Origin of the sequence: Methylobacterium sp. NFXW15 (genome assembly GCF_049887755.1) — a bacterium.
Lineage (GTDB): Bacteria > Pseudomonadota > Alphaproteobacteria > Rhizobiales > Beijerinckiaceae > Methylobacterium.
This window is the reverse complement of sequence record NZ_JAGEKG010000007.1, coordinates 112,098-168,763: the sequence shown is the minus strand read 5'-3', so window position 1 is coordinate 168,763 and position 56,666 is coordinate 112,098. Positions and strand designations below refer to the sequence as shown.

Sequence of the window (56,666 nt, the reverse complement as noted above, 5' to 3'; positions counted from 1 at the left end):
CCCGGTGGGTGGCCCGCTCGGGGGCGGCAACGCCGGACCGAACGCCGCGCCGCGCCAGCCGCAGATGCGTCAGGTGCAGATCGGCCCGAACGATTATCAAGCGTTCGAGCGCCTGCTCAGCGACATTCAGGACGCGTATTCCCGTGAGGATCGCGTCACCCTGTCGAACCTCTCGACCCCGGAAATGGTCGGCTACTTCGATGAGGAGCTTCAGGGCAACGCCTCGCGCGGCGTCGTGAACCGCATCTCGGACGTGAAGCTGCTACAGGGCGACCTCGCGGAAGCCTGGGGCGAAGATCGTACCGATTACGCCACGGTCGCCATGCGCTACGCCCTGAAGGACGTGACCGTGGAGCGGGGCAGCGGCCGTATCGTCGCCAACGGCGATCCGGAAGCGACGGAGCTCTGGACGTTCCAGCGTCAGCCCGGCCGGGGTTGGGTGCTCTCGGCGATCCAGCAGACCAAGCGCTGAGATCACATCAGGCCGGTGCCCTCAGGCACCGGCCTTTTTTCTGTCTGCGTCCCAGGCATTGGCGAGGGCGACGAAGCCCTCGACCGGGATTTCCTCGGCCCGCGCCGTTTCGAGGATTCCGACCGTGGCCAGCAGCGAGGCCGGATCGGAGGTGAGGGCCTTGAGGCTCTGCCGCAACATCTTCCGGCGCTGGCCGAAGGCCGCCCGCGTCACCGCCTCCAGCGCACCCGCCCGACAAGGCAGGGGCGTGGCGCGCGGGACAAGCCGCACCACGCTGGACGTGACCTTCGGCGGCGGCACGAAGGCCGAGGAGGCGACATCGAACAGGATCGATGCCTCAGTCCGCCAGCCGCACAGCACGCCGAGGCGTCCGTAATCCGCCCGCTCCTCGGGCGTCGCGACGATGCGCTCGGCCACTTCCCGCTGGAACATCAGAACGGCGCTATCCCACCACGCGGGCCACGTCTCGCCGGAAAGCCAACCGGTGAGGAGCGCGGTGCCGACATTGTAGGGAAGGTTGGCGACGATCCGCGCCGGGCCGTCTCCGATCAGGGGCCTCGGGTCGAACTCCATGGCATCGGCATCGATCACGTCGAGCCGACCCGGATAATGAGCCGCGATCTCAGCAAGCGCCGGGAGCGCACGAGGGTCACGCTCGATCGCCACCACGCGTCCCGCCCCCTCCGCCAGCAGCGCGCGGGTGAGGCCGCCAGGACCGGGGCCGACTTCCACAACCGTCACGCCTTCCAGCGAACCGGCGGAGCGTGCGATGCGGCCCGTCAGGTTCAGGTCGTAGAGGAAGTTCTGGCCAAGGGCCTTCTTCGGTTCGAGGCCGTGGCGTGCCACCACCTCCCGCAGGGGCGGCAGCCCGTCGGATGCGCTCACAACTCGTCCTCTGGATCGAAATGGCGTGAGCCCGCCGGGCGCTGCCGTCCGGCATAGACGCTGGCGGGAGCGGGCTCCTGTTCCGGAACGGATGTGAATCCCGCGAGCCGCTTCGCCAGACGAATGGCGGCGATCAAACTGTCCGGCCGGGCGATGCCTTCGCCCGCGATGTCGAAGGCCGTGCCGTGATCGGGCGAGGTTCGCACGAAGGGTAGGCCCAATGTGACGTTCACTCCGTCATCGAAGGCGATGGTCTTGATCGGGATCAGTGCCTGATCGTGGGTCGGAGCCAGAGCGACATCGTAGCCGGCGCGGGCACGGGCGTGGAACAGGGTATCGGCGGGCAGCGGCCCCCGGATATCGATGCCCTCCGAGCGCAGCCGCGCCACCGCAGGCGTCAACACGTCCCGGTCCTCATGCCCCATCGTCCCGGCTTCTCCGGCATGCGGGTTGAGTCCGGCGAGGACAAGGCGTGGCTCAGGCAGACCGAACCGTTCGCGCAGATCCCGCTCAACGATGCGGGCGGTCTCCTCAACGAGGTCCTGGGTCAGCAGATCGGGCACGGAACGGAGCGGAACGTGGATCGTCACCGGCACGACCGCCAAGGTCTCGCTCCAGATCATCATGACCGGGCGGGGCGGCGTGACGCCGGGCGGCACCGCGAGCGCTGCGAGGAATTCCGTGTGGCCCGGATGCGCGAAGCCTGCGCGGGTGAGGACGTGCTTCGCGATGGGGTTCGTGACCACGGCTGAAGCGCGCCCGTCCTTCACCCAGGAAACGGCAGCGCTGATCGACTCGATCACCGCACCCGCATAGGCGGAATCCGGCATGCCGGGCTCGGCCGTAACCGGTGTGCCGCTCGGCAGGGGAACGACCGGCAAGGCGCGGGGGAATACCTCGGCCGCCGTCTCGGGATCGACCTCCGCCACCGGCACGAAACGGCCGAGACGCAAAGCCAGGCGCTCGAAGAAGGCCGGGTCGCCGACGACAAAGAAGGGCGGCAGCGGGTTCGGGCCGCCACGGTCGAGCCACGCGGCGAGCGCGAGTTCCGGGCCGATCCCGGCGGGATCACCGAGGGTGAGGGCGAGAGGTAGCATGGGGCCCAGTATCGCGCCCCGCATCGCCCGCGTCATCACCGGGCCGAGGCGATGCCGTCTGCCGTGGTCGCAACACCGACGTTCTGGCGCAAGTCTGCCTCGCCGAGCGTCTTGAGCTCGATGCGCAGCAGCACCGTCTGGTTGCGCTCGCGAACACCCGTCGCCGTGGCGATGGGCGAGTTGATGTAGTTGAGCGTGACGGTGGTGCACTCGTCTTGATACCCGCCGCCGAAGCTTGCGCCCGCCATGTAGAACCGGCCGGGATTCTCGTAGAGCGGTCGCGCGCCGACCGGGTTGGCGAGGTAGCCCGCCAGCGCATCCGTGTAGGTGTTACGCACGTCGAGGTAGTGGGTCAGGTCGAGGAGCACCGAGCCCGAGACGAACCAGTTCGGTGTGATGCTGTAGGTCGCCGATGCGGTCACGCCCTCGCGATAGTGGCTGTAGCCGAGCAGCGGCTGCGCCTCGTAATACGAATAGAAGACCGAGGTCGTCAGCGGCACGAAGGGCGAGAAGCGGGCGGTCACGCCGGTCTCGAAGCGCGAGACGTGGAAGTCCGCTTGGTTGAACCGCGCCCGGGAGATGAACGTGATGTTCTGGTTCGGAGACAGCTGGAAGCGCCCGACATAATCGGAGAGCCGCTTGTCGAGACCCGATTCCAGGCCGGTATTCGCGAGATCGCCCCGGCGGAACGAGTTCACACCCGCAAGCTGGATGGACTCGCCGAACATTGCATTCGCGTACCAGCCCGACGGGGTGAAGATGGAATACTGCGCGCCGAGATTGGTGCGCACGCCGCCCTCGACCCGGTCGTAACCGGAGAACTTGTCCCACTCGAACAGCGACGTGTCGTCGAAGACGAGGCTCTGCGCGTCTTCGTTCGGCAGACGGCCGACCTTCGTCTCGGACGGGCGCACGAGAAGCTGGCCGATGGGCTCGATCGTATGGACGCCGAACCCGCCGAAATTCGCGACGAAAGGATAGCGGTAATCGACGCCGACCGTCGGCATGATGCGCCCGGACACGCCGTCATCGATCCGCGCCACGGAGGGGGCGAGGTCGTTCTGGTAGCCGGACAGGTTCGGATTCACGAAGAACGCGTCGCCGCGCAGCGACGCGAAGGGCGTGATCTTCTGCCCGTAATCGTCGATGAAGCTTCGCCGCCACGTCACCTGAGCCGAGGCCCGCGTGTTGTAGCCGGCGAGGCCCTGGATCAGGCACGATCCCCGGGCGAAGACCGCACAGGTTTGGTACAGCGGGAAGCTGATGCCGTTGATGCTCGGCGAGAACAGGTAGGCCGTGGTGCGCGGCAGGCCCTGGTACTGGGTCGTCTCGCGGTCCAGGCTCGTGATGTTGGTTTGCAGGCGCAACTCGCCGCCGATCTCGGACGGGGCGTTGATGCGCTTGTCGTAGTCGATCACCGGGGCGACGATCGGCTGCTGCTTCTGCCAGTCGAAGCTCGACAGGCCCTTGAAGTAGTAGCCACGCGCCTCGAACCACGAGCGGTCGCCCTGGCCGATCAGGTAGGCCGTCGACACCGCCTCACGGAAGAAGTCCGTCGTGATGGACTGGTTGCGGATGCGATAATTGTCGAGGAACCACTTGTCGGTGACGCCGACGACATCCCAGCCCGTGCGCCACCGCTCGTTGATGTAGAAGCGCCCCTGGCTCTCGATCGAGCCGCGGAAATCGCGCTCGCCCGCGCCCAGAGGACTCGGCAGGAAGGCCGAGGGGGTCGTCTGCGAGATGCCTGAAAGGCGTAGACTGTAGAAGCCATTATCCAGCCGGTGGCGGAACTCCGCCTGTCCCAGCACGCCCTGGCGGCTCAGGATGGTCGGCGTGATCGTCAGGTCGTAGTTCGGCGCGAGATTGACGAAGTACGGCAGGGACACACCCCGGCCGAGCGCCGTAGTCGAGATGAACCGCGGCGTCAGCAGGCCGGTCTTACGCCGCTCCGACGGATCGGGCGCCTCGAAATAGGGCAGGTAGACAACCGGGATGCCGGCGATCTCGAGGGTCGATTCCTCGAAATAGATCGTGTGCGTCTCGTTGTTGTGGATGATTTTCTGCGCACGGATCTGCCACAGGGGCGGCTTCTCCGGCGCGTCTTTGCACGGCTCGCAGGCGGTGTAGCTGCCGTATTCGAAAGAGGTCTGCTCACCGTTCACGCGCTCGCCGCGCGGCGCCGAGAAGCGAACCCGGATCGTCTCGTTCTTCCGCTCGACGGATTGCTGCACCCGGAGCGAATCGACGAAGCCGGTCTTGAAGTCGTCTGTGAGCTCCATGCGCTCGCCGGTCACGACGCCGCCATCGGCCTCCGTGAGGCGGACGTTGCCCTCCGCGAAGACGCGGCCGGTGCCGCGATCGTAGCGCACGCGGTCCGCCTGCAAGGTGCGGGGACCGTAATGCAATTCCGCATTGCCACGGGCGGTCACCGTGTTGCGGTCATTGTCGTAGATGAGCTCGTTCGCCTCGACGAGCAGCTTCTCGCCCGGCTTGCCCGGGGGCGCGGGGACGCCCTGCGCGTGCCCGATCGACACGGGCAGCACGGCGACCGTGAGAGCCGCCGTGAGACCGGCGCTCCTCAGGATGTCGGCGACCTTACGCAACGCCAGTCCCAACTCCTGTGACGACTTCCGCCACGACACTCACACTCGTCTCCCGACCCGCATGGGCCGCAGGCTTCAGCCGTCCTCTTGGTACAGAAGCGCGAGCGTACCGAGAAGACTTCCTACCACCGCCGGGAACCAAGCAGCCACAGGTGTTGCAACCAAACCCGAGGCGCCGAGCCCTTCCATGACCTGACGCACGACATAGAGCGTGAACCCTGCCGCAACGCCTCCGAGGACGAGTTTTCCGACACCACCAAAGCGGAAGAACCGTAACGAAACGGTTGCGGCGACCATGACCATCGCCACAAACAGAATCGGCCTCGCCCACAGCACATCGTACTGCAGGCGGTAGCGGGTCGCATCCAGCCCCGCCCGCTCCGTCTGTGCGATGGTGGCGGGCAGTTGCCAGAAGGGCACAGATTCCGCGCTGGTGAAGCGCTGCCGCACGCGCTCGGGCTGGAGGTTCGAGGCGATCAGATAGGTGCCGTAGCTCTCCGGCGGCTCGTCGGGCCGCAGGATCCGGGCGTCGGTCAGCTCCCAGAACCCGTCATGCAGGCTCGCCTGGGCTGCGACGATCTGCGACGTGAATTCCCCCCGTTCATCGAAGGTGAACACCCCCACGCCTGCGAGCGTCGTGGTGCCTTCTATGGCGGTCTCGGCCCGGATGATCGCCTCGCCGTCGAGACCCTTCTGCCGCAGCCACAGATCCTTGCCCGAAGAGGCCTTGGTCGACTTGGCGAAGATCTTGGCCTCGATCTCTGTGGATCGTTGCTTCAGCGTCGCCGAAACCGGGTTGTAGATGCCGACGGCCACCGCCCCCAGGGCGAGGGCAACGAAGATGCCCGGCTGCAGGAACTGCCAAGCCGAGATGCCGGCGGCGCGGGCCACCACCAGTTCGAGCTTGCGTGACAGTTGCAGCATGGCGGCCATGGAGCCGAACAGCACCGCGAAGGGCAGCACCCCCTCGGCGACGGTGGGTGTGCGGTAGAGCGAGAGCTGCGCCATCAGCCCCGCCGAGGCGCCCTGCGACTCGCCTGCCCGGCGCAGCAGCTCCACGAAGTCGAGGGTGTAGACCAGGGCGAAGACGGTGATGAACACGCCGAGCACGGTGCGTGCGAAGCGCGCGGCGAAGTAGCGGCCGAGAGTGGGTCCGATCAGCATGGCGGCACCGCTACTGTGCCGGAGCAAGGCGGGGCGGGCGCAACCGCGACCGGACGAAGCGCGCGATGCCCGCATTGAAGGCGCGGACGCGCGGGCCCTGGAATATCATGAGGCTCGACAGGACGATGGCGAGCAGCGGCGCGCCGTAGATCGCCGCGACGGCGCCAGAACTCCTGGTTGCAGCGCTCACCGCCGCGAAGCCGCCGATGCGCAAAGCCACCACGGCGACGATCGCCCCGGCGATGGCGAGACCCCGTCCCTGACGGGTCGTGCGCGGGTCGCCGAGGGCGGCGAAGGCGATGAAGACCAGGGCCAGGGGATAGAGCGCCGCCGAGAAGCGATCGTGAAGCTCGGCCCGGAAGCGGCCCTTTTGCAATTGGTAGTAGGTCTCGCTCCGGTCGGGGAAGAGCAGCTGCGAGGTCGAGCGCTCCCGCGGCTTGTAGATCGTGTCAGAGTCCGGCGGCGCGAAAGCGGCGAGGTCGATCGTGTAGCGGTCGAACTTCAGGATCGACGAATCGCGGCTGTCCTTTTGCTGCTGCAGCACGGTGCCGTGTTCGAGGATGAGGTAGCTCTGCCCGTCGATATCGACGGCATTGCCCTTGTCGGCGAGGTAGACCTTGGTCTTGCCCGCCTCGCGCCGGTCCTGAATGAACAGCCCTTCGAGCACCCCTCCAGGCCCGCGCTGACGGAAGTGGAAGGTGATGCCGTTGTCGAGCTGGGTGAACTGCCCCTCCTTCACCACGTTGGCGATGAAGTCGCCACGCACCCGCGTGATGACGTCACGCAGCTCCTGAAAGCTCGCGGGCATCACGACGAGAACGACCACGCCCACGAGAAAACTGACGCTGAGCGCCAGTGTCACGAAGGGGCGTAACAGGGAACGGGGCGGCATGCCCGCCGCCGACATCACGATGAGCTCGGAATCGCCATTCAGCTTGTTGAGGGCGTAGATCGACCCGATGAACAGGGCGACCGGAGCGATCACGACGATCAGTGTCGGCAACGACAGGGCGGTGACGAAGAGGAAGACGAGCAACGTCTGCCCCTTGGCGGTGACGAGGTCGAGCTCGCGCAACGCCTGAGTGACCCATATCGTCCCGGTCAGCCCGAGAAGACACGCGAGCGTGCCGCCGGCCGCGATCCGGAAGATGTAGCGTTCGACCTGCCTCATCGTCTGAGAGGCCTACTCCGTGGTTCGCTCCCCTGCCAGCGGCATGACGAGATAAGTGGGGCGATTCCAGGGCTCTCGCGCCGCGTTGCGTTCTTCGTCTCACAGGCTACACAGGGCGGATTGCGCATCGCGGCCGACGTTCCCCGGCCGAGGCGTCGGGATGGCGGCTCAAGCATGACGGACAAGATCGACATCGCCTTCGGGCCCCTCGGCCAAGGCGGCCAGGGCGACCTCGTGGTGTTCGTGGGCGACGACCTCGCGCTCGGCTCCCCGGCGCGGGATGCCCTCGGCGGGGCGGGCACGGACCTCGTCGCCAAGGCGGCGGGTTCGGAGAAGTTCAAGGGACGCTCGCTCTCGGCGCTCATTCTCCCCGCCCCGGCGGGCGTCTCGGCGGATCGCCTCGTGGTCGTCGGTCTCGGCAGCGAATCGGATCGCGGCAAGCTCGATTGGCCCGCCCTCGGCGGCTTCACCGCTGCGAAAGTGTCCGGCCGCACCGCGCGGATCATCCTCGATCTGCCGGGTGTAGTGACGGGGCCTGAGCAGGCAGCCTCCTTCGCGCTCGGCGCACGGCTGCGGAACTACACGTTCGACCGCTACAAGACGAAGAAGAAGCCCGATGCCGAGGACAAGGCCGGCACGAGCCTGACCATCCTGGCCGCCGACCATGCCGCGGCCTCCCGCGAAGCCGAGGCCGCACGCGGCCTCGCCGACAGCGTCATCCTCGCCCGCGACCTCGTGAACGAGCCGCCGAACGTTCTCTTCCCCGAAGAATTCGCCAACCGTGCCAATGCGCTGAGCAAGCTCGGCGTCGAGGTCGAGATCCTCGATCTCGCCAAGCTCAAGGCGCTTGGCATGGGCGCACTGCTCGCCGTGGCCCAGGGCTCTGTGCGCGAGCCGCGCGTCGTCATCATGCGCTGGAACGGCGGCGTCTCCGGCGAGGCGCCGGTCGCCTTCATCGGGAAGGGGGTAGTGTTCGATTCGGGCGGCGTGTCGATCAAGCCCGGTGCAGGCATGGAAGACATGAAGGGCGATATGGGCGGCGCGGCCGCCGTCGTCGGCGCCATGCATGCGTTGGCTTCCCGCAAGGCCCGCTGCAACGTGGTCGGCGCCATTGGCCTCGTGGAGAACATGCCCGACGGCGGCTCATACCGCCCGTCCGACATCCTGACGTCCATGTCCGGCCAGACCATCGAGGTGATCAATACCGACGCCGAGGGCCGCCTCGTCCTCGCGGACGTGATCACCCACATCGTCCGCTCGGCCAAGCCGAAGGCGATGGTGGACCTCGCTACCCTTACGGGCGCGATCATCGTGGCGCTCGGCCAGGACATCGCCGGAATGTTCTCGAACGACGACACGCTCGCGGAAAACATTCGTGCGGCGGGCGAGGCGACGGGTGAGGCCGTGTGGCGGATGCCGCTGATCCCCGCCTACGACAAGGCGATCGACTCGAAGTTCGCGGATATGAAGAACACCGGCGGGCGCCATGGCGGCGCGGCGACGGCGGCCTCCTTCATCAAGCGCTACGTCGAGGACACCCCCTGGGCGCATCTCGACATCGCGGGCGTGGCCATGTCCTCGACCTCGAACGAGATCAACAAGAGCTGGGGCGCGGGCTGGGGCGTCCGCCTGCTCGACCGGCTGATCCGCGATCATTACGAGGCGCGCTGAGCCCCTCGGAGCACGTACGGTGGCGGGCGACGCCTTCCTCGACGTCATCGGGTCGCGCTACGCGCCCGTTCGGATGCCTGCGCCTCGCCGCGCGGCCCCGGACGGGGCGTGGGCGGGTCGCGCCATCGAGGCCTTCGCACCGGCCGTCGCCGTGCTCCTCGCCCTGGCCCTCGTAGCGGTGAGCGGCCTGAGTCGCCGCTCGGGCGTACCGGACTTTCTCGAGCCCTACGCCTACGGCTACTTCATCGATCGCTATCCGCTCTTCGTCTTCGCACTGATCTACGGTGCGGCGAGAATCATCGCCGCCTGCGCCGCGCCCGGCTTGGGCGGTTCGGTGCGGCGAACCGTCTTCGCCTTGGCGGGGGTCGTCATTCTCGGCCTGGCCGGGCTCTACCCGACCATCGGTGGCCTGATCCTGCGCGGCGGCTATGCCACCGGCGGCATGGCCTTCCTCACGGGTCAGCCGCTCTGGCTTGCCTACGCGCTCGGGGCGGCCGTTCCGGCGATGATGCTCGGTGGCATCGTCGGGCTAACAATCATCGCGGCGAACCGGTCTCTCCGGCCGCGCTGGAGACGGGTCGGCTGGGGCGCCCTGTCATTCCTGTGCGTGTGGTTCGGCGCGGCGATGATCGGCCTCGCACATCAGGTCAGCTTCGGCCCGTGGCCGGCGCGGGCCATGACGGGCCGTGAGGCCGGGGTCGCCGCGGGACTCCTGCTTATCGCGATGGCGCCGCACAGCCTCCTCGTTGCGTTACGCCGCCGCCGTGCTGTCGCCTGAGCCTGCCTTGCGTACGCCATCCGCTTCGCCCAAAGTTTAAGGTGAGGGGGCGGGATTGACGGCCGGAAGAGCCGCACCTGCGGGAGAAACGCCAATGAATGCCAGCGTGACCATGAACCGCGACGCGGTCGGCGCGCCGGGCGGGTCGGCCACGCGGCCATGGCTTGCCGCCTATCCGCCGGGTGTCCCGGGGGATATCGATGTCGCGGGTCTGAAGACCCTTACCGAGCTATACACCCACAGCATCACGGCCTTCGCGGACCGGACCGCCGTAACCTGCTTCGGCTCGGACATGACCTATGCCGAGCTCGGTCGGCAGGCTCGCGCGCTTGCGGCCAGCCTCCAGGCGGACGGCCTCGCCAAGGGTGACCGGGTGGCGATCATGCTGCCCAACGTACCGTCCTATCCGGTGGCGATCGTCGCCGTGCATCTCGCCGGGGCGGTCGTGGTGAACATGAACCCGCTCTACACGAGCCGCGAGATGGCGGCGCAGGTTCAGGACTCAGGTGCCCGTGTCCTCATCGTGTTGGAGAACTTCGCCCATACGGTCGCGGGTGCGCTGAACGAGATCGACCTCCGTCGCGTGTTGATTGCCGGTCCGGGCGACGGGCTCGGCCTGAAGGGCCAAGCCATCAATCTCGCGAGCCGTCACCTGCGCAAGGCGGTGCCGCCCTATACCCTGCCCCCTGGGCTCGCGATCCGCTTTGCCGATGCGTTGAAGACCAAAACCGCGCCCCGGCCCGTGCCGGTCGCCCCGGACGATCTCGCCTTTCTGCAATATACCGGCGGCACCACAGGTGTCGCCAAGGCGGCCATGCTGACGCATCGCAACGTCGCGGCCAATGTCGAGCAGAGCGTCACGTGGTTCGACGCGATGGACACGAACCGCGTTCGGGTGATGGTGACGGCGCTGCCGCTCTATCACATCTTCGCCCTCACGGCCTGCTTCCTGTTCTCGGTGAGGATCGGCGGAAGTTGCCTGCTGATCCCGAACCCGCGCGATTGCGACGGCTTCGTGAAGACCCTGTCTCGCGCACGCTTCACCAGCATCGCGGGGGTGAACACCTTGTTCAACATGCTGGTGAACCATCCGAAGATCGGTACGGTGGATTTCTCCCACCTCGACTTCGTCATCGGCGGGGGCACCGCCGTGCAGAGCGCCGTGGCCACGCGATGGAAGGCCCTGACGGGGCGGGCGATCATCGAGGGCTATGGCCTGTCCGAGACCTCGCCCGTGCTCTGCGCCAATCCGAACACGCTGGATGAGTTCAGCGGCACGATCGGCTTCCCGCTGCCGTCGACGATCGTTTCGATCCGCGACGAGGAGGGGCGCCCTGTCCCGCCCGGCGAGCGGGGCGAGCTCTGCGCTCAGGGTCCGCAGGTCATGCGCGGCTATTGGAATCGCCCGGATGAGACCGCGCGGGCCATGACGGCGGACGGCTATTTCCGCACCGGCGACGTGGCCGTGATGAGCGAGGGCGGCGAGGTGAAGATCGTCGACCGCCTGAAAGACATGATCCTCGTCTCGGGCTTCAACGTCTATCCGAACGAGGTCGAGGACGTGATGGCCTCGCATCCTGGCGTGCTCGAATGCGCGGTGGTGGGCTCACCCCATGCCGAGACCGGCGAGATGGTCGTCGCGCACGTGGTGCTGAAGGATCAGACCGTCACGACTGACGATCTGCGCAGCTACGCCCGCACGCAACTCACCGGATACAAGGTGCCGCGCACCGTGGTGCTGCACGAGGCCTTGCCGAAGACGAATGTCGGCAAAGTGCTGCGGCGGGTGCTACGCGACGATACCCCGGCGGCCTGACGCGCGACGTAACCTCGCGGCCCATCTCGCCGAATGGTGAGGTGGGTCGGCTTGCCCGTACGGCGATCCAGCCCGATCTCTTGTCGGTCACGAGCGAGGAGACGGCCATGCTGATCAGGCGCAATCGCGGTTGGGAGATCCCCGAGAGCCAGGCGACGCCTGAATCGATTTTTCTCAACCGTCGCAGCCTCATCGGCGGCGCGGCCGGTCTCGCGGCAGGATCGCTGATCGGCGGCGGCGCGCGGGCGGCGGGGGAGGGCGGTCTCTACCCCGCGCCGCGAAACGAGGCCTACACGCTCGACCGCGCTCTGACGCCTGAGAAATTCAGCGGCGACTACAACAACTTCTACGAATTCGGCATGTCCAAGACGGTGCTGCCCGCCGCCAACGCGCTCAAGACCTCTCCCTGGACCGTGAAAATCGACGGGCTGGTGGAGAAGCCGTTCGAGATCGGCGTCGATGACCTGATCAAGAAAATCGGGCTGGAAGAGCGCCTCTATCGCCACCGCTGCGTCGAGGCGTGGTCGATGGCCGTGCCGTGGACGGGCTTTCCGCTGTCCAAGCTCGTAGCCCTCGCGAAGCCGAGTTCCGGCGCGAAATACGTGCGCTTCGAGACCTTCATGGACAAGGCGACTGCACCGGGGCAGCGGGTGTTCTATTACCCCTGGCCGTATATCGAGGGCCTGACGATGGCCGAGGCGGGCAACGATCTGCCCTTCGTCGTCACCGGCATCTACGGCAAGCCCCTGCCGAACCAGTTCGGCGCGCCGATCCGCATCGCCGTGCCGTGGAAATATGGCTTCAAATCCGCGAAATCGATCGTGAAGGTCTCCTTCACCGCCGAGCGGCCCAAGACGTTCTGGGAGGGGCTACAGGCTTCCGAATACGGCTTCTGGGCCAACGTTAACCCGGCCGTGCCGCACCCCCGCTGGAGCCAAGCGAGCGAGCGGGTGCTCGGGACCGACCAGCGCGTGCCGACTTTGATCTACAACGGCTATGGCGAGCAGGTCGCCGGGCTCTACAAGGGTCTCGAGGGCGAGCGGCTCTTCCTCTGACCGCCCGCCCCGAAAGCTCACATTTCGAGGCAGATCTTCCCGAAATGCGCGTTGCTCTCCTGGTGGCGGAAGGCATCCACCAGGGCGTCGAGGGGATAACGGCTATCGACCACCGGCTTCATGCCGTTGGCGTCGATGGCCCGCACCATATCCATCTGCTGGCGGCGACTGCCGACGAGAACACCCTGGAGGCGCAACTGCTTCACAAGGGCGGGCACCACCTGCAGCGAGCCCGAGACGCCGGTCAGAATGCCGATCACCGAGACATGGCCGCCGACGCGTGCGGCCTCCATCGATTGCTCCAGCGTTCCCGGCCCACCGACCTCGATGACGTGATCGACACCCCGTCCGCCAGTCAGCTTGCGGGCGGTTTCCCCCCAGGTGGGATCGTCGCGATAGTTGATGAGGTGATCGGCACCGAGCGCCTGCAAGCGGGACAGCTTCTCGCCGGACGATGAGGTCGCGATCACCGTCGCCCCGGCCATCTTAGCGAATTGCAGGGCGAAGACTGAGACGCCGCCCGAGCCCTGCACCAGCACCGTGTCGCCCGCCTTGACCTTTCCGTCCTCATGGAGCGCACGCCATGCGGTGAGCCCCGCCGTCGTCAGCGTCGCCGCTTCGGCATAGTCCCATCCGGCGGGAGCGAGGGTGAAGGCGGTGGCGGGCGCCGTGATCGCCTCGCGGGCATAACCATCGACGCCATCCCCCGGCACGGTCGCGAAACCCAGCACCTCCGGCTGGCCATCGAGCCAGGTCGGGAAGAAGGTGCTGACAACCCTATCGCCAACCGTGAATTCGGCGACACCCGGTCCCACTGCCGTGACATCGCCCGCACCATCGGACATGGGAATACGGTCCTCGGGCGGACCCCACATGCCGCTCACGACAGCATAATCGTGGTAGTTCAGCGAACTTGCCCGCAACCGCACGGTGATCTCGCCGAACCCCGGTTCCGGCACCGGACGCTCGGCCATCGCGACCCGTTCGAAGCCGCCACCCGCTCCGACGACGATCACCTTCGTCATCATACTCAAAGCCGCCTCCCGCCAGTTTGCTGGGCTAGGATCTAGTGCATCCGCCGCGCCAGGGGATGCTGCACGAAAGGCCTAGGCTGCCGGAGGCGCAACGTTCAGTTGCGTGGTTATGGTTAAGCGACCTGGAGTTGCAACGGCTGAAGAGCCGTTGCACCCATGCGCTCAATAGGTCCAGCGCTGCGCCTTCTGTACGAGAAAGTCGCGGAAGGCCTGCACACGCGCCACCGAACGCATTTCTTCGGCATAGACGAGGTAACTCTCGAGCGACGGCATCTCGGTCTCGCGCAAAACCTGCACGAGGGTGTCGTCGCCATCGACGGCGTAATCGGGAAGGATGCCGATGCCGGCGCCTGCCTCCATCGCACGTTGCAGCGCGCCGATGTTGTTGACCGTGAGATGCACGGGCCGCCGCTCGCGGCCCTCACGACCTGCATCGGCCAGCCAATGCGCTGCGAGCAGGTAGGACGGCTCGTTGCCGCCGAAGGACACGATGCGGTGCTCGTCCAGTTCCTCGACGGTCTTCGGCTCCCCGAACCGCTTCACGTAATCCTGGCTGGCGAAGGCATGGTAATGCACCGTGAAGAGCCGCCGCTGAATCAGGTCCGGTTGAGCCGGGCGGCGCATGCGAATGGCCACATCGGCCTCGCGCATGGCGAGATCGAGTTCCTCGTTGGTGAGGATCATTTCGATCCGGACATCGGGATAAAGATCGAGGAACTCGCCGACCCGCTGCGACAACCACGAGACGCCGAGCCCCACGGTGGTGGTCACCTTGAGATCGCCGGTCGGTCGCTCCGAGGTTTCCACGAGACGCGCCCGCGTGTTTTCCAGGCGGAGCTTCATGTCCTTGGCGGCGCGGAACAGGAGGTCGCCCTGTTCGGTCAGGATCAGGCCGCGCGCGTGCCGGTGAAACAGCGGCGCCTTCAGTTCGCGCTCGAGGGCGCTGATCTGGCGGCTCACCGCTGATTGACTGAGGCCGATATCGTCTCCGGCTTTGGTGAAGCTCCCCGCCTCAGCGACGTTGAGGAAAATCCGGATCTTATCCCAATCCAACGCGAGAACTCCCGCTCCCGCCGCACGGCCCGGTCCATTGGAAGACCGCTGCCCTACGGCACCTGCCGTCGCAACGTGAGACGCTTCCGCCTCAGGGCCGACATCCACGCCACGGTGCCATGCGATATACGCATTCCTTGACGGAGAATAGACCTATGCGCCCGGCGCGGGCCTCATTGGCCCGACAACCGGTGCATAAGCTTGCGGAAAGCAGGGGTGCGTTGGCCGCTACTCGGCGGCTGCGCGTGCCGGACTCTCGCCGATCTCGAGATTGGCGAGGTACTTCTCGGCTTCGAGCGCGGCCATACAGCCCATACCTGCGGCGGTAATCGCCTGGCGATACACGTCATCCGTGACATCGCCCGCCGCGAATACGCCGGGGATCTCCGTCTCAGCCGTGCCCGGCTTCACCGAGAGATATCCGCCGTTCCGGAAGGGGAGCTGGCCTTCGAAGATCGCCGTCGCGGGCTGGTGGCCGATCGCCACGAATACGCCGTCGGTCTGCACTTCGCTGATCTCGCTGGTGCGGGTGTCCTTCAGGCGCACATGGGTGACGGTCGGCGCGGGCTTCTCGTTGCCGCAGATCTCTTCGATCTCCTTATGCCAAAGCACCTCGACATTCGGGTGTTTGAAAAGGCGCTCCTGAAGAATGCGCTCGGCGCGGAACTGATCGCGGCGATGCACCACCGTGACCTTCTTGGCGATGTTGGCGAGGTAGAGCGCCTCCTCGACGGCAGTGTTGCCGCCGCCGACCACCACGACCTCCCGGCCGCGGTAGAAGAACCCGTCGCAGGTCGCGCAGGCGGAGACGCCGCCCGCCTGGAACTTCGCCTCGGAGGGCAGGCCGAGCCACTTGGCCTGGGCGCCCGTGGCGATGATCAGCGCATCGCAAGAATACGTCTCACCGGAATCGGCCTCGAGCCGGAATGGCCGTGTCTTGAGATCGACCTTGGTGATGTACTCAGACAGGATCGTCGTGCCGACATGCTCGGCCTGAAGACGCATCTGCTCCATCAGCCAAGGGCCCTGGATCGCTTCTGCGAAGCCAGGATAATTCTCGACATCGGTCGTGATCATCAGCTGGCCGCCGGGCTGGAAGCCGGAGATCAGCAGCGGCTTCACCATGGCGCGAGCGGCGTAGATCGCGGCGGTGTAGCCTGCCGGGCCGGAGCCGACGATGATGAGCTTTGCGTGGGTGTGGGCCATCGGTCTTGAAACTCTTCGTCTTCCGGTCAACCGGATCGCGCTCGCGTTAGTCCCGAGAGCGGTGACGCTCAATATAGGCGTCAGCGAGCGCCTGCGCGATCACCGGTGTCGCGTCTATCGGTTGATACTTTAAATCGATGAGGCGACCCTCGAACGAGGCGAGCGCCCCGAACTGCGCCAGCGCCGCGTACATCGCCCGGTGGCGGGGAGGGGTCCCGGCGATCTCGGCCAGTAGGACCGGCGCCCCCGTCGCGACCGCTTCGCTCACCATGTTCACGGAATCGGATGTAACGACGATCGTCTCCGCCAGAGCGAGCAGGGCAAGGTAGGGGTTCTCGCCCATGCCATCCCAGAAGAAGCCCCCTGTCCGCGTCGCGAGCGCATGAGCCGCGTCGCGCAACGGTGCAGGCGTGCGTCGAGACGCCGTGACCATCAGGGCGCAACCTGACTCTGCGAGATCGCTCAGGCCATCGATCAGCCGCGAGACCTCGGCCTCGGAGAAGGTGAGGTGGCGGCTGTCGCCGCCGAGCAGGACCGCGACGCGCGTCCCACGAAGCTGCGCGAGCCGCGGATCGAGAACCGTGCGCGCCGCCGCGAGGCGAGACGGGGAGATACGATGCGGCGACGTGACGGTCGCGAAGACGTTCGTCCCCCGCAGAGCATCGTGCTTGGGGACCCAGATGAAATCCGCCGTCCCAGGTCCCGTACGCGGATCCTTCAGAAAGGCCGTGAAGCCGACACCGAGCCTGCGGCAGGCCCGCAGATACGGCACGGCCCGGCGTCCGGAGGCGATGGCGAGGGCGGGGAGGGCGCCATGCAGCGCGCCGCCTTTCCGGCGCGGCCCCTGACGCGGGTCGGTAGGCCCCCACGGCGCAAACCACCCGAACGGGCCCGAGGCCGGGACGCGGCGGAGCGAAACCTCAAGCCCCAGCGCGTCGGCAATCCCAAGGCACTGGTTCTCGTCGCCCGCCTTACCATCCGTCACGATCCAGGCGCGGAGGCCGGCAAGGCCCGTCATCGGGCCTCTAGTCCCGAGGCAGGTCGCGGGCGAGCCATTGGGCGTAGATGTCGGCGATGACCGAAATCCTGCGGCGCTCGCTGTCGGGATCGTACCACGCACCACCATAGCTCGATGGCGTCGCCGTCATCTGGTGATGGCGCCCGAGCACCTCGCCCTTGCGCCCCACCAAGAGCGCATCGCCCACAAGGTAATCGTTCTGCGAGCCGCTGGAACCGAGGCGCCCACCACCGCTGCCGACGTAGTCGCGCAAGGACAGGTCGGTGATCACGACGATCAGACGGGGCCCGTTTCCGCCAATCCGATCCGCCATTGTCTTGCGGAGGGCCGCCGTGAGGTCGGCAGCCATCGCTTCGGCCGGGAGCCCGCCGCCCTTCGCGAGCAAGGGGCTCGCATCCACCCGGACATCGGAGAACGACGGTGTCGGCGGAAAATCTCCCGCCGACGCCGTGCCCGCGAGGCCGAGCAGCGCAGAAAGCCCCGCGATCAACCGTGCCGCCACGGCCATCGCCTTAGCCGCCGAACCGGATCTCGACCACTTCGTAGGACTTGCCGCCGCCCGGGGTCGTCACCTCGACGGTGTCGCCAACGGCCTTGCCGATGAGGGCACGGGCGATCGGAGAACCGATCGACACGCGGCCCGAGCGGACATCCGCCTCAGGTTCGCCGACGATCTGGTAGGTCTTCTCCTCCTCCGTGTCCTCGTCCACGAGCTTCACGGTGGCGCCGAAGATGATCTTGCTGCCGGAAAGCTTGGCGACGTCGATCACCTCGGCCCGGGCGATCATGCTTTCCAACTCCATCACCCGCCCCTCGTTATGGGACTGGGCCTCCTTGGCGGCGTGATACTCGGCATTCTCGGACAGATCACCGAGCGCGCGAGCTTCGGCGATCGCCTGGATGATGCGCTGACGCTCGACCTGCTGCCGGTGCTTCAGCTCTTCTTCGAGAGCCGCATAGCCGCGGGTCGTAATCGGAACCTTGTCTATGCTCATCGTCTCGCGCCACAATGAAGAAGCCCGGCCGGGAGCGGGTCACTCCCTCCGGGCCCTGAAAGTCTTACCGCGCCCTGCAACTTCAGGCCGCGAAATATTCCTGCAATGCCCGCACCGTGAGATCGCCTTCGAGATAGGCCTTGATCCCTTCGGCTGCCGCCATCGCGCCGGCTAGAGTGGTGTAGTACGGCACCTTATGCAAGAGGGCCGCGCGGCGGAGCGAGCGAGAGTCCGACAGCGCGCCAGCACCTTCGGTGGTGTTGAACACGAGCTGGATCTCACCGTTCTTGATCGCGTCGACCACGTGCGGCCGCCCTTCCAGGACCTTGTTGATCCTCTCGGATTTCAGGCCCTGCTCCACCAGATAGCGCTGCGTTCCCCCGGTGGCGAGGATGGTGAAGCCGAGTTCGGACAGAAGCTTCATGGCGGGGAGGATGCGCGCCTTGTCGTCATCCCGCACCGACACGAAGACCGCTCCCGCGCGCGGCACTTGGTTACCCGCACCGAGCTGGCTCTTGGCGAAGGCCACGCCGAAGCCCGCATCGAGGCCGATCACCTCGCCGGTCGAACGCATCTCCGGGCCGAGCAGCACGTCGACGCCGGGGAAGCGGGCGAAGGGGAACACCGCTTCCTTCACAGCGATATGCGGCAGTGTCTTCTTCGTTAGGCCGAACGGCCCGAGCTTTTCGCCAGCCATGACGCGAGCGGCGATCTTCGCGATGGGCTCGCCGATCACCTTCGCAACGAACGGCACCGTGCGCGACGCACGGGGGTTCACCTCAAGGACGTAGATCGTGCCGTCCTTGATCGCGTACTGCACGTTCATCAAGCCGCCGACCTTCAGGGCCAGCGCCATGGCCGTGGTCTGCCGCTCCAACTCGGCGATGATCTCGGGCGAGAGCGAGCGCGGCGGCAGGGAGCAAGCCGAGTCGCCGGAATGGATGCCGGCTTCCTCGATGTGCTCCATGATCCCGGCGATATAGACCGTCTCACCGTCGCAGACGGCGTCAACGTCCACCTCGACCGCGTCCGACAGGTAGCGGTCGAACAGCAGCGGGTTCTTGCCGAGCACCGTGTTGATCTGCCCCGTCTTGTCGTTCGGGTAGCGGGCCACGACGTCGGACGGGATCAAGCTCGGCAGAGTGCCCAGCAGGTAATCGGCGAACTGGGTCTCGTCGCGAATGATCGCCATGGCGCGTCCGCCGAGCACGTAGCTCGGACGCACCACGAAGGGCAGACCGAGCTCGGCGGCGACGAGGCGGCTTTGCTCGACGGAATAGGCAATGCCGTTCTTCGGCTGCTTCATCCCGAGTTTGTCGAGAAGGCGCTTGAACTGGTCGCGGTCCTCGGCGAGGTCGATCGCATCCGGCGAGGTGCCGAGGATCGGGATCCCAGCCGCTTCGAGAGCGCGGGCGAGCTTCAGCGGCGTCTGACCACCGAACTGCACGATGACGCCGTGAAGCGTCCCGGCCTGCTTCTCGGTTTCGAGGATTTCGAGAACGTCCTCGGCCGTCAGCGGCTCGAAGTAGAGACGATCCGACGTGTCGTAATCGGTCGAGACCGTCTCCGGGTTGCAGTTGACCATGATGGTCTCGAAGCCTGCGTCGCCCAGGGCGAAACAGGCGTGGCAGCAGCAGTAGTCGAACTCGATGCCCTGGCCGATCCGGTTCGGCCCGCCGCCGAGGATCACGACCTTCTTGCGGTCGCTCGGCTCGGCCTCGTCCACCACGGTGCCGGCGAAGGGGGCCACATAGGTCGAGTACATGTAGGCGGTCGGCGACTTGAACTCGGCCGCGCAGGTGTCGATCCGCTTGAAGACCGGCCGCACGCCGAGCGACCGGCGCTTCTCGCGCACCTCGGTCTCTTCCAACTTGGCGAGCACCGCGAGGCGCGCGTCCGAGAAGCCCGCCGCCTTGAGCTGGCGGAAGGCGCCCGCCGTGGTCGGCAAGCCATGGGCCTTCACCCGCTGCTCCAGGTCCACGATGGCCTGAAGCTGCTCCAGGAACCACGGGTCGATCTTGCAGGAGGCGTGGACCTCCTCGTGGCTCACGCCGAGACGCAAAGCCTGGGCGACCTGAAGCAGGCGGTCCGGGGTGGGCGTGCCCAGAGCCGCCTTGATCGCGTTACGGTCATCGCCCTTGCCCAGCCCCTCGATCTCGATCTCATCGAGGCCGGTGAGCCCGGTTTCCAGGGAGCGCAGGGCCTTCTGCAGCGATTCGGCGAAACAGCGGCCGATGGCCATGGCCTCCCCCACCGACTTCATGGCGGTGGTGAGCGTCGGCTCGGCGCCGGGGAACTTCTCGAAGGCGAAGCGCGGGATCTTGGTGACGACGTAGTCGATCGTCGGCTCGAACGAGGCCGGGGTCGCGCCGCCCGTGATGTCGTTGGCGATCTCGTCGAGTGTGTAACCCACGGCGAGCTTGGCCGCGACCTTGGCGATGGGGAAGCCGGTGGCCTTGGACGCCAGCGCCGAAGAGCGCGATACGCGTGGGTTCATCTCGATTACGATCATCCGCCCGTTCTCGGGGTTGATCGCGAACTGCACGTTGGAGCCGCCGGTCTCGACGCCGATCTCGCGAAGCACCGCGAGGGAGGCATCGCGCATCACCTGATACTCCTTGTCGGTGAGCGTCAGGGCCGGGGCGACGGTGATCGAATCACCGGTATGGACGCCCATCGGGTCGATGTTCTCGATGGAGCAGACGATGATGCAGTTGTCGTTCTTATCGCGAACGACCTCCATCTCGTACTCTTTCCAGCCGAGCACGCTCTCCTCGATCAGCACCTCGTTGGTCGGGGAGGCGTCGATGCCGCGCTCCACGATGTCGAGGAACTCTTCGCGGTTGTAGGCGATGCCGCCGCCCGTGCCGCCCATGGTGAAGGACGGCCGGATGATGGCGGGCAGGCCGACCTCGGCCAACGCGATCAGCGCCTGACCGAGCGCGTGCTCGCCGTAGCGCTTACGCCGCTCGGACTCGCCCGCCAGCCACTTCTTCTCGAACGCCGCAAGGGCCGCGTTGCGGGCTTCCGTCTCGGTGTTGGCGGCCTCGATGCGGGCGATCTCGGCGAGGTACTTCTCGCGGTCGGCCTTCTTGGCGGCCGACGCGTTGGCCAGTGCCGATTTCGGCGTGTCGAGACCGATCTTGGTCATCGCGTCGCGGAAGAGCGAGCGATCCTCGGCCTTGTCGATGGCCTCGGCGGTCGCGCCGATCATCTGCACGCCGTACTTGGCGAGCACGCCCATCTTCTGCAGCGACAGGGCGCAGTTCAGCGCCGTCTGGCCACCCATGGTGGGGAGAATGGCGTCGGGCCGCTCTTTCTCGATGATCTTCGCGACGATCTCCGGCGTGATCGGCTCGACATAGGTCGCGTCGGCCATGTCCGGATCGGTCATGATCGTCGCGGGATTCGAGTTCACGAGCACGATGCGATAGCCCTCCTCGCGGAGGGCCTTGCAGGCCTGGGTGCCGGAATAGTCGAATTCGCAGGCCTGTCCGATGATGATCGGCCCCGCCCCGACGATCAGGATCGAGGAGATATCGGTGCGTTTGGGCATCGGACGCCTTGGTACAGGCACGCGCGCCCTATCGTCGGGCAGGGGCCCACGACCGGACGCACGGCGGGATTGTCGTTGAGCCCTGCGTTTACACGTGGGTTCACGCCCGAGACAAGGGCGCCGAGCACCTCATCGCAAGGGCAATGCCGTGCCGCCTCGGTCAGGACGCCGCAGACAGGACCGTCACAGCCCGGTCGATCGAGAGGTAGAACACCCCGAAGGCCACCACGGCCGCCGCCGCGAACTCGACCGCGACGTTCGACAGGGTCTGTGCCCGGCGCAGGCTCTCGCGGCCGACCACGATGGAGATCCAGGCGAGCGCCAGCACGGCGGGCATGGCGAAGAGGTAGGAGACGGTGCTCTCAACGCGGTCGAGGCCCCCGGTCGGATCGATCAGCGCGCGGATGTTGCGCACCCACGGCGCATAGGCTGCGACATACAGCGCCGTCACCCAGGACAAGGCGGTCGCCATTCCGAGATGGAACGCGAAAGCCTTGTGCAGGCGAGAGAAATCGTCGTGCGCCGGGTTGGCGATCATCCGAGGGTCCCCATCGTAGCCGGGGCGGGCGCCAGCGCGCCGCCGTCTCGTTTCGTTGGCTGGGGATAAGCCCTGGGAATTCGCGGATTTTGTGACCCCGGTGGGGCGGTCTCGGGATCGGACAAGGGGCGGATGGGGGAATCACCCCCATCCGTATGCTGAAAGTAAGATCAGGGCTGCGCAACTTCCGGCTTGCCCGAGCGCATCAGCGACACGAAGCGCTCGAACAGGTAGTGGCTGTCGCGCGGGCCAGGCGAGGCCTCCGGATGGTGCTGCACCGAGAAGGCCGGGCGGTCGGTCAGTGACAGGCCGCAATTCGAGCCGTCGAACAGCGAGACGTGAGTCTCGACCGCCGATGCGGGCAGGCTCGCCGGATCCACCGCGAAACCGTGGTTCATGGACACGATCTCGACCTTGCCGGTGGTCTTGTCCTTCACCGGATGGTTCGCGCCATGGTGGCCCTGGCCCATCTTCACCGTGCGCCCACCCAGGGCGAGACCCATCAGCTGGTGCCCGAGGCAGATACCGAAGGTCGGCACTTTCTCTTCCAGCAGCTTACGGATCACCGGGACCGCGTATTCGCCGGTCGCCGCCGGGTCGCCGGGGCCGTTCGAAAGAAACACACCGTCCGGCTTCATCGCCAGGATGTCTTCGGCGCTGGTGGTGGCAGGCACGACGGTGACATCGCAACCCGCTTCGGCCAGCAGCCTCAGGATGTTGCGCTTCACGCCATAATCGATCGCCACGACCTTGAGGCCCGCGCCCGGTGCCCGCTTGCCGTAACCGCCACCGAGGGCCCAGACGGTCTCGGACCACTCCGTCCGCTCGCGGCTCGTGACCGGTGGCACGAGGTCCAGCCCTTCCATCGGGGCGAGGGCGGCCGCGCGGGCCTTCAGAGCCTCGCGATCGAACCGGCCCTCCGGATCGTTGGCAATGACGGCGTTCGGCATGCCCTTGTCGCGGATCAGCGCCGTCAGTGCACGGGTATCGACGCCGGTGATGCCGACGATGCCCCGCGCCTTCAGCCAGCCATCGAGATGCGAAGAGGAGCGCCAATTGGACGGCTTCGTCACCGCCGCCGCGATCACCGCGCCGCGCACACCGGAGGCTGGGGCGGCGTCGAGGCTTTCGAGATCCTCGTCGTTCGTGCCCACATTGCCGATATGCGGGAAGGTGAAGGTGACGATCTGGCCCGCATAGGACGGATCGGTCAGGATCTCCTGATACCCGGTCATGGCGGTGTTGAAGCAAACCTCGCCGTCGGCGACACCGGTTTGACCGATGCCGAACCCTTCGAGGATGGTGCCGTCCGCAAGCACCAGAAGGGCAGTGGCGACAGGGTCCGACCAGGGCGAAGGCTCGGGCGTGGGGTGCGCGGACGCGCCGTCGTCTTGCAGCATCGGGACCTTCTCGCTTATCTCGTCGGCATCCGGCGCCTTGCGGCGCGCGCGGATCCATCCGGCGCGTCTTAAAGACTGCGGCGTGTGATGCGGTCAATGTGGCTGCAACGCACGCGCCGTTCAACGCCCCTTTGTGCGGGGCTGCCGCCCGTTCTTCACAGAGTCTTCGAGGAAGTCACGATGCAGCTGCGCGAGCGTTTCACCGCCGAGATGAAAGAGGCCATGAAGGCCGGGGACAAAGGTCGCCTTGCGACGGTGCGGATGATCCAGGCCGCCCTGAAGGACAAGGACATCGAGGCGCGCGGCCTCGGCAAGGAGCCGGCCTCGGAGGAGGAGATCCTGTCTCTGCTCCAGAAGATGATCAAGCAGCGCACCGAATCGGCTGCCGTCTATGTGCAGGGCGGTCGCCCCGAACTGGCGGAGAACGAGCGCGCGGAGATCACCATCATCGAGTCCTTCCTGCCGAAGCAGATGGACGAGACCGAGATGAAGGCCGCCGTCGAGGCCGCGATTCTCGAAACCGGTGCCGCCGGCCCGAAGGATATGGGCCGGGTCATCGCCGCGCTGAAGGGCACTTTTGCGGGCCGGATGGATTTCGCCAAGGCGAGCGGCCTCGTGAAGGCGGCGCTTGCGGCGAAAGGCTGAGCCAAAGCGCAATCGAAACGGCACCGGAACCGCATCTCGCCGCGCTTCGGCGCGGCGTTCTACCCGCAATCCCCTGCCGCATCGGCGCGCAGTCCGGGACTCTCGGGCATCTGAGGCGTTATACTCGCGGGTCCCCTCACACGCCCCGCGTCGCCCTTGCGCTATCCGCCGCACATTCTGGAAGAGATTCGCGCCCGGCTTCCGGCCTCGGCCGTGGTCGGCCGCCGGGTGCAGCTGAAGAAGGCGGGCCGTGAGTGGCGGGGTCTGTCTCCGTTCAACGCGGAGAAGACACCGTCCTTCTACGTGAACGACCAGAAGCAGTTCTATCACTGCTTCTCATCCGGCAAGCACGGCGACGTCTTCACCTTCCTGATGGAAACGGAAGGCCTCAGCTTCCCCGAGGCGGTGGAACGGCTGGCGGGCGAAGCAGGCGTGATCCTGCCCGCACCGACGGCCGAATCGCGGGAGACCGAGAAAAAACGCGCCACCGCCATCGACGTGATGGAGATGGCCGCCGCGTGGTTCGAAGATCGCCTGCGTTCCTCGAAGGGCACCGAGGCCCGGTCCTATCTCGACCGGCGCGGCCTTGGTGAGGATGTCCGGCGGCGTTTCCGCCTCGGCTACGCGCCGAACGAACGCTACGCCCTTCGCGATCATCTCGCAGAGAAGGGCATCGATCGTGACACGATGGTCGAACTCGGGCTGATCGCGGGCGGCGAGGACATCGCAGTCCCTTACGATTATTTCCGCGACCGGGTGATGTTTCCCATCACCGATCTGCGCGGCCGGGTCGTCGCCTTCGGCGGTCGAGCGCTGTCTAAGGACGTCCGTGCAAAGTACTTGAACTCGCCGGAGACGCCGCTCTTTTCCAAGGGGCGGATGCTCTACAACCTGCACAATGCGCGGAAGGCGGCGCACGAACGCAGTTCGGTCATCGCCGTGGAAGGCTATGTCGACGTCATCGCCATGACGCTCGCGGGCCATGCTGAAACGGTGGCGCCGCTCGGCACAGCCCTCACCGAAGATCAGCTCGCGCTGCTCTGGCGCCATGCCGACGAGCCGATCCTGTGCTTCGATGGCGACGGGGCTGGCCTGAGGGCGGCCCACCGGGCGCTCGACGTCGCCCTTCCCCTTCTCGAGCCCGGCAAGAGCCTGCGCATCGCCCTCCTGCCAGGTGGGCAGGATCCTGACGACCTCCTCCGTTCCGGTGGCCCCGGCGCCATCGACCGGGTGTTGGAAAGCGCGATCCCGCTGTCGGAATTGCTCTGGCGGCGAGCGGTCGAATCGGGACCGATCGACACGCCGGAGCGCCGGGCCGGTCTGGCACGCACACTGCGCACGCTCATCGCAACGATCCGCGACGAGACGGTGAAGCGCTATTACCGAGACGATATCGAAGACCGGCTGCGCGGGCTTTCTCCGCAACCTGTCCGCAATGCGCCGAGCGGGCGGCCTCGCACGGGAAAGTGGCAGGCCGAACCCGCGTCACCGCGCATGACGGCGGCACCGAGTGCGTCGATGACATCCTCGGCCGGCTTCAGCGGTGCCGCTCCGGTGCGCGAGGCGGTCATCGCGGGCACCTTCCTCGTCCATCCCGAACTGGTGTCGACGTTCGGCGACGATCTCGCCGAGCTGGACTTCACCGATTCGGATTGCCGGGCGGTCGTGTCGGCTCTGCTGGCCTGCGCGGGCGAGCATTTGATGCCGGACGCCACGCTGTTGCAAGAACGCCTCACTCGTTCCGGGCTTACCGATGCCGCAGAGCGCGTCCTGGGGGTTGCGCGCTCGCGGGAGCGTGCACAGCTCGATCCACAGGCCGATCCTGCGCAGCGCGCAGACGCCCTGCGCCAAGCGATGATCTTGCACCGGCAGGCCGGCGCGCTACATAGCGAACTTCATGAGGCACGGCAGGCGTTTGAGGCAGATCCAACAGATGCCGGCTGGACCTGGGTGTGCGACGTGAAGGAGAGGCTGGCAACAGTGCTGTCGGCAGAATCGGAGGCTGACCTTCCGAAAACGGATGCGTAAGCGTGCCGTGACTTCCTGGCAGTGCTGGCGCTATAGGCGGCTATCGGCGGTGGCGGCTTGAGCACGCGCAGCCTTAGTTAACACACGGTCAAGCCTGAGGCTTGCATACGAACTCGGGGTCGCGCGATGGATGGGCGCGACTCGCACCAGTTTTTGCATCGCGGCGTCGAACGTGCGGGCAGGCTGTCGAAGCCTCCGCAATCCGCCGCAACGGGACAACAATAGGCTCATCATGGCGACGAAGGCAACGGAACGGGACGAGGCGGACGCTGCACCCGAGCAGCAGACCGACGGGCCGCTCCTCGACCTGTCGGATGCCGCCGTTAAGCGGATGATCAAGCTCGCCAAAAAGCGCGGCTACGTGACCTACGAAGAGGTCAACGAGGTGCTTCCGGAGGGCCAGTCGGATCCGGACCAGCTCGAGGACGTGCTGTCGCAGCTGTCCGAGATGGGGATCAACGTCGTAGAGGCGGAAGAAACCGAGGAAGCTGCCGCGGGCGAAAAGCCGGCTGCGGCCGAGGGTGATGAGGAAGAGGCCGAGGGCGGCGAAGTCGCCGAGATCGCCTCGACCCGCGCCGTCGCCGTCACGACCACGACGCGCGAGCCGACCGACCGCACCGACGATCCGGTGCGCATGTACCTGCGCGAGATGGGCTCGGTGGAGCTCCTGTCACGCGAGGGCGAAATCGCCATCGCCAAGCGCATCGAGGCCGGGCGCGAAGCGATGATCGCGGGGCTGTGCGAGAGCCCGCTGACCTTCCAAGCCATCATCATTTGGCGGGATGAGTTGGTGGAGGGCAAGGTCCTCCTGCGCGACATCATCGATCTCGAAGCGACCTATGCCGGGCCTGACGGGCGCAACGCGCCGCAGATGGGCGAAGGCGAGAGCGACGAGGACGGCGAGCAGGCCCCGCCCGAGGGCGGCGACGAGGAAGACGACCTCGAAAACAACGTCTCGCTGGCCGCGATGGAAGCGGAGATCAAGCCGCGCGTCCTCGAGACCTTCGACTCGATCGCCCAGAACTACCACAAGCTGCGCAAGGCCCAGTCCGACGCCGGAGCGGTGGACAAGTCCTCGGCCCAGGTGAAGAAGCAGGGTGACCTGAAGGACATCGTCGTCGCCGACGTGAAGTCCCTGTCGCTGAACAACAACCGCATCGAGGCGCTGGTCGGCCAGCTCTACGCGATCAACAAGCAGCTTATCGGCCACGAAGGTCGGCTGATGCGCTATGCCGAGAGCCACGGCGTCGCCCGCGACGAGTTCCTTCGTCATTACCAGGGCTACGAGCTCGATCCGGCCTGGATGGAGCGCGTCGGCACACTCGGCGGCCGGGGTTGGAAGAACCTCGTCGAGAAGGGCCAGAAGCAGGTCACGGAACTGCGCTCGCAGATCCTCGATCTCGCTTCGGAGACCGGTCTCGAGATCGGCGAATTCCGCCGCATCGTGAACATGGTTCAGAAGGGCGAGCGCGAAGCCCGGCAGGCGAAGAAGGAAATGATCGAGGCGAACCTGCGCCTCGTGATCTCGATCGCCAAGAAGTACACGAACCGCGGCCTGCAGTTCCTGGACCTGATCCAGGAGGGCAACATCGGCCTGATGAAGGCCGTGGACAAGTTCGAGTACCGCCGCGGCTACAAGTTCTCGACCTACGCCACGTGGTGGATCCGGCAGGCGATCACCCGCTCGATCGCCGACCAGGCGCGCACGATCCGCATCCCGGTGCACATGATCGAGACGATCAACAAGATCGTCCGGACCTCGCGCCAGATGCTGCACGAGATCGGCCGCGAGCCGACCCCGGAGGAATTGGCCGAGAAGCTGGCCATGCCGCTGGAGAAGGTCCGCAAGGTCCTGAAGATCGCCAAGGAGCCGATCTCCCTCGAGACGCCGATCGGCGACGAAGAGGACAGCCACCTCGGTGACTTCATCGAAGACAAGAACGTTGTCCTGCCGATCGACGCGGCGATCCAGAGCAATCTTCGCGAGACGACGACGCGCGTCCTCGCGTCGTTGACCCCGCGCGAAGAACGCGTGCTGCGCATGCGTTTCGGCATTGGTATGAACACCGATCACACGCTGGAAGAGGTCGGCCAGCAATTCTCGGTGACCCGCGAGCGCATTCGTCAGATCGAGGCGAAGGCGTTGCGTAAGCTCAAGCATCCGAGCCGCAGCCGCAAGCTCAGGAGCTTCCTCGACAACTAAGCCGGCGGCACGCGCCGCCGGTTTCCGGCCAAGCCTTGCTTTGCCGTACCGGAATCCCACCTTGGCGCCATGCTCGAACGACGTCCGCCTTTGCCCGTAACACCCACGGCCGATGCGGACGGGTCCGAGACCGGCGATGTGCCCTTCGGTGCGCTGGAACCCTCGGTCGGCATCCGTGACTGGCTGCTGGGTGAGGGCGCGCGCATCGACAAGGCCGAGCGGATGCTCGAAGGGCTGGCCGAGCGGCTGATCGAGATCGGCGTTCCGGTCGATCGAGCCTCGACGGCGATCGATACGCTTCACTCGGAATATGCCGGTGTCGGGCGCGTCTGGACCCGCAACGGCGGCGTAACCGTGCGGCTCTTCCCGCACGGCAGCCGATCGCAAGAGGCGTATCTTCGAAGCCCCTTCGCGGAGGTGCACCAGACGGGGCGGTGGCTGGTTCTCGATCTCTCGGAGACGCCGGACGAGGCCTACGCCATCGTTCCCGACCTGAAGGCCGAGGGCTACACGCACTACGTCGTGGCACCCCTGTTCTTCACGAACGGCACGCAGAACGGCATCACCTTCGCCACCAAGTGCCCGACGGGTTTCGAGCGGGAGCACATCGCGATCCTGCGCTTCATCATGCCTGCCCTGGCGGCGGTGATGGAAATGCGGGTGCTGAACAAGCAGCTCGATCACGTGCTGCGAGTCTACGTCGGGGACGAGCCGCACCGGGCGATCCTGTCAGGTGACATCCGGCGCGGGCAGGTGACCCGCATCCGCTCCGCGATCCTGTTCGCCGACATGCGTGACTACACGCGAATCTCCGCGGATATGACGCCGGAAGAGGCCGTGGCGCTCCTCAACGTCTTCTTCGACTGTCTCGTGCCCCCCATCGAGGGGGAGGGCGGCGAGGTCCTGAAATACCTGGGCGATGGCCTGCTCGCGATTTTCCGCGAGAGCGGCGACGACCTCGGGGGCGCGGCCAAGGGGGCGCTGACGGCCGCTCAGCACATCCTGGCCGCGATCGACGAAGCCAATGCCCTGCATCAGTTTCCGGTGCCGATTCAGGCCGGCATTGCCCTGCACCATGGCGAGGCGGCCTACGGCAATGTCGGCTCGGGCTCACGCCTCGACTTCACGGTGATCGGGCGCGACGTGAATCTCGCAAGTCGCCTCGCCAAGCTCAATCGCGGCTTGGGCGAGGAGCTTTTGATGTCGAAGCCCTTCGTGGATTTCCTGTGGGGCGACCCGGTCCCAGTGGGAACACACGTTCTCCACGGCTTCGAGGAGCCGATGGCGGTGTTCAAGCCGAAATTCCTCCGGCCTCGTAAGCGGGATTGATCCGCCCCACCCTCGTTGCCGCCGCTACGTCTTTGCGAGCGCAGCGAAGCAACCCAGGGCAACGGGACATATCCAAGCGTGGCGCATCTCTGAATTGCTTCGCTCCGCTCGCAAAGACGGCGAGGGTGGCGGTCTCGGTGTCGCCGGAGGGGATTGACGCTTCGCCCACCACGGGCCACATCAACAATGTTCCAGGGAGATCCCCGGCAAGGGGCTGAGAAACCGCTGGCACGCTCGCAAGAGCCTGCGGCGCGGAAATCCTTCGAACCTGATCCGGTTCATACCGGCGTAGGGATTGGACCGCGGCCGTCTCCAAGACAGGCCGATGCTTTTCAAGCGAAGCACCCGGCCTCATCCCTACGCCCCGCATTTGGGAGCGTTCTCATGGGATTGGACAGGCCCATATCCCCCATCGGTCAACGCAGGCAGCCCGGCTTCGCGCTGAAGGCCGTGCCGATGCCCGAACGCGCCGACGTGGCCATCGTCGGCGGCGGATTGATCGGCCTCGCCTGCGCGTGGCGCCTCGCCGCGAGAGGTCTCGCCGTCACGGTGATCGAGCGCGACACAATCGGTTGCGGGGCGAGCCTCGCCGCGACGGGGATGCTCGCACCAGCGGCCGAGCATGAGCCGGGTTCCGACCCACTCCTGCCACTCGCCATGGATTCCCTCGCACGCTGGCCCGGCTTCCGCGACGATCTCGAAGCCGCCTCTGGCCTGTCCATCGATTACCGGCCGGACGGGACGCTGGTGTTGGCCATCGGCCGGGACGAAGTGGAGCGCCTGCGCTTTCGTTTCGACCTGCAACGCCGCTCAGGGCTAGACGCTACGTGGCTGAATGGCACGGAGGTCCGCCGCCTGGAGCCGATCCTGCGCCCTTCCGTGACGGCGGGGGTGCAATGCCCTCTCGACCACCAGGTCGACCCTCGCCTCGTCATGGCTGCTCTGGCGCAGGCCTGCGAAGCGTCGGGCGTGACGATTCTCGAGCAGACGCCTGTGACCGGCCTCGACTGGTCGGGCGGACGCGTGACGGGCGTCGTCACACAGAAGGGCCGTCTCGCGGCCGGGACGGTCGTCCTCGCCGCCGGTGCGTGGAGCGGCGAGGGTGGGTTGTTGCCCGAAACTCTCGCGCTGCCGGTGCGTCCGCTAAAGGGGCAGGCGCTCGCGCTGCGCACCACACGGCAAACCGGAACGCTGGCCCGCATGGTGTGGACCGAACAGGTCCACATGGCGCCCAAGAGCGACGGCCAACTCATCATCGGCGCCACGGTGGAGGATTGCGGTTTTCGCGAGGGCGTCACGGCCGGTGGGCTCTATGCCCTGCTGGAAGGTGCCCGCCGGGTACTCCCAGGCATTGAGGAGATGGAGGTGGAAGCCGTTTGGAGCGGCTATCGCCCGACCTCCGACGACGATGCGCCGATCATCGATACGATCGCGCCGGGTCTCGTGGCCGCCACCGGCCATCACCGCAACGGCTACCTCCTGGCCCCCGTCACCGCCGACGCGGTGGCCGATCTCGTGACGTCGGGTGAGCTCCCCGCCGTGGCGCGATCCTTCACCCTGGCCCGCTTCGCGCGGCCCGAGCCGAGGAGGGCCGCCCGATGAAGCTCTTCGTCAACGGCGAGCCCCGCGAGAGCGAGGCCGAGACCGTCGAGGCCCTGTTCGCCTTCGAGGCCGAGGAGTCCGGCCTCGAAAGCCCGCAGGGCATCGCCATCGCACTGAACGGCCGCGTCCTTCGCCGGAAGGACTGGGCCGACACCACCATTACGCCGGGCGACCGCATCGAGATCGTCCGCGCCATGCAGGGAGGCTAGAGCATGGACAGCACCGTCACGCCGCTACGGCCCGAAGAGGACGACGCCCTGGTCATCGCCGGGGTTCGCCTGTCGTCACGCCTGTTCCTCGGCACCGCCGGATATCCAACCCAGGCGATCATGCGCGATGCCGTGGAGGCGTCCGATGCCGAGGTCGTCACGGCCTCGATCCGCCGAGTCTCTCTGCGGGGTCACGGCTCGGACACGGTCAGTCTGCTGAAAGGTCGCCGCTTCCTGCCGAACACCGCCGGGTGCGAGACCGCCCGCGACGCCATCATGACCGCCGAACTCGCCCGCGAGGCACTGGACACGACGTGGATCAAGGTCGAGGTCATCGGGGATCGCGAGACGCTCTATCCCGACGTCGCCGAACTGATCGAAGCCTGCCGCCATCTCGTGGATGAGGGCTTCACCGTCTTACCCTATTGCAACGACGACCCCATCGTCTGCCGCCGCCTCGAAGACATCGGCTGCGCGGCGGTGATGCCGATGGGGTCACTGATCGGGTCCGGCATGGGCGTCGCCAACCCCGCCAATATCGAACTGATCTGCCGCCGGGCGGGCGTGCCGGTCATCGTCGATGCGGGCATCGGCACTGCCTCGGATGCCGTGATCGCCATGGAACTCGGCGCCGCCGCCTGCCTCGTGAACACCGCCGTCGCCAAGGCCGACGATCCCGTCCGAATGGCGCGCGCCATGGCCCGTGCCGTCGAGGCGGGGCGTGACGCCTACCTCGCCGGGCGCATTCCGCGCCGGGGCCGCGCCGAGCCGTCGAGCCCGCAACTCGGCCTCGTCGGCTCATGAGCCTGCCGTCGCCGCTTCTGGCGGTGACGGACCGCCACGGCCACTCCCGCCCGCTCCCCGAGACGGTGCGGGCGGTGCTCGCCGGGGGAGGGCGGTGGATCTGGTTCCGCGACCGCGACCTGCCCGACGAGGAACGACGCTTACTCGGGCAGACGCTGGCGGACGACGTGCGCGCAGCCGGCGGCGTCCTCACGGTCGGCGGTGATGTGGATCTGGCCCTTGCCCTAGGAGCCGGTGGAATTCACCTGCCGATGACGGCCCTGGACGGTGTCCGTCAGCGTGTTGGCCCGGACAGACTCATCGGCGCATCGGCGCATTCGCTCGGCGACGTCGCGGCAGCGGCTTCGGCGGGCGCCGACTATGTCACCCTCAGTCCGATCTTTCCCACCGCCAGCAAGCCCGGCTACGGCCCGGCGCTCGGGCCCGAGGCCATCACTGCCACGCGACGCTACGGTCTGCCCATCATCGCCCTGGGGGGGATCGATGAGAGCAACCTCACTTTCTGCCGGGATGCGGGAGCGGCGGGGTTTGCCGTGATGGGCGGGGTAATGCGATCGGAAGATCCCACCGCGACCGTCAGACGCCTCATCACACGATGGCAGGCTCCACCGTCATCGCGAACGCAGTGAATCGATTCAGTGCGGCGGGCCACCTCCGAAGGCGGCGCGTCCCTGGATTGCTTCGCTACGCTCGCAATGAGGTGGACATGGTCTACGCCGCGGGTCCGTAGGGCGGACGCGGGATCGCACGATGGGCGGCCCGCAGGGCAGCGGACCAGCGCTCACGCAGATCGTGGAAATACCCTTCTCCCGCCTCGATCCGGTGGTTCACTTCGAGGTTCAGGGCATTGCGCCGGGCCAACGCGATGTCGATGGGCAGGCCGACGCCGAGATTGGAGCGCATGGTCGAGTCCATCGACACCAGGCTCACTTTCAACGCGTCGTACAGTTCGGTCTCGAACTTCACGGCCCGGTCGAGGATCGGCTTGCCGTATTTGTGCTCACCAATCTGCAGGAAGGGCGCATCGGTGCTGCACTCGATAAAATTGCCCGCCGAGTAGATCAGGAACAGCCGCATCGGCTCGTTGCCGATCTGACCGCCGAACAGCAACGAGATCGAGAAGCGGATGCTCGCCGCCTCGAAGCCCCTCTGCTCGATGGTCCGCACCCGGCGGATCGCCCGGCCGATGAGTTGAGCGGCCTGGAACATGGTCGGCGCTTCGATCAGGCGCTGGGGCGGATCGCCCTCCTCGCCCGGCACGCCTTCTTGCAGCATGCTCAGCACGGACTGCGTGATCGATAGGTTGCCCGCCGAAGCGAGCATCATCACGCGCTCACCCGGCACGTTGAAATGATGCAGCTTGCGATAGGTCGAGATGTCGTCGAGCCCCGCATTGGTGCGGGTATCGGCGACCATCACGAGGCCCTCCTCGACGAGGACACCGACGCAGTAGGTCATGATCTCAAGGTTCCGGCGTGGAGTGCGTCAGCATTGGACAGCCGACTTGCCTTGCTCGACCCGAAGCTTCACGTCCAGCGTTTCGGTGCCGCCACCCATGCGGCTGCCGCGGATCGGGGCAGCGCCGAGATAGTCGAGCCCCATGGCGAGGCGGATATACTGCTCCGAGGGGCTGATCTTGTGGACCGCGTCGAAGGCGACCCAGCCGAGATCCGGCACCAGGGCCTCGGCCCAGCCGTGTGGTGCCTCGACTTCGGCCTCGCCGTCGTCGCGCGCCCGATAGCCCGCCACGTAGCGCGCCGGGATGTTCAGGTGCCGCGCCGCCGCGATGAAGACATGCGTGATGTCCTGCGGATTGCCGCTTCCGGCCGCCAGCGCCTTGGCAGCGGGCACGGCGGATGTCGCCGGCCCGGGCTCGAACGTCACCGCGCCGTGCACCGCCTCCATGAGCCGATGCAGGGCCGCCAGCGGGTCCTGCGCGCCCTTCGCGGCGTTTGCCGCCAATTCGTGCAACTCGGGGCTCGTCGTGCAGAAATCCGTCTCGCGCAGATAGAACAGGTCCGGGAGACGCTCCACGGCACCGCGCACGACACCGTGCGTGTCGTCGGTGTCGGCCTCGCCGGTCACGCGGATCATGAGCGTGTCGGCGGGCTCGTCGGGCGTGAACCAGTGGACGACGTTGCCGAAGCCGTCCTCTCGGGCGGTCAGGCGGCCGTCGACGCTGGTGTCGATCCGCCAGCGGCGGATGTACTGCCCGTCATGGTCGCGCGGTGTCAGCCGCAGGATCTGGATCAGACCCCGCGCCGGCTGCTCATAGGTGTAGCTGGTCTCGTGGACCACGCGGATGCGCATGCGCCTTTCCCGCCTGTCTTAGCTGTTGGGCCTGCCCCGGTTTCACCCCCGTGCGGCGTCAGCCGACGAGATACTGCTTGGCGATCGCTTCGCCCACCCCGTTATTCTCGGCGATGAACCCTTCGACGAACTCGTGCAGGCCGGCGCCGAAGATGCGGTCGATGTTGTCGCTCTCGAGCTTCGCCAGCAAGTTGCCCGCCAAGCGCTGGCTCGGTCCGCGGCGGCCATACGCATCGGCGATGAGGTCGAGATACTCGACGATCACGCCATAGCAATTGGCGAAGGACCGCGGCATCTGCTTGTTGAGCATGAGCAGATCCGCCACCAGAAGCGGCTTCACACTCTCGCGGTAGACCCAATGGTAGGCGGTCAGCGCGGAGACCTCGCGCAGGATCGTCGTCCACTGGAAGTAGTCGAGGCTGCCGCCGATCTTTTCATCATGCGGCAGAAGGATCTGGTACTTCACGTCGAGGATGCGGGCCGTATTGTCCGCCCGCTCGATCGCCGTGCCGAGCCGGGTGAACCAGAAGGAGTCGTTGCGCAGCATCGTGCGGAAGGCCGAACCGTCGTAGGTCAACGAAACGGTCTTCACCCAATCGAGGAAGCGGCCGAACTCGTCTCGGTTCAGTTCGCGCCCGGAATAGCTCCGCAATTCCAGCCATGCGCCGTTGATCGCATCCCACATCTCCGTCGTGAGCGCAGTGCGCACGGAACGGGCATTTTCGCGGGCTGCTTCGATGCAGGAGCGGATCGAGGACGGGTTGTGCGGGCTGAACGCGAGGAAATCGCACACCGTGTCGGCATTGACGACGCTGTAATGCGGCTTGAACAGCTCCGGATCCCCCGCTGAGGCGAGAGCCGATTCCCATTCGTTGGTTTCACCGCCGCCATAACTCGTCGGCAGGGCAGCGAGGCGATGCGCGGCGTCGAGGATGCGCGCCACGAAGTCGGCGCGCTCGACGTAACGCGAGAGCCAGTAGAGGTTGTCGGCAGTCCTTGAGAGCATTGTACGGCTCGATCGTCCCGTCCCGTCAGGGCTTACGCGGTCTTGTAGAAGTGGCGGTCAGGCGTCGAGCACCCAGGTGTCCTTCGTCCCCCCACCCTGGCTCGAATTCACGACGAGGGATCCTTCCTTGAGGGCGACGCGGGTCAGGCCGCCGGGAACGATGCGGATCTCATCCGCTCCACAGAGCACGAAGGGCCGCAGATCCACGTGGCGCGGCGCGACGCCGGAGGCGACGAAGGTCGGGCAGGTGGACAGCGACAGGGTCGGCTGGGCGATGAAGCCGTCCGGCGCATGGCGCAACTTCTTAGCGAAGTCGTCGATTTCTCGCTTGCTCGCATGGGGGCCGACGAGCATCCCGTAGCCGCCCGACCCGTTCACTTCCTTCACCACCAGCTCGGACAAGTTGTCCATCACGTAGGCAAACGCCTCCTTCTCGCGGCAGCGATAGGTCGGAACGTTGTGCAGGATCGGCTCCTCGCCGGTGAAGAATTTCACGATCTCCGGCATGTAGCTGTAGACCGCCTTGTCGTCCGAGATGCCGGTGCCCACCGCGTTGGCGAGGGTGACCGAGCCGCGCTCGTAGGCGTTCATGATGCCCGGAACGCCGAGCACCGAATCCGGCCGGAAGACGAGGGGATCGAGGAAGTCGTCGTCCAGGCGGCGGTAGATCACGTCGACCCTGCGCGGGCCTTCCGTGGTGCGCATGTAGACGACGTCGTCCTTGGTGAAGAGATCGGATGCCTCCACCAGTTCGACGCCGAGCTTATCGGCCAGGAACGAGTGTTCGTAGAAGGCCGAATTGTAGCGGCCGGGGGTGAGCAGAACCACGGTCGGGTCGCGCGTCGCCGAGGCGGGGGCGAGGCTGCGAAGCGTCGCGAGCAGGGAATCGGGGTAATTCTCGACCGGGGCGACGCGGTGCTTCGAGAACAGGTCCGGAAAGAGCCGCAGCATCACTTCGCGGTTTTCCAGCATGTAGGACACGCCGGAGGGGATCCGGGCATTGTCCTCCAGCACGAAGAAATCCTTCTCGCCGGTGCGGACGATGTCGATGCCCGCCACATGGACATAGAGATCGTGCGGCACCCGGAAGTTGCGCATCTCCATGCGGTAATGGGCGTTCCGGTACACGAGGTCGGCAGGAATGATGCCGGCCTTGATGCATTCCTGTGCGCCGTAGACGTCCTTCAGGAACATGTTGAGCGCGGTAACGCGCTGCTTCAACCCACGCTCGAGGAAATCCCATTCCGGCCGGGTGATGACCCGCGGAATGATGTCGAAGGGAATCAGTCTCTCGGTGGATTCGGTGTCGCCGTAAACAGCGAAGGTGATGCCGATGCGCCGAAACAGCAGTTCGGCCTGGCTGCGGCGAGTGTTGAAATGGTCCGCCGGGGTCGAGTCGAGCCAAGTCTTCAGTCGTCCATAGGCCTCGCGAAGGGTGGCCGGATCGGCTGGGCCGCCAAGGCCGGTCATTTCATCGAAGGCTGTGGCAGCCATGCTTTGCTCCCTCCACACGCTCAAGCTCTCAAGGCAAGAGGCGCGCCATGGCCGATACGTAGCGGCCGAAGCCGCGCTTGCCAAAGGCCAAGGCTTTTAGAAGAGCTTTAGGCCTTTCAGGCTCGCGTGACCGTTACGAGCCATGATGACGTGATCGTGCACCACGATATTCAAGGGCGCCAGGACGGACACGATCTCCCGGGTCATCGAGACGTCCGCCGCCGAGGGCTTTGGATCGCCCGAGGGGTGGTTGTGGGCGAGGATGATCGCCGTCGCGGAGAGTTCGAGCGCCCGGCGCGCCACCTCGCGGGGGTAGGCGGGCGTGTGATCGACGGTGCCACGCCCCTGCACCTCGTCGGCGATCAGATGGTTGCGCTTATCGAGGAAGAGGATGCGGAATTCCTCGCGCGGGGCGAACGCCATGGTCGCGCGCAGGTAATCGGTGAGGGCGGTCCATGTGGCGAGCACGTCGCGGTCGCGGATCTCGCCCCGGGCCAGCCGCCGCCCAGCAGCTTCGACAAGCTTGAGATCGGTGACGACGCTCGGCCCGATACCGTCGATCTCCAATAGCCGCGCCCGCTCGGCGCCCAGCACCTCCGCGAGGCTGCCGAAACGGCGAATCAGCGCCTTGGCCAGTGGCTTGACGTCCCGCCGCGGGATCGCCCGGAAGAGGAGCAGTTCGAGCAGTTCGTAATCGGGCAGGGCATCGCCCCCCGCCTCGGTGAACTTGTCTCGAAGGCGGTCCCGGTGGCCGAGGTAATGCGGCTCCTCCACGGGGACGGAGAGCGCGGGTGTGGCCGCGCCCTCGCTGAAACCGGGGCCGCGCCGCGACGGCGAGCGTGCCACGCCCGCCTCAGGCCGCCGGGTTGACCGGCTGGTGCAGGCCCTTGGGTGAGGTCGTAAAGATCTCGACCCCCGTCTCGGTGACGGCGACCGTGTGCTCGAACTGGGCAGACAACGAGCGGTCGCGGGTGACGGCGGTCCAACCATCGCCCAGCACCTTCACCGCCGGGCGGCCAAGATTGATCATCGGCTCGATGGTGAAGAATTGGCCGGGCTTGAGCGGCACGTCGTAGCTCGCTTCCACGTAGTGCAGGATCGTCGGCGCATCGTGGTAGATGCGCCCGAGGCCATGGCCGCAGAAATCGCGTACGACCGAGCAGCGCTCCGACTCCGCAAAGGATTGGATCGCACGCCCGATATCGTTGGTAGATCCGCCGGGCTTCACGGCCGCGATGCCGCGCATCAGCGCCTCGTACGTGATCTCGCACAGGCGCTGCGCCTTGCGCGGCACCTCGCCGACATAGGCCATGCGGCTCGAATCACCGTGCCATCCATCGAGGATCAGGCAGATATCGAGATTGACGATATCGCCTTCCCGCAGCGGCTTGTCATTGGGGATGCCGTGGCACACGACGTGGTTGATCGAGGTGCAGATCGACTTCGGATAGCCCCGGTAGAATAGGGACGCCGGATAGGCCCCGTTATCCATGGCGAATTCGAAAGCCAGCTTGTCCAGGGCGTCCGTGGTCACGCCCGGCTGCGTCGCCTCCATCAGGAGGTCGAGGGCCTGTGCCGTCAGGTGTCCTGCGCGGCGCATCCCCGCGAAATCCTCCGGGCCGTGGATCGGCGGCTCCGGCGCCCGGCGCGCCTGGGCGCTCGCCTGTTCCTGCATCATGATCAGAGGTTTCTGGTAGGATCGTCGTACTGGCGGTGGTCTCTATGTACGGTGCGGCAGGCGGGAGGCCAAGCGCCGTGGCCGTCGGGCATTGCGCAAGCGGCATGTCCTGTCCGCGAGGCTCGCGCACGGCCTCCCTTGCGCGGCTGGGGGGCGGGGCGGCATAAGCGCAGGCGGACAGGCCCCGTTGGCGGGGCAGGTGAGGGCCGGATGGCAGGCAAGTCGGTACCGCATTTCCACAACGAACCCGGCGTCCCGGCCATCTCGGTCGGCGCAAAGGAGTTCATGTGCATCGGCGCTCTGCCGCCGTTCGACCACCCGCACGTGTTCCTGGACATGGGCGCGGACAACGAGATCATCTGCCAGTACTGCTCGACCCTCTACCGGTACCAGCCGTCGCTGGGGGCTGGGGCGGCCGATCCGGCGGAGTGCGTCTGGCACGACGATTCGGCGAAAGCGGCTTAGGCGGCGCTCGCTCGCGGTGTCCTCAGGGCCGCAACCACACTCCACGCCCCTCGAGATCGGGATTGCCGGCGCCGGTATCGGCGGCCTGACGGCTGCGCTCGCGCTCTCGGATGCGGGTCATGCCGTCACGCTGATCGAGCGTCGCACCGGGTTCAGCGAAGTCGGCGCGGGCATCCAGATCTCGCCCAACGCCAGCCGGGTGCTGGCGGGCCTCGGCTTGGCCCCCGCGATGCGGCGTGCGGCGAGCGAGCCGCCGGGTGTCGAGGTCCGCTCGCTGGAGAGCGGTCGCCGGGTCGGCGGCGTTACGCTGGGCGCGGAGGCGCGAGAGCAATTCGGCGCGCCCTACTACGTCATTCACCGGGCCGATCTTCAGACCCTGCTGCTCGACGCGGTGCGGGCAAGGCCCGGAATCCGGTTGCTGATGGGACGATCCGTCGATGAAGCGCATGAGGGCTCGGAGCGGGTGAGCCTGACGGCGGAGACCGGCACCGGCCTGCAGACCCTCGACTTCGATTTGCTGGTCGCGGCGGACGGGCTGCGCTCGGTCTTGCGCCGCCGCTTTGACGACGCACCGCTCCGGCCCGGCCGGGCGGCGGCATGGCGGGCACTCGTTCCGCGTGAAGCCGTGCCGGAGACCTTGCAGGGCGAGGCCACCGGGCTGTGGCTCGGGCGCGGCCGGCACGTGGTGCATTATCCGGTGCGGGGTGGAACTCTTCTCAACGTCGTGGCCGTCGTCCCCGAGGCGGTGGGCGAGAAAGGCTGGGGGCGTCTCGGCGAACCTGCCGTGCTGCGCGCGCATTTCCGCCGCTGCGCCGAACCCTTACGGGATCTGCTCAGCTTGCCGGATTCCTGGCTGGTCTGGTCACTGGCCGACAGGCCCGCACCGCATCCGATGGCGCGAGGGCGGATCGCGCTGCTGGGCGATGCGGGTCATCCGGTTCTGCCCTACCTCGCGCAGGGTGCCGCGCTGGCCATTGAGGACGCAGCGGTTCTGACAAGCTGCCTCGCGCAGGCGCCCAGTGTGCCGCAGGCCCTGGACGCCTACTCATCGGCGCGTGAAACCCGCGTCAGGCAGGTGCAGAAGGCAGCGCGGAGCAACGGACGCACCTATCACGCGGGCGGAGTCGTCGGCCTCGTGCGCGATGCGGTGATGCGGCGCCTCGGCCCAACAGGAATGCGGGAACGTTACGCCTGGGTCTACGGATGGACGCCACCCGCTTGATCCCGGCGAGCGCGGCGGCTACCGGTGCGCCTATGCGGACGTGGCGGAACCGGTAGACGCACGAGACTTAAAATCTTGCGGCCGCAAGGCCGTGCGGGTTCGAGTCCCGCCGTCCGCACCACCCTCGATCAGTTGAACCGGGACTTCCGATCACTCTGTGCGGTTTGCGCCGCTGCCAGGGCGCGGCCGACAGCCCACAGCAAGGTGTCGATCGCCTTGCGGAGGGGCGAGCTCTCACGTTCGCCGAGCTCGTCGATCTCCCGCCGCGCCATGATCGCGAGACTGGCGATCCGATCCAGGGCGCCCTCATCACGGTCGGGCATCACGAAAATGGCGCGGTCCGACATCTGCCCGTCGAGCTTGCTGTCGGTGATGTCGATGACAATGCCTCGCCCCATCATCTCGCCGGTGCGCGGGTCGCGCTCGTAGCGCCCCCGCGCGAGGACCCACCGGACATCATCGGGTGTGGGATGGGTGCGGTACTCGACCACGAACATCCCACCGGCCAATCGCACCTGATTGAGCCGGTCGAACAACATTTCCCGGTCTTCAAGTGATACATTCCGGATGTAGTCCGCCAAGGGCAATCCGTTTGCCGCACCCAAAGGATCGACCCCGAACAAGGCTGCTAAGGTCGCATCACCAAAGGTAAGGTCATTCTGGAAGTCCGTTTCCCATACACCGACTTGCGATGCGCTCAGGGCATCGGGCACGAATGCGGGAACCAGCTGGGATCTTGGTCGCGGCATGGATTGAAGTCAGCACGGTCGGGCTACAATGATAAACACGCACAGGCCGAATGGTTCCAGATTCAAAAACGACCTCACTCAAATAATGGAGGCATGTCGATCCCGTTTACTACAGATCGCCGAAACAAGGAGAAATCCTCACTCGATCGCCGACTGGCGGTTAATGTCGAATATATTACGCCGACATGACGACGTTTCAGCAGGTTGCAGCCGCGGCCGGTGTTTTAACTGATGCATTTAACACATGTTTAAGATTTTATCACTTCTTTACAGGTCCGAGCGGCTCTGGATAGTCATTGTATGAAGAGCCGATGTCGGCTTGCCGGGTCCGCTCAGTGCGCGTTCGCTCTATCGGGCAAGACGCGAGGGAGCGGCTCGGAAACGACACGATAATCGATGAATTCTTCGCGAGGGACAGGAACGAGCCGCAGGGACAGGCGCTGGCGCCGTTCATGGGAAGCCTTTTCGAGGCTCGTCTCAACCTCATCGCCGAACGCCCGTCCGTCAGAGAGGTCAGTGGATCGTCCCGCCGCCGGAATTCGGCAGGGGCTCGGCCACCAGTGCCTCCGTCAGCGGAAACTCCAGCACGAGATCCTGTGAATCGTCCGAAACGAAGAGAACGGCCTTGAGAAGATCGGGGTCGGCATCCGCGCCCTGGAGTAGTTGCAACGCGAGCACCTTGGCGGCTTCATAGGCCGCATCCGCATCGTCCAGTTCGCGACCTTCGGGATCGACCACGACGTCGTCGCCGATATGCGTGTGGAAGAAGTAGCGTGGCATCGGCCCTCCGCGTCATGCCTCACACAAGCATAACGCGGCGGGCCCGGTTCGTCTCATCCGGCTTCGGTGGGCATCCTCACGCAGCGCGCACCGTCGCCACAAAGCGGGTCATCTCGGCCTGGAGCCGCTCGGCGTGACGCGACAGTTCGGAGGCGGCATCGAGCACATGAGATGCCGACAGGCCCGTCTCCTCGGCCGCTCCCGCGACATGGGTGATGGTCGCCGTCACTTCGTCCGTGCCGGACGCCGCCTGGGTTACGTTGCGCACGATCTCCTGCGTCGCCGCACCCTGCTGCTCGACCGCTGCCGCGATGGCGGTCGCCACACCGCTGATCTCGCGAATGCGCCCGCCGATCGTGTCGATGGCGCGCACGGCGTTGGCGGTCGAGGACTGGATGCGTGCGATCTGGGCGGTGATGTCCTGCGTCGCCCGCGCAGTCTGGCCGGCGAGCTCCTTGACCTCGGTGGCGACGACCGCGAAGCCTCGTCCCGCCTCTCCGGCGCGGGCGGCCTCGATGGTCGCATTCAGGGCAAGGAGATTCGTCTGTCCAGCGATGTTGGCGATCATCGTCGCAACGTCGCCGATGAGGGAAGCGGCCTCATTCAGCTCCTTCACGGAGGCCGCGGTCTCGCTCGCCTCCTGCACTGCCTTCCGCGCCAATTCCGCCGAGCCCGAGACCTGTCGGCCGATCTCCTGCACGGAGGATCCGAGCTCTTCCGCCGAGGCGGCGACGGTGGTGACGTTGGCGGCCGCTTCCTCGGCCGCGAGGGCGACGGTGGTCGATTGCTCCGCCGTACGAGTGGCCGTGCCCGACATGGCCTGCGCGGTAGCCTGCAACTCGGTGGCCGAGGATGAAACCAAAGCCGCGATGCCGCCGACCGCGGATTCGAACCCATCCGCCATCTGGCGCATGCCCGCCTTACGCTGCTCCTCCGCCGAGAGGCGGGCGACGCGCGTTTCCTCCTCGAGATGCAGAGCGTGGACGAGGTTGTCTCGGAACACCTGCACGGTGGCGGCCATGGCGCCGATCTCATCCTTCCGGCCCGCGCCGGGAATGGCCACTGTCGTATCACCGGCGGCGAGGCCCTCCATCGCACCGGTCATGCGCTGGATCGGCCGCGCGATCCAAAGGAAGCCGAAGACGGCCGAAAGGATCGAGAAGAGCGTGACGAGGCCGGCGGCGATAGTAACGGTGCGAACCGCCGAATCCGCATCCGCGATCGTGGCCGCAGCGGCGGCCTCCGCCTCCTTCTGGTTCATCAGGACATTCGATCTCAGCGCCTCGGAGGCCCCACTTGTGAGCTTGAGAAGCTCCGGACCCAGGAGGGCCGCCAGCGCCTCATCCTTCTGGCCCGCAGCGACTTGATCGATGACCGTCTGCTGCTTGGTGAGGTAGGTCTTCCAAAGGGTCGAGAACTTCTCGTAGAGCGCCCGCTCGGCGTCCGAGTTCGGCAAGGCCTCGTAATCTTGGCGCAGCTTGTCGATGGCTTTGCTCACGCCATCGAGCGTCGTGCGGTTCTCGGCGAGAGCCTGCGGCGTGTCGGAAGAGAGAGCCAGCCTGTAAAGCTTGATCCGGTGATCGCGCGTCGCCGTGTTGATCTGGTTGACCACGTTGACGGCCGGAAGCTGAACCCTGCCAATCTCAGCGACGCTCTGCTTGAGCTCGGCCAGATTACGAACCGCAACGACACCCTGCCCGGCCGCGACGATTGCCGCGAAGCCGAACATGCCGGCGAGGGCGGACTTGATGGAAACTTTCATGAGGGCCCAGCCGAGACGTCAAAAGCTGGCACCATGAATAAAAGTACAAAATGAAATTTGACTAAATTGCGCTCAATTGGGCTAAGCCCGTCGATATGAATTATGTATCCAATCCCGCGACGGCTCACGCGCCGTCGCGGGATGGCAGGACGTTACCAGGCGTCGTAGCCGTAGGGCCTATCGCAATGACGCTCGCGGTGGGGGCCATATCCGTAGCCGTAACCGGCAGGACGGTACCCGTAATCCGGACCGGCATCGTAACGGCGGACGACGCGCTCGCTGCGATAGACCGGGCCGTCATAGACCTCATAGGTCCGGACGCGGCGCGGCGGCGCATAATCGTAGGCGGGCTGGCGATAGCCGTAACCGTAGCCATAGGCGGGCTCGGCCTGGGCGTTGGAGACGGCCGCGCCGAGGAGGGCACCGGCCGCAAGGCCGCCGATCACTCCGGCAGCGATGGCGCCGCCGTCGCGGGCCTGCGCCTGCGGGGCACCGAGGGTCCCGACCATGACCAGGGTGGCGGCGGCCAGGGTAGCAATCGTCTTCATGGCCCATCCCTCTCGCATCGTGTCGGCCGAGCTGTTCCGGCCATGGAGAGGAGAATGACGAAGGGCGCCTGCACCGGCCCTGAAGTCGATTGGCAGCTATTGTTCAGCTTGAGAAAGCGCGAGTGTGTCCGCCTTACGGCTTCGCCGCGCCGTTGCGATGGTCGGGATGGCGAAGGCCGCCAGCAGCCCCGCGGCGGCGACGAGCAGACCGGTGCCGATGAGCCGGAATACGACCACACCGACGATGCCGCCACCGAGGAAGGCCGCGACGGTCACGAGATTCAGGCGCAGCCGCGCCCGGTCGATGTGGGGATTGCGCTCCATGAGGTTGGCGAGGCCGATACCGATATCCGTGACCGTGCCGGTGACATGGGTGGTCCGCACCCGCGCGTTGGTGATCTGCGTGACGGTGGCGTTCTGAAGGCCGAGAAGGAAGCTGAGGCCGAGGGCGAGCACCGCGCCGCGCGCCTCGTCCGGAAGGAAAGGCGCCAGGATGCCGAGCAGCGTCAGCATCAGGGCCTCGGTGAGCACCCCATAGGCATAGACCCCCGGCAGGTGGCGCGTCCGCCCGGCATCGATCAACAGCGTGGCAGCCATCGCCCCGGCGACGAAGGCGACGACGATCAACAATCCGAACAGCGCCATCCGCACCTCGCCGAGGCCGAGATGATCGGCCAGCGACGAAACGTTGCCGGTCATGTTCGAGGAGAAGGTGCCGAACGCGTAAAACCCGGCGACGTTCAGCGCCCCCGCAATGGCGGCGAACGCGCGCGCCAGACGCTCATCGACCCGATACGTCCTTTCGGTGCCTTCACGGACAAGCATGGCAACGGCAGTCGTATTAAAGACGGGGGGCCATCATAGGCGCCGAAGCCTTAACCGCTACAAACCGACCGCGCCGCCATCGGAGCGCGGATCGTGAGTGGCCTCGATGCGGCCGTCCCTCGGATGGCGCACCAGCATGCCGGCATGGCCGAGCGTGTCGCTGTAGGGCATGCCCACGGATTCGATCTCGTGGCCCATCCGCTCCAAGGCGGCGATGCAGGCCGGATCGAACCGGTCCTCCACCTTCACGCTGAGTGATGGCGCACCCCAGGTCCGGCCGTAGAGCAGACGCGGCGCGTCGATCGCGTCTGCCACGGACATTCCGTAATCGGCGTAGCGCGCGAAGATCTGCGCCTGGAATTGAGGCTGACCATCGCCCCCCATCGAACCGTAGGCCATCACGCGGCCATCGTCGAAATGGGCCAGGGCGGGGATCAGCGTATGGAATGGGCGCCGCCCCGGCTCCAGCGGATTCACCGAGGCCGGATCGAGGGAGAAGGACACGCCGCGGTTCAGCCACGCCAAGCCGGTTTTCGGCAGCACCGTGCCCGAGCCGTACTCCCAATAGACCGACTGGATGTAGGAGACCGCGAGGCCGTCCTTGTCGATGGCGCCCATCCACACCGTGTCGCCGGTATGGGAGACGACCGGGATCGAGGCCGCGCGGCCGCTCTCGATCCGCGCCGCCTCGGCGGCGAGCCGGGCGGCATCGAGGAAGGTTGCCGGATCGTGACGCAGGCGCGAGAAATCCGTCACCACCCGGTCGCGGATGGCAAAGGCGCGCTTCGTCGACTCGATCAGCCCGTGGTAGTGGGCGGCCGTCTCACCTTCCTTGATCCCCAGACGGTCGAACAGGCCGAGGATGATCAGCGCCGCCAGCCCCTGGGTCGGCGGCGGGAAGTTGTAGAGCGTCGCGTCCCGGCGGCGCAGGGTGAGCGGCGCCCGCTCGGCGGCGCGGTAATCCTCAAGGTCGGCCCGGGTCACGGGCGCACCGAGTCGTTCGAGGTCGACGCCGATCTCGCGGCCTATGTCGCCACGGTAGAAATCGTCGAGTCCGGCGTGGGCCAGTTGCTCGAGCGTCGCGGCCAGAGCCGGAAGGCGGCGGATTTCACCGGCCGGAAACGGTCTCCCGTCCTTCAGGAAGGTCGCGGCGAAGTTCGGGGCGTCGTGAAGCGTGTCGTCCGCCTGAGGCTTGTAGCGGGCCTCGCTCGCGGAAACCGGCACGCCGTTGCGGGCCTGAGTGATGGCGTCGGCGAGCAGTGTCTCCAGCGGCAGACGCCCGCCCAGCGCCTTCGACAATTGCAACGCCAGATCCCAGCCGCCCACCGCACCCGCGACCGTGACCATCGCCTCCGGGCCACGGGGCGGAATGGCGTCGTAGCCCTTTTCCCGGTAGCGGGCGATCGTCGTACCCCGGCCCGCCGGGCCGCAGGCCTCGATGCCGCGCACCCGGCCGCCGCGCTCGCGCACCAGCCAGAAGCCATCGCCTCCGAGGCCGTTCATGTGTGGGTAGACCACGGCAATGGAGGCCGCCATGGCGACCATCGCCTCGATGGCGTTGCCGCCTTGAGCGAGGACGGTCTGTCCCGCCTGTGCCGCGAGGCGGTGCGGGGCGGCGACGGCGGCTGACGAGAAGATCGGTGTCTCGGGCATGGCGTGTCCGGCTGGCTCTGATGCCGAATAGGCGAGCGACCCGGCCAAAGCAAAGCCCATACCCGCCGTCACACGACGCTTTCCGCCCTATGTCGGGGATATGCTCATCTTCGAATGGACCGTGGCGGTGCTGCTCGGCGCGGTCATCCTGACCGGGCTCGCGCGGCGTCTCGGTGCTCCTTACCCGGCATTCCTGGCCATCGGCGGCATCTGCCTCGCCTTCGTTCCCGGCGTGCCGAACCTGCGGCTGGATCCCGAACTCGCCTTGGCCCTGTTCCTAGCACCGGTCCTGCTTGATGCGGGCTTCGGTGCATCATTGCGCGATCTGCGCGCGAGTTGGCAGCCGGTGCTCGGGCTCGCGGTCGGCGCCGTGGTGGTGACGAGCCTCGCCGTGGCGGTGGTCGCGAAGGTCGTGGTGCCGGATATGCCGCTCGCGGCCTGCATCGCACTCGGTGCCATCGTCGCACCGCCCGATGCCGTGGCGGCGCTGGCCGTGTTGCGGCACGCACCGATGCCTCACCGGCTCGCGACCATCCTGCGCGGCGAAAGCCTCCTCAACGACGCGGCCTCCCTGCTACTCTACCGTCTCGCGGTCAGCGCCGCGATGACAGGCTCCATGACCGTCTCCGATGTCGCCCCCGGCTTCCTGCTCGGCGTGGTGGCGAGCGTCATCGTGGGTCCGCTGCTCGGCCTCGCCTTCGTGGCGCTGCGCAAACGCATCGATGACCCGCCCACTGCCATCGTCCTGCAATTCGTCGCCGCCTTCGGGCTTTGGCTCGCGGCGGAGAAGATCGAACTGTCGGCCGTTCTCGTCGTCGTCACCTTCGCGATGATGGTGGCGCGGCGAGCGCCGGGTGTCACCGCTCCGAAGGCGCGGATCATTTCCTACGCCGTGTGGGACACGGCGGTCTTCGTGCTCAACGTGCTCGCCTTCGTGCTGATCGGCATCCAGATCGACCCGATCCTGGAACGGCTGAATGGTGCCGACCAATGGCAGGCGATCCTGCTCGCGATCGGTGTTTTTCTCACCGTCACTGTGGTCCGCATCGCCTGGGTGCTGCCGACGAGCGGCCTTCGCGGCTTCGGATTAGGACCGGATGGCGACCGGGCGCGGCTCGGGGCGGGCATGGCGGTCGCCTGGGCAGGCATGCGCGGCATCGTGACGGTCGCGACGGCCCTCGCTCTGCCGGGAAACTTCCCGCACCGCGACCTCGTGGTGTTCACGGCCTTCGCCACAGTGCTTGGGACGCTCGTCCTGCAGGGGCTGACGCTTAGCCCACTGCTCAAGATCCTGCGGCTGCCCGACGACGACCCCGTCGGGCGCGAAGTCGGCCGTGCGCGGGCGGCTGCATACAGCGCAGCGCTGGAGATCCTCGAATCCTCCGAGGATTGCGCGGCCACCGACGCGCTTCGGGCCGAATTCCGCGCGGCCCTCGCCGAAGCCGAAGCGCATGAGGAAGGCCTCGCCCCGGAAAGCCTCCCCACCGATGCGGCGCGGCTTAACGCAGTGCTCGCCGCCCGCGACAAGGTGTTGGACATGCGCCGTAAGGGTCAAATCGGCGATGACGCCTATTTCCTGCTGGAGGAAGAGTTCGACTGGGCCGAACTCAGCGCAACGCCGAGGACGAAGCTCTAGCGGGCCTTCTGCGCGGCGATGCGCGTCTCGATGGCATCCCATACGCTCACGGCGAGGTTGGGACCGCCGAGGCGCTCGATGGCGCGGATACCGGTGGGGGAGGTGACATTGATCTCGGTGAGGTGCCCGTCGATCACGTCGATGCCCACGAGGATCAGACCCCGTCGAGCCAGTTCCGGTCCGATGGTCGCACAAATCTCGCGCTCACGCTCGGTGAGTTCGGAGGCCGAGGCGGCGCCGCCGCGCACCATGTTCGAGCGGATGTCGTTCGCCGCAGGCACCCGATTTACGGCACCCATGGCAACGCCATCGACGAGGATGATGCGCTTGTCGCCTTCGGTGACCCGATCGAGGTAACGCTGCGTCACCCACGCTTCCTTGAAGGTCGTGGCGAACAGGTCGAACATCGAACCGAAATTCGGGTCCTTCTCGGTGACCTTGAACACCGCCGCGCCGCCATGGCCGTGCAGGGGCTTCATCGCCACCGTGCCGTGTTCCAGGCGGAACGCCTCGATCTCCGCGCGGTCGCGGCTGATCAGGGTCGGCGGCATCAGTTCGGGAAAGTCGAGGACGAACAGCTTCTCGGGAGCGTTGCGAACCTCGAATGGGTCGTTCACGACCAGCGTTTTCGGGTGGATCCGCTCCAGCATGTGCGTCGCCGTGACATAGGCCATGTCGAACGGCGGATCCTGGCGCATCAGCACCACGTCGCACTCGGAAAGGTCGATCCGCTCCGGGGGGGCCAGGGTGAAGTGATCGCCCTGCACATCCTGAACGGTCAGGGCCTCGACCCGCGCCGTCACCCGCCGACCCTGCATCGAGAGCCGGTCGGGTGTGTAGTGGACGAGCCGGTGCCCCCGGCGCTGCGCTTCAAGCAGCAGCGCGAAGGTCGTGTCACCCGCGATCCGGATGTTCTGGATCGGATCCATCTGGACCGCGACGGTCAGGCTCATGGCGGCTCTTCCGGCGCTCGTTACGCGCGTATCAGTTGTTCGGCATCGACTTGCTGCCCGTCCGCCGGTCGTAGTCACCGATGGCCGCGCGGCACTTGGCCGAGAGGCGAGCGCGGTTGCGGGTCATGCAGCGGTCGGCCTCGGGGCTGTTCGGATCGACACCGATGCAGAGGCGGAAATAGTCGTCCGCGCAGCCGAGCTGAAGACCCTGGTCCTCTCTCTGCGCGTAGGCGGGACCTGCCGTCAGCGTCAGGAACGTCAGCGCGGCGAGCGCAGCGGCACGCGGCAAACGAGGGGAATGGTCCGGAACCAGTCGCATCCAGCCTTGTCCTTAAACACCGGTTTGAGGGGCGGAAGACCGCCCTCGTTGCGTCGGCATATCGGGCCAGCAGGGCGGTAGGCAAGCACCCCCCGAGGCCACTTGTGTCGCGCGTTGCAGAAATGCGGCGGCTGGGAGCCAGCACGAAAAAGGCCCCACCCGCATTCGGGCAGGGCCAGTCACAGGGAGGAAACGCCCGCCATGGGCCACCTCATCAAGCAAACCCTGCGCCACATGAGATGCACCGCACGATGGGTCTCTCAAGCTTCTGTTAACCATCCCGTGATGATCTTCCAGCGAAGCACGAGATCAGAATTCGGACCCACTCTCAGACGACGCCCTTGCCGACGCCCTTTGCCGGGCCTGGGCAACCCGCCCGGATCGCCGACAGGAGCCCAACCATGAACCGCCACCGAAAAATCGAGCGACCCAACGTCCCGGAGACCGTTCAGACGCCATCCGAAGGCGTGGTGATCCCATTCCCCGCCCTGACGCAGCGTCCAGCCCGCCCCGCCCCCGATTCCGGCGAAGCGCGCGGTCAGATTCTGCTGTTCCTCGGCGTCCGGTACGAGCGCCGCGCTTCCTGAGCGCGACGAGCCGACCTCCCTTCGCCCGCGCGAACATCCAGACCGAATGACGCGTCCGGCGCGGCCGGCGGATGCGACCGCATGCCCGCAGCCCCGTTCAGCGCCATGACATTTCCGTCTCGCCTTCTGCCGATCGGCCTCGCCATCGGCGTTCTCGCATCCTGCGCGCAGCAGGGCGATTTCGGGCGGCCCAAGGCGGGCGCCTGGAACAGCCTGATCGATGCGACCGGCACCCTCGCGGCAGGCGAGCGCCACGCTCCGTCCTCGGCCTCGCCGCTCACCGACGACGAGCAGGACCTGCGCAACCGGTCCTGGCGCTTCCTGATGCCCGCCATGACGCGGGACGCCTTCCTCGACATCCTCGCGAACCTGACCCGCGCCCGCGTGCTGCCGCCCTCGTGGCGCCTGGACGATCCGGGGAGCTACCACGCCTCCCTGCGCACGGGGGATGCCCTCTCTCCGGTCTCGCGCTATCGCCGCCTTGCGGACGACGCGGTGGCGGATGCCCGCTGGATACCGGCCTTTGTCGCGCTCGCGGTTCGGGTGGTCGATGCCGACGCGCGACGGCTGAAGAGCCTGCCCTTCGCGCGGACTCTGGATGATTGGGACGTGCGGCAGGCCGCGATGCGGGTCGCCGAGAACCGCTGCCTCATTGCCTGGGTCCGCCTGGAGACGGGCGTTCGGATCGAGGGATACCGTTACGCCCTCGAGCATCTCTATGCCGAAACGCCGGACCCCGCCGCCGTCGAGGCCGAGCGTGCTCTGGCGATGCTGACAGCCCGGCGTCCACTCCTCGACCCGGTCGTTCCCGCGGATGCGGCAATCCGCTGCGGACTCGTCCCGGCTCCCGCCGTCGCCGCCCAACCGCCGCTCGTTGTCAAATACTGACCAAGCCCCTTCAGCGCCGGGTCGCGTCGTCACCCGCGGTATCCGTCGTGCAGGACACGGCCCGTACGGCTGCGTTCGCTCCCTCGCGCTGGCTCGGCAGGCCGGCGATCACGCGGATCACCACGAAGCCGCGCATCGCCGGCGCGACGATGCGCACGTCGCGACTCGGCTCGCTCTCATCGTCGTCGGCCAGCGCCTGATCGTATTGGGCGCGGGTGAGGATCACGAGGTCGAGGGCGCCGCGCACGGCTGCCTGATCCGTCACCGCATAGAAGGCACCCTGTCGGCCGTGGGCAGCCAGCGACAGGGCAAGGGCACCCGTGCGCGCAGAGATACGCATCGGCCCATCCGTGAGATCGTACGCACAGACCCCGACCGCCACCGCCGGATCAGGGATGGGCAACCACGCCTCCTGTGGCGCGGGAGCGTCCCCGGTGGCCGGGGCATAGATCACCTGCGGATGGTCGAGGTTTTCGCTGGTTCGGGCGCGGGAGACAGCGTCGGTCTCCGCGAGCCGGGGAATGGCAAGCACCGCCGCGATGTGGACGATTCCGGCGAGCACGAGGCCTGCCAAGGTCGCGTAAGCAAGACGCAGCTTCACGAGGCGCAGCCCTTCCGGACGATGGAGGGCACGACGCTCCGATCGAGCGAGTTGACGCTTGCCGCGGCCGGGGTGTCGTAGAGGCGCAGGGCGAGACGCATCGGGCCGTTCGCACGCGGGCTCGGAAGCCAGTTGCCGGGCTCGACCTCCGGGGCCAACGTGATCACGAAGCGCCCATCCTGCTGTCGCAAGACCTCGGTTGAGGTGAAGCCATCGCGGATATGCGGACGCGCGGGATCCCGCTTTCCGCGCCCAGCGACGGTGATCGTCCAGGCGCGCGCGGGGGGAACGGCGCCGCCGATCTCGTAGGCGCAGTTCGCATCGAGGGCACGGCCGTCGTCGTCCTCCGCGGCGGTCATGAGCAACCCTTCGCCGATAGCGAGGGGGACCTCACCCCGCCGTGCATTCACGGCACGGGTATAGGGGTCGGCATTGAGCGCCCCGGCGCGAGGCCACGCGACCCAGGCCCCGATGCGCACCCCACCGAAGCGGTAGCCACCACGCGTGGCCCAATCCGCGCTGGCGAGTCCGATCGCCGCCCCGAGTGCCAAGGCGTATAGGATCAGGAGCGGCGTGCCGCTCTTGCGAACGATGCGGGCGAGGACTTTTCCCGCGACTCCGGCGGAAGCGGGCAGGCGCGCGGCCTGCTCGGGCAATGCGAGCTTCATCCGCTCCGCCTTACGGCACGGCGATGCGACCGCCCACCGCGCGGACGCCTTCAGCGACCTCGCGGGCAGGCGAGACGGAGGCGCGATCGTCGGAGGTCGGCTTGGCGCCCGCGCGAGGCCGCTCGGCGCCCTTGAACAGCCCGTTCAGTCCGCCGATCACCTCGAAGGACCGGCGCGACAGCTTGCCGAAGGCACTGGCATTGGGATCGATCGGAGCGGTGGCGCCGCCGGATGCCTGCTGCGCAGCGGCCTTCGGGCTCTCCTTCAATCCGGGCAGGCCCTTGATCTCGATGCCCTTGTGCGCGGGCTCCAACACGTCGTGGAAGGTCTGCGCGGGGAGGGAGCCGCCGGTCATCTTGTTGGTCGAGGTATGGTCGTCGTTCCCGTACCAGACGGCGGCAACGTAATTGCCGGTGTAGCCCACGAACCAGGCATCCCGATACGCATTCGTGGTGCCCGACTTGCCCGCGACCTTGATCCCCTCAAGCTGCGCCCGGCGGCCTGTTCCCTCTTCCACCACTTTGTTCAGCATGAAGTTCATATCAGCCACGACCTGGGGCGAAAGCACCCGCTCGGGAGCCTCGTCCGAATGGCGATACACAACCTCGCCCTGCGAGTTGCGGATCTCGGTCGCCGCGTAGGGCTTTGCCTTGAAGCCGCCATTGGCAAACACGGCATAGCCCGCCGCCTGATCGAGTACCGTCACCTCGTCCGAACCGATGGGAAGAGAAACGGTATCGATGAGCGGCGTGGTGATGCCCATGCTGTGCGCCATCGCGATGATCTTCGCCCGGCCCGCCTTGGCCGCCTTGGCCTCGTGGCTGATCCCCATCGCCTTGCCCAGCTGGATCGAGACTTTGATCGGGATCGTGTTCACGGATTTCGCGACGGCGAGCCACATGGGCTGACGGCCGGAATAGGAGCGGCCGTAATTCTGCGGACACCAATTGCCGATGCAGACTGGGGAATCGACCACCGTCGTGTCGGGTTTGAACTGCCCCGAGGCGAGGGCGGCGGCGTAGACATAGGGTTTGAACGACGAGCCCGGCTGACGCAGGGCATCCGTCGCACGGTTGAACTGACTCTCGCCGTAATCTGCGCCGCCGACCATGGCGCGCAGGGCGCCATCGGGATCGAGGATGACCATCGCGGCCTCGTCCACGTCGTAGGCGTCGCCGGACTTGCGCAGGATGTCGGCCACGACCTCGTCGGCACGCTTCTGCACGGCGAGATCGAGAGGCGTCTTCACCGTCAGCACCCGGTCGCGGATCTTTCCGCTGTCGGCCATAGCCTTCACCTGACCGAAGGCCCAATCGAGATAATAGTCGGCGGTGATATCGCGTGTGCGGGTCACCGGCGTCGCGGGGTTGCGGAGCGCCGTCTGGATCTGCCCCTCGGTGACGAAGCCCGCTTCGACCATGTTGTGAAGCACATCGGCCGCGCGGGCACGGGCGGCGGGTAGGTTCACGTGCGGCGCGTACTTCGTCGGCGCCTTGAACAGGCCCGCGAGCATCGCGGCTTCAGCGAGGCTGATGTCCTTGAGCGGCTTCCCGAAATAGTAATCCGCCGCCGCCACGGCGCCGAAGGTGCCGCCGCCCATATAGGCACGGTCGAGGTAGAGCTTCAGGATCTCGTTCTTGGTGAGGTGGCTTTCCAGCCAGAAGGCCAGGAACGCCTCGTTGACCTTGCGCTCCAAGGAACGCTCGTTCGTCAGGAACAGGTTCTTGGCAAGCTGCTGGGTGATGGACGAACCACCCTGCGTATTGCCGCTGCCGCGCGAATTGTTGACCAGGGCGCGGGCGGTGCCGATCGGGTCGATGCCGTAATGGTCGTAGAAGCGCCGGTCCTCCGTGGAGAGCAACGCCTTGATCATGATGTCGGGGAACTGGTCCAGCGACAGGGAATCGTCGTGCTTGATGCCGCGACGCCCGACCTCGGTGCCGTAACGATCGAGGAACGTGACGGCGAGATCCTGCTGCTTCAGCCAATTGTCGCTGGTCAGCCGGAAGGCGGGCTGCGCCATGGCGAGCATGAGCAGGATGCCGCCCGTGCCCAGGGTCATCACCTCGCTGGTGAGATCGAGGCCGATCCGCTTCCAGCCGCGCACGGCGAAGCGGCTCATGAACCGCTGGTACCGCTCGTAGGCGGCGCCGGTCGATTGACCGCTGTCATACAGAGACGCGTTGACCCAAGCGTCGAAGGCTAAAGCCGCGCGCTCGATGCGGGTCTTGATCGCGTTCAGGTTGGGCAGGCGCACGGTGTCGGATCCGGAGTTCGGGCGCCCTTTCGGCTGTCCCGTCTTAGCAGGCTTGCGCGATCACGGCGAGGCGAAGCGATGCACAGGTTAACGCGAGCGCCCCGTTGCGGGCCCATTCCCTAGGCGCAGGACCCGAAACGAGGTTAATGCGCGGAATGCGGCGGTGCCGAGACGCTGGGCGCGTTTCGCTTGCCACAGGACGGCGGCTCGGGCAGACGGGCGCGTGACCATGCCTCCCTTCAAGCCTGCCCGTTCCGAGCCTGCGGCGGATTCTCCCACCGCCGACGAGCCATTCTGGCAGACCAAGTCCCTCGAGGAGATGTCTCCTGCCGAGTGGGAGAGCCTCTGCGACGGCTGCGGCCGGTGCTGCCTCATCAAGCTTGAGGACGAGGATACCGGCGAGGTGCTGCACACCGATATCGGTTGCACGCTCCTCGACGGCTACGCCTGCCGCTGCCGGGATTACCCCCGCCGCCAGAAGAAGGTGCCCGATTGCGTGCGCCTGACGCCGGAGGCGGTGCGCACGATCCCATGGCTCCCGCCGACCTGCGCCTATCGCCTCGTCCGCGACGGTCAGCCGCTTTATCCCTGGCATCACCTGCTTTCGGGTAGCCGATCGAGCGTCCACGAGGCCGGAATGTCCGTGCGTGGGCGCATCGCGGGCACGGAAGAGGAATTCGGCGAGGACGAGTATCCCGATCGGATCGTGGAATGGCCCGCGCTCCGTCCAGGGGACGAGGGCTGAAGCGCATTCCGGCGAGGTGGATACCGGTTCGTCGCAAGAATGCGCGTAAAACCAAAGCGAGAGCCGCCCCCGTCGATGGATTCCCACCCGTCTTTGCGAGCGTAGCGAAGCCATCCAGGGCAGCGGGACGCTTCAGAACGGTGCGCCTCCCTGGATTGCTTCGCCAACGCTCGCAAAGACGGAGGCACGTGATCCGGCTTGGTCGAAGACGGCTCTAGACTCGCGCCGTCGAAAGAAGCCGTCCACCCGCCAGGGTGTTGAGGCCGATTACACCCAGAACGACACCGCCATGGATCAGCAGGTCCGAGAGCGTGGCTTCCTGCGGATGGAAGGGCACGATCAGCGTGGCCGCAGCACCGGCCACGGCGAGACCGGCCAGGGCCGCCGTCAGGTTCGGCCGCAATGGGCAGGCCCGCCGCAGCATCATGACGATCAGCAGCGAGAGCGGAATCGAGACGCAGACGAGGAAGCCGAAGCAATGAACCGCTTCGTGCGTCTCGACCGGATCGATGCCCGGTGAGAACCACGCCCTCAGGCACCCGATCCCCCCGGCGCCGACCCACAGGATCGCGGAGGGCAGGGGCAGCAGCGCCCAGGCCGCCGAGCGGCCCGGCACCGAGGTGGCGAAGGCGGCATAGGCAGCGGCGATGGCGGTGAAGGCCGCACCGATGGAGGGCAGCCACAAGTCCGCACGGCCGGCATGGGTGTCGAGTCCGACCATCGCGAGGCGCGAGGCCAGCAGTAAACCGATCAGGAGCGCGGCCCCGAGCCAGAGGCCAGCCCGTAGGGACGGACGCGGCAGCGGCCGTACCGGTTCCAGGCGCCCGGCCAGTTCCTCGACCAGCCGCTCATGGCGGGCGCTCATCGCTCTCCTCCCGGCGTCAGGCTGGCGCGCAGCGCCTTGAGCGCGCGATGCAGGTTCACCTTCAGGGCTCCCTTGGTCCGTCCGGTCAGCGCGGCCGTCTCGTCGAGGCTCAATTCGCGCAGGCCCAGATGCTCTACCGCCTGCCGCTGCCCATCCGGCAGGGCCGCCACCGCCCGTGCGAGAGCGGCACCGCGCTCGCGCAGTTCCAGACCGGCGCCCGGAGCGGGGAGGGGGTCGACCTCGGCTTCGTAGGCGAGGGGATCGAACACTTCCTGCGGACGCCGCGCGATCCGGCGCATCCGGTCTATGGCCCGGCGCTG

Annotated in this window: 52 protein-coding genes, 1 tRNA gene and 1 riboswitch (2 of these 54 cut by a window edge); of the genes, 20 read left to right on the top strand and 33 right to left on the bottom strand. The window is 66.7% G+C overall.

The genetic code is table 11. The features are described 5' to 3' along the window. Positions 1-472, top strand: partial view of a TIM44-like domain-containing protein gene (locus J4O73_RS17130; protein WP_426219227.1) — the 3' end only. It extends 503 nt beyond the left edge of the window; the window shows 472 of its 975 coding nt (coding positions 504-975); the start codon falls outside the window, past its left edge; the stop codon is at positions 470-472. 21 nt (positions 473-493) lie between these two features. Here the strand turns inward: J4O73_RS17130 and rsmA are convergent, their stop codons facing one another. The 5 genes from rsmA to lptF all read right to left on the bottom strand — a co-directional run bounded on the left by rsmA (position 494) and on the right by lptF (position 7,395). After that, positions 494-1,357 (bottom strand): 16S rRNA (adenine(1518)-N(6)/adenine(1519)-N(6))-dimethyltransferase RsmA, encoded by an 864-nt coding sequence (gene rsmA, locus J4O73_RS17125; protein WP_426219225.1) that lies wholly within the window; start codon positions 1,355-1,357, stop codon positions 494-496. Beyond that, positions 1,354-2,454: a 4-hydroxythreonine-4-phosphate dehydrogenase PdxA gene (gene pdxA, locus J4O73_RS17120; protein WP_426219224.1), complete on the bottom strand. Its 1,101-nt coding sequence runs from the start codon at positions 2,452-2,454 to the stop codon at positions 1,354-1,356. Before pdxA ends, rsmA begins: the two co-directional genes overlap by 4 nt. A gap of 35 nt (positions 2,455-2,489) precedes the next feature. After that, positions 2,490-5,060, bottom strand: coding sequence for an LPS-assembly protein LptD (locus J4O73_RS17115; RefSeq protein ID WP_426219222.1), 2,571 nt, complete (start codon positions 5,058-5,060; stop codon positions 2,490-2,492). Between the two features lie 75 nt (positions 5,061-5,135). Then, on the bottom strand, positions 5,136-6,224 hold the full coding sequence (gene lptG, locus J4O73_RS17110; RefSeq protein WP_426219221.1) for an LPS export ABC transporter permease LptG: 1,089 nt from the start codon (positions 6,222-6,224) through the stop codon (positions 5,136-5,138). A gap of 10 nt (positions 6,225-6,234) precedes the next feature. Then, the gene (lptF, locus tag J4O73_RS17105) at positions 6,235-7,395 is read right to left on the bottom strand and encodes an LPS export ABC transporter permease LptF (protein WP_426219219.1); all 1,161 of its coding nucleotides are present in this window, start codon (positions 7,393-7,395) and stop codon (positions 6,235-6,237) included. Positions 7,396-7,569: 174 nt separating this feature from the next. On the opposite strand from lptF, the gene J4O73_RS17100 reads away from it, so the two are divergent. From J4O73_RS17100 to msrP, 4 genes are all read left to right on the top strand, one after another. After that, on the top strand, positions 7,570-9,066 hold the full coding sequence (locus J4O73_RS17100) for a leucyl aminopeptidase (RefSeq protein WP_426219217.1): 1,497 nt from the start codon (positions 7,570-7,572) through the stop codon (positions 9,064-9,066). Positions 9,067-9,085: 19 nt separating this feature from the next. Further along, complete coding sequence (locus J4O73_RS17095; protein ID WP_426219215.1) at positions 9,086-9,844, top strand: hypothetical protein; 759 nt, start codon at positions 9,086-9,088, stop codon at positions 9,842-9,844. A 94-nt stretch (positions 9,845-9,938) separates the two neighbouring features. Beyond that, positions 9,939-11,660 carry an AMP-binding protein gene (locus tag J4O73_RS17090; RefSeq protein ID WP_426219213.1) on the top strand — a complete coding sequence of 574 codons (1,722 nt, stop codon included), beginning with the start codon at positions 9,939-9,941 and terminating at the stop codon, positions 11,658-11,660. A gap of 107 nt (positions 11,661-11,767) precedes the next feature. Next, entirely contained in the window at positions 11,768-12,715 is a 948-nt protein-coding gene (gene msrP, locus J4O73_RS17085) for a protein-methionine-sulfoxide reductase catalytic subunit MsrP (protein ID WP_426219211.1), read from the top strand. A gap of 17 nt (positions 12,716-12,732) precedes the next feature. Here msrP and J4O73_RS17080 read toward each other — a convergent pair whose 3' ends face one another. The 9 genes from J4O73_RS17080 to carA form a co-directional block, all read right to left on the bottom strand. Then, the gene (locus tag J4O73_RS17080; RefSeq protein WP_426219408.1) at positions 12,733-13,740 is read right to left on the bottom strand and encodes a zinc-dependent alcohol dehydrogenase family protein; all 1,008 of its coding nucleotides are present in this window, start codon (positions 13,738-13,740) and stop codon (positions 12,733-12,735) included. A 171-nt stretch (positions 13,741-13,911) separates the two neighbouring features. Beyond that, the gene (locus J4O73_RS17075; protein WP_378974589.1) at positions 13,912-14,802 is read right to left on the bottom strand and encodes a LysR family transcriptional regulator; all 891 of its coding nucleotides are present in this window, start codon (positions 14,800-14,802) and stop codon (positions 13,912-13,914) included. A 228-nt stretch (positions 14,803-15,030) separates the two neighbouring features. Further along, on the bottom strand, positions 15,031-16,008 hold the full coding sequence (trxB, locus tag J4O73_RS17070; RefSeq protein WP_426219209.1) for a thioredoxin-disulfide reductase: 978 nt from the start codon (positions 16,006-16,008) through the stop codon (positions 15,031-15,033). A 46-nt stretch (positions 16,009-16,054) separates the two neighbouring features. After that, positions 16,055-17,026: a mitochondrial fission ELM1 family protein gene (locus tag J4O73_RS17065; RefSeq protein WP_426219207.1), complete on the bottom strand. Its 972-nt coding sequence runs from the start codon at positions 17,024-17,026 to the stop codon at positions 16,055-16,057. A gap of 7 nt (positions 17,027-17,033) precedes the next feature. Then, the gene (locus tag J4O73_RS17060) at positions 17,034-17,534 is read right to left on the bottom strand and encodes a hypothetical protein (RefSeq protein ID WP_426219205.1); all 501 of its coding nucleotides are present in this window, start codon (positions 17,532-17,534) and stop codon (positions 17,034-17,036) included. Positions 17,535-17,538: 4 nt separating this feature from the next. Beyond that, positions 17,539-18,015 carry a transcription elongation factor GreA gene (greA, locus tag J4O73_RS17055; RefSeq protein ID WP_243954114.1) on the bottom strand — a complete coding sequence of 159 codons (477 nt, stop codon included), beginning with the start codon at positions 18,013-18,015 and terminating at the stop codon, positions 17,539-17,541. A gap of 88 nt (positions 18,016-18,103) precedes the next feature. Next, complete coding sequence (carB, locus tag J4O73_RS17050; protein ID WP_426219203.1) at positions 18,104-21,577, bottom strand: carbamoyl-phosphate synthase large subunit; 3,474 nt, start codon at positions 21,575-21,577, stop codon at positions 18,104-18,106. Positions 21,578-21,737: 160 nt separating this feature from the next. Next, positions 21,738-22,115, bottom strand: a complete 378-nt coding sequence (locus J4O73_RS17045) for a hypothetical protein (RefSeq protein WP_426219201.1) — start codon at positions 22,113-22,115, stop codon at positions 21,738-21,740. 170 nt (positions 22,116-22,285) lie between these two features. Further along, complete coding sequence (carA, locus tag J4O73_RS17040) at positions 22,286-23,515, bottom strand: glutamine-hydrolyzing carbamoyl-phosphate synthase small subunit (protein ID WP_426219200.1); 1,230 nt, start codon at positions 23,513-23,515, stop codon at positions 22,286-22,288. Between the two features lie 180 nt (positions 23,516-23,695). On the opposite strand from carA, the gene J4O73_RS17035 reads away from it, so the two are divergent. From J4O73_RS17035 to J4O73_RS17000, 8 genes are all read left to right on the top strand, one after another. Beyond that, positions 23,696-24,160 (top strand): GatB/YqeY domain-containing protein, encoded by a 465-nt coding sequence (locus tag J4O73_RS17035; RefSeq protein ID WP_426219198.1) that lies wholly within the window; start codon positions 23,696-23,698, stop codon positions 24,158-24,160. A 156-nt stretch (positions 24,161-24,316) separates the two neighbouring features. Further along, positions 24,317-26,188, top strand: a complete 1,872-nt coding sequence (dnaG, locus tag J4O73_RS17030; RefSeq protein WP_426219196.1) for a DNA primase — start codon at positions 24,317-24,319, stop codon at positions 26,186-26,188. A 232-nt stretch (positions 26,189-26,420) separates the two neighbouring features. Next, a complete protein-coding gene (rpoD, locus tag J4O73_RS17025) occupies positions 26,421-28,391 on the top strand; it encodes an RNA polymerase sigma factor RpoD (RefSeq protein WP_426219194.1) in 1,971 nt (656 codons plus the stop codon). Between the two features lie 69 nt (positions 28,392-28,460). Beyond that, positions 28,461-29,720: an adenylate/guanylate cyclase domain-containing protein gene (locus tag J4O73_RS17020; protein WP_378974574.1), complete on the top strand. Its 1,260-nt coding sequence runs from the start codon at positions 28,461-28,463 to the stop codon at positions 29,718-29,720. 184 nt (positions 29,721-29,904) lie between these two features. Further along, positions 29,905-30,033, top strand: a riboswitch (TPP riboswitch). 71 nt (positions 30,034-30,104) lie between these two features. Next, on the top strand, positions 30,105-31,322 hold the full coding sequence (gene thiO / locus J4O73_RS17015; protein WP_426219193.1) for a glycine oxidase ThiO: 1,218 nt from the start codon (positions 30,105-30,107) through the stop codon (positions 31,320-31,322). Then, entirely contained in the window at positions 31,319-31,531 is a 213-nt protein-coding gene (gene thiS, locus J4O73_RS17010) for a sulfur carrier protein ThiS (protein ID WP_426219191.1), read from the top strand. The genes thiO and thiS overlap by 4 nt, the downstream gene beginning before the upstream one ends. A gap of 3 nt (positions 31,532-31,534) precedes the next feature. Beyond that, positions 31,535-32,335: a thiazole synthase gene (locus J4O73_RS17005; RefSeq protein WP_426219189.1), complete on the top strand. Its 801-nt coding sequence runs from the start codon at positions 31,535-31,537 to the stop codon at positions 32,333-32,335. Further along, complete coding sequence (locus tag J4O73_RS17000) at positions 32,332-32,964, top strand: thiamine phosphate synthase (protein ID WP_426219187.1); 633 nt, start codon at positions 32,332-32,334, stop codon at positions 32,962-32,964. The genes J4O73_RS17005 and J4O73_RS17000 overlap by 4 nt, the downstream gene beginning before the upstream one ends. 82 nt (positions 32,965-33,046) lie before the next feature. Here J4O73_RS17000 and J4O73_RS16995 read toward each other — a convergent pair whose 3' ends face one another. The 6 genes from J4O73_RS16995 to map form a co-directional block, all read right to left on the bottom strand. Continuing rightward, positions 33,047-33,793 (bottom strand): peptidase, encoded by a 747-nt coding sequence (locus J4O73_RS16995; RefSeq protein ID WP_426219185.1) that lies wholly within the window; start codon positions 33,791-33,793, stop codon positions 33,047-33,049. Between the two features lie 27 nt (positions 33,794-33,820). Next, positions 33,821-34,645 carry a transglutaminase family protein gene (locus tag J4O73_RS16990; protein WP_426219183.1) on the bottom strand — a complete coding sequence of 275 codons (825 nt, stop codon included), beginning with the start codon at positions 34,643-34,645 and terminating at the stop codon, positions 33,821-33,823. A gap of 58 nt (positions 34,646-34,703) precedes the next feature. Next, positions 34,704-35,651 carry an alpha-E domain-containing protein gene (locus J4O73_RS16985; protein WP_426219182.1) on the bottom strand — a complete coding sequence of 316 codons (948 nt, stop codon included), beginning with the start codon at positions 35,649-35,651 and terminating at the stop codon, positions 34,704-34,706. A gap of 57 nt (positions 35,652-35,708) precedes the next feature. After that, positions 35,709-37,145 (bottom strand): circularly permuted type 2 ATP-grasp protein, encoded by a 1,437-nt coding sequence (locus J4O73_RS16980; RefSeq protein WP_426219180.1) that lies wholly within the window; start codon positions 37,143-37,145, stop codon positions 35,709-35,711. 96 nt (positions 37,146-37,241) lie between these two features. Continuing rightward, positions 37,242-37,991: a RadC family protein gene (radC, locus tag J4O73_RS16975; protein WP_426219178.1), complete on the bottom strand. Its 750-nt coding sequence runs from the start codon at positions 37,989-37,991 to the stop codon at positions 37,242-37,244. Between the two features lie 7 nt (positions 37,992-37,998). Then, entirely contained in the window at positions 37,999-38,823 is an 825-nt protein-coding gene (gene map / locus J4O73_RS16970; protein WP_426219176.1) for a type I methionyl aminopeptidase, read from the bottom strand. Between the two features lie 210 nt (positions 38,824-39,033). On the opposite strand from map, the gene J4O73_RS16965 reads away from it, so the two are divergent. From J4O73_RS16965 to J4O73_RS16955, 3 genes are all read left to right on the top strand, one after another. Then, positions 39,034-39,288 (top strand): zinc-finger domain-containing protein, encoded by a 255-nt coding sequence (locus J4O73_RS16965; protein ID WP_378974552.1) that lies wholly within the window; start codon positions 39,034-39,036, stop codon positions 39,286-39,288. 16 nt (positions 39,289-39,304) lie between these two features. Beyond that, positions 39,305-40,510, top strand: a complete 1,206-nt coding sequence (locus J4O73_RS16960) for an FAD-dependent monooxygenase (protein ID WP_426219174.1) — start codon at positions 39,305-39,307, stop codon at positions 40,508-40,510. Between the two features lie 34 nt (positions 40,511-40,544). After that, positions 40,545-40,631: transfer RNA gene (locus tag J4O73_RS16955), tRNA-Leu, on the top strand. Between the two features lie 7 nt (positions 40,632-40,638). Here the strand turns inward: J4O73_RS16955 and J4O73_RS16950 are convergent. From J4O73_RS16950 to J4O73_RS16925, 6 genes are all read right to left on the bottom strand, one after another. Then, positions 40,639-41,223 (bottom strand): PAS domain-containing protein, encoded by a 585-nt coding sequence (locus J4O73_RS16950; protein ID WP_426219172.1) that lies wholly within the window; start codon positions 41,221-41,223, stop codon positions 40,639-40,641. Between the two features lie 549 nt (positions 41,224-41,772). After that, the gene (locus J4O73_RS16945; protein WP_378974543.1) at positions 41,773-42,039 is read right to left on the bottom strand and encodes a DUF6894 family protein; all 267 of its coding nucleotides are present in this window, start codon (positions 42,037-42,039) and stop codon (positions 41,773-41,775) included. A 76-nt stretch (positions 42,040-42,115) separates the two neighbouring features. Further along, the gene (locus tag J4O73_RS16940; protein ID WP_426219170.1) at positions 42,116-43,801 is read right to left on the bottom strand and encodes a methyl-accepting chemotaxis protein; all 1,686 of its coding nucleotides are present in this window, start codon (positions 43,799-43,801) and stop codon (positions 42,116-42,118) included. A gap of 152 nt (positions 43,802-43,953) precedes the next feature. Then, complete coding sequence (locus J4O73_RS16935) at positions 43,954-44,349, bottom strand: hypothetical protein (RefSeq protein WP_426219168.1); 396 nt, start codon at positions 44,347-44,349, stop codon at positions 43,954-43,956. Between the two features lie 96 nt (positions 44,350-44,445). Further along, a complete protein-coding gene (locus J4O73_RS16930) occupies positions 44,446-45,174 on the bottom strand; it encodes a YoaK family protein (protein ID WP_426219166.1) in 729 nt (242 codons plus the stop codon). A gap of 57 nt (positions 45,175-45,231) precedes the next feature. Further along, positions 45,232-46,827 (bottom strand): gamma-glutamyltransferase family protein, encoded by a 1,596-nt coding sequence (locus J4O73_RS16925; protein WP_426219164.1) that lies wholly within the window; start codon positions 46,825-46,827, stop codon positions 45,232-45,234. A 100-nt stretch (positions 46,828-46,927) separates the two neighbouring features. Here J4O73_RS16925 and J4O73_RS16920 point away from each other — a divergent pair, with 100 nt between their 5' ends. Next, positions 46,928-48,463, top strand: a complete 1,536-nt coding sequence (locus tag J4O73_RS16920) for a cation:proton antiporter (protein WP_426219162.1) — start codon at positions 46,928-46,930, stop codon at positions 48,461-48,463. Here J4O73_RS16920 and gshB read toward each other — a convergent pair. Together gshB and J4O73_RS16910 are read right to left on the bottom strand one after the other, a co-directional pair. Then, on the bottom strand, positions 48,460-49,416 hold the full coding sequence (gene gshB, locus J4O73_RS16915; protein WP_426219160.1) for a glutathione synthase: 957 nt from the start codon (positions 49,414-49,416) through the stop codon (positions 48,460-48,462). The two genes, J4O73_RS16920 and gshB, sit on opposite strands and share 4 nt — an antisense overlap. 31 nt (positions 49,417-49,447) lie before the next feature. Beyond that, the gene (locus tag J4O73_RS16910; protein WP_426219159.1) at positions 49,448-49,735 is read right to left on the bottom strand and encodes a hypothetical protein; all 288 of its coding nucleotides are present in this window, start codon (positions 49,733-49,735) and stop codon (positions 49,448-49,450) included. A gap of 401 nt (positions 49,736-50,136) precedes the next feature. Between J4O73_RS16910 and J4O73_RS16905 the strand changes: the two genes are divergently transcribed. Together J4O73_RS16905 and J4O73_RS16900 are read left to right on the top strand one after the other, a co-directional pair. Next, a complete protein-coding gene (locus J4O73_RS16905) occupies positions 50,137-50,322 on the top strand; it encodes a hypothetical protein (RefSeq protein WP_426219158.1) in 186 nt (61 codons plus the stop codon). 105 nt (positions 50,323-50,427) lie between these two features. Then, the gene (locus J4O73_RS16900) at positions 50,428-51,210 is read left to right on the top strand and encodes a hypothetical protein (protein WP_426219405.1); all 783 of its coding nucleotides are present in this window, start codon (positions 50,428-50,430) and stop codon (positions 51,208-51,210) included. Positions 51,211-51,220: 10 nt separating this feature from the next. Here the strand turns inward: J4O73_RS16900 and J4O73_RS16895 are convergent, their stop codons facing one another. Genes J4O73_RS16895 through J4O73_RS16885 form a run of 3 tightly spaced genes read right to left on the bottom strand, consistent with a single transcriptional unit; the run spans position 51,221 to position 54,736 of the window. Beyond that, positions 51,221-51,820 (bottom strand): DUF1254 domain-containing protein, encoded by a 600-nt coding sequence (locus tag J4O73_RS16895; protein WP_426219403.1) that lies wholly within the window; start codon positions 51,818-51,820, stop codon positions 51,221-51,223. Beyond that, a complete protein-coding gene (locus tag J4O73_RS16890) occupies positions 51,808-52,479 on the bottom strand; it encodes a DUF1214 domain-containing protein (protein WP_426219156.1) in 672 nt (223 codons plus the stop codon). Before J4O73_RS16890 ends, J4O73_RS16895 begins: the two co-directional genes overlap by 13 nt. A 10-nt stretch (positions 52,480-52,489) precedes the next feature. After that, a complete protein-coding gene (locus tag J4O73_RS16885) occupies positions 52,490-54,736 on the bottom strand; it encodes a transglycosylase domain-containing protein (RefSeq protein ID WP_426219155.1) in 2,247 nt (748 codons plus the stop codon). Positions 54,737-54,965: 229 nt separating this feature from the next. Here J4O73_RS16885 and J4O73_RS16880 point away from each other — a divergent pair, with 229 nt between their 5' ends. After that, positions 54,966-55,481 carry a YcgN family cysteine cluster protein gene (locus tag J4O73_RS16880; RefSeq protein WP_426219402.1) on the top strand — a complete coding sequence of 172 codons (516 nt, stop codon included), beginning with the start codon at positions 54,966-54,968 and terminating at the stop codon, positions 55,479-55,481. Between the two features lie 214 nt (positions 55,482-55,695). On the opposite strand, the gene J4O73_RS16875 is transcribed toward J4O73_RS16880, so the two are convergent. Beyond that, complete coding sequence (locus J4O73_RS16875; RefSeq protein WP_426219153.1) at positions 55,696-56,346, bottom strand: NrsF family protein; 651 nt, start codon at positions 56,344-56,346, stop codon at positions 55,696-55,698. Continuing rightward, a protein-coding gene (locus J4O73_RS16870; RefSeq protein WP_426219151.1) for a sigma-70 family RNA polymerase sigma factor crosses the window boundary here: on the bottom strand, positions 56,343-56,666 show its 3' portion. It continues 237 nt past the right edge of the window; the window shows 324 of its 561 coding nt (coding positions 238-561); its start codon lies beyond the right edge, outside the window; it ends in the stop codon at positions 56,343-56,345. Before J4O73_RS16870 ends, J4O73_RS16875 begins: the two co-directional genes overlap by 4 nt.

Excerpts from the sequence above, each read along its gene's own strand:
- J4O73_RS16890 (WP_426219156.1), bottom strand. The coding sequence starts at position 52,479 with ATGAAGCTCGCATTGCCCGAGCAGGCCGCGCGCCTGCCCGCTTCCGCC.
- J4O73_RS16935 (WP_426219168.1), bottom strand. The coding sequence starts at position 44,349 with ATGAAGACGATTGCTACCCTGGCCGCCGCCACCCTGGTCATGGTCGGG.
- J4O73_RS16880 (WP_426219402.1), top strand. The coding sequence starts at position 54,966 with ATGCCTCCCTTCAAGCCTGCCCGTTCCGAGCCTGCGGCGGATTCTCCC.
- J4O73_RS16905 (WP_426219158.1), top strand. The coding sequence starts at position 50,137 with ATGAACCGCCACCGAAAAATCGAGCGACCCAACGTCCCGGAGACCGTT.
- lptG (WP_426219221.1), bottom strand. The coding sequence starts at position 6,224 with ATGCTGATCGGACCCACTCTCGGCCGCTACTTCGCCGCGCGCTTCGCA.
- J4O73_RS17090 (WP_426219213.1), top strand. The coding sequence starts at position 9,939 with ATGAATGCCAGCGTGACCATGAACCGCGACGCGGTCGGCGCGCCGGGC.
- J4O73_RS17060 (WP_426219205.1), bottom strand. The coding sequence starts at position 17,534 with ATGGCCGTGGCGGCACGGTTGATCGCGGGGCTTTCTGCGCTGCTCGGC.
- trxB (WP_426219209.1), bottom strand. The coding sequence starts at position 16,008 with ATGGCCCACACCCACGCAAAGCTCATCATCGTCGGCTCCGGCCCGGCA.
- J4O73_RS17005 (WP_426219189.1), top strand. The coding sequence starts at position 31,535 with ATGGACAGCACCGTCACGCCGCTACGGCCCGAAGAGGACGACGCCCTG.
- J4O73_RS16990 (WP_426219183.1), bottom strand. The coding sequence starts at position 34,645 with ATGCGCATCCGCGTGGTCCACGAGACCAGCTACACCTATGAGCAGCCG.
- J4O73_RS16875 (WP_426219153.1), bottom strand. The coding sequence starts at position 56,346 with ATGAGCGCCCGCCATGAGCGGCTGGTCGAGGAACTGGCCGGGCGCCTG.
- rpoD (WP_426219194.1), top strand. The coding sequence starts at position 26,421 with ATGGCGACGAAGGCAACGGAACGGGACGAGGCGGACGCTGCACCCGAG.
- thiS (WP_426219191.1), top strand. The coding sequence starts at position 31,319 with ATGAAGCTCTTCGTCAACGGCGAGCCCCGCGAGAGCGAGGCCGAGACC.
- map (WP_426219176.1), bottom strand. The coding sequence starts at position 38,823 with ATGATGCAGGAACAGGCGAGCGCCCAGGCGCGCCGGGCGCCGGAGCCG.
- J4O73_RS16925 (WP_426219164.1), bottom strand. The coding sequence starts at position 46,827 with ATGCCCGAGACACCGATCTTCTCGTCAGCCGCCGTCGCCGCCCCGCAC.
- J4O73_RS17035 (WP_426219198.1), top strand. The coding sequence starts at position 23,696 with ATGCAGCTGCGCGAGCGTTTCACCGCCGAGATGAAAGAGGCCATGAAG.
- J4O73_RS17000 (WP_426219187.1), top strand. The coding sequence starts at position 32,332 with ATGAGCCTGCCGTCGCCGCTTCTGGCGGTGACGGACCGCCACGGCCAC.
- J4O73_RS16945 (WP_378974543.1), bottom strand. The coding sequence starts at position 42,039 with ATGCCACGCTACTTCTTCCACACGCATATCGGCGACGACGTCGTGGTC.
- J4O73_RS16995 (WP_426219185.1), bottom strand. The coding sequence starts at position 33,793 with ATGACCTACTGCGTCGGTGTCCTCGTCGAGGAGGGCCTCGTGATGGTC.
- J4O73_RS16920 (WP_426219162.1), top strand. The coding sequence starts at position 46,928 with ATGCTCATCTTCGAATGGACCGTGGCGGTGCTGCTCGGCGCGGTCATC.
- carA (WP_426219200.1), bottom strand. The coding sequence starts at position 23,515 with ATGCTGCAAGACGACGGCGCGTCCGCGCACCCCACGCCCGAGCCTTCG.
- pdxA (WP_426219224.1), bottom strand. The coding sequence starts at position 2,454 with ATGCTACCTCTCGCCCTCACCCTCGGTGATCCCGCCGGGATCGGCCCG.
- J4O73_RS16900 (WP_426219405.1), top strand. The coding sequence starts at position 50,428 with ATGACATTTCCGTCTCGCCTTCTGCCGATCGGCCTCGCCATCGGCGTT.
- J4O73_RS17020 (WP_378974574.1), top strand. The coding sequence starts at position 28,461 with ATGCTCGAACGACGTCCGCCTTTGCCCGTAACACCCACGGCCGATGCG.
- J4O73_RS16980 (WP_426219180.1), bottom strand. The coding sequence starts at position 37,145 with ATGGCTGCCACAGCCTTCGATGAAATGACCGGCCTTGGCGGCCCAGCC.
- J4O73_RS16985 (WP_426219182.1), bottom strand. The coding sequence starts at position 35,651 with ATGCTCTCAAGGACTGCCGACAACCTCTACTGGCTCTCGCGTTACGTC.
- thiO (WP_426219193.1), top strand. The coding sequence starts at position 30,105 with ATGGGATTGGACAGGCCCATATCCCCCATCGGTCAACGCAGGCAGCCC.
- msrP (WP_426219211.1), top strand. The coding sequence starts at position 11,768 with ATGCTGATCAGGCGCAATCGCGGTTGGGAGATCCCCGAGAGCCAGGCG.
- J4O73_RS17080 (WP_426219408.1), bottom strand. The coding sequence starts at position 13,740 with ATGACGAAGGTGATCGTCGTCGGAGCGGGTGGCGGCTTCGAACGGGTC.
- carB (WP_426219203.1), bottom strand. The coding sequence starts at position 21,577 with ATGCCCAAACGCACCGATATCTCCTCGATCCTGATCGTCGGGGCGGGG.
- gshB (WP_426219160.1), bottom strand. The coding sequence starts at position 49,416 with ATGAGCCTGACCGTCGCGGTCCAGATGGATCCGATCCAGAACATCCGG.
- J4O73_RS16930 (WP_426219166.1), bottom strand. The coding sequence starts at position 45,174 with ATGCTTGTCCGTGAAGGCACCGAAAGGACGTATCGGGTCGATGAGCGT.
- J4O73_RS17065 (WP_426219207.1), bottom strand. The coding sequence starts at position 17,026 with ATGACGGGCCTTGCCGGCCTCCGCGCCTGGATCGTGACGGATGGTAAG.
- J4O73_RS17045 (WP_426219201.1), bottom strand. The coding sequence starts at position 22,115 with ATGATCGCCAACCCGGCGCACGACGATTTCTCTCGCCTGCACAAGGCT.
- J4O73_RS16965 (WP_378974552.1), top strand. The coding sequence starts at position 39,034 with ATGGCAGGCAAGTCGGTACCGCATTTCCACAACGAACCCGGCGTCCCG.
- lptF (WP_426219219.1), bottom strand. The coding sequence starts at position 7,395 with ATGAGGCAGGTCGAACGCTACATCTTCCGGATCGCGGCCGGCGGCACG.
- J4O73_RS17100 (WP_426219217.1), top strand. The coding sequence starts at position 7,570 with ATGACGGACAAGATCGACATCGCCTTCGGGCCCCTCGGCCAAGGCGGC.
- J4O73_RS16910 (WP_426219159.1), bottom strand. The coding sequence starts at position 49,735 with ATGCGACTGGTTCCGGACCATTCCCCTCGTTTGCCGCGTGCCGCTGCG.
- J4O73_RS16940 (WP_426219170.1), bottom strand. The coding sequence starts at position 43,801 with ATGAAAGTTTCCATCAAGTCCGCCCTCGCCGGCATGTTCGGCTTCGCG.